This is a genomic window from Vibrio sp. Vb0937 (genome assembly GCF_033338855.1).
Genome location: NZ_JAWOTK010000019.1, coordinates 1 through 57,671 on the forward strand (window position 1 = coordinate 1; position 57,671 = coordinate 57,671).

At 44.6% G+C, this 57,671-nt stretch carries 50 protein-coding genes (1 of these 50 running past the window's edge); 29 read left to right on the forward strand and 21 right to left on the reverse strand.

From position 1 onward, the window contains the following. Nucleotides 1-52: 52 nt before the first annotated feature. From R7P67_RS17990 to R7P67_RS18000, 3 genes are all read left to right on the forward strand, one after another. Complete coding sequence (locus R7P67_RS17990; protein ID WP_005372957.1) at nucleotides 53-820, forward strand: TatD family hydrolase; 768 nt, start codon at nucleotides 53-55, stop codon at nucleotides 818-820. Between the two features lie 444 nt (nucleotides 821-1,264). Beyond that, nucleotides 1,265-2,695: a PTS glucose transporter subunit IIBC gene (gene ptsG, locus R7P67_RS17995; RefSeq protein WP_005372959.1), complete on the forward strand. Its 1,431-nt coding sequence runs from the start codon at nucleotides 1,265-1,267 to the stop codon at nucleotides 2,693-2,695. 211 nt (nucleotides 2,696-2,906) lie between these two features. Further along, nucleotides 2,907-3,308: a hypothetical protein gene (locus R7P67_RS18000; RefSeq protein ID WP_005396996.1), complete on the forward strand. Its 402-nt coding sequence runs from the start codon at nucleotides 2,907-2,909 to the stop codon at nucleotides 3,306-3,308. Between the two features lie 63 nt (nucleotides 3,309-3,371). Here R7P67_RS18000 and R7P67_RS18005 read toward each other — a convergent pair whose 3' ends face one another. The 3 genes from R7P67_RS18005 to R7P67_RS18015 form a co-directional block, all read right to left on the reverse strand. Continuing rightward, nucleotides 3,372-3,467 (reverse strand): MetS family NSS transporter small subunit, encoded by a 96-nt coding sequence (locus R7P67_RS18005; RefSeq protein WP_005372963.1) that lies wholly within the window; start codon nucleotides 3,465-3,467, stop codon nucleotides 3,372-3,374. Beyond that, the gene (locus R7P67_RS18010) at nucleotides 3,464-4,930 is read right to left on the reverse strand and encodes a sodium-dependent transporter (RefSeq protein WP_213897726.1); all 1,467 of its coding nucleotides are present in this window, start codon (nucleotides 4,928-4,930) and stop codon (nucleotides 3,464-3,466) included. The genes R7P67_RS18005 and R7P67_RS18010 overlap by 4 nt, the downstream gene beginning before the upstream one ends. 569 nt (nucleotides 4,931-5,499) lie before the next feature. Further along, the gene (locus R7P67_RS18015; protein ID WP_053349626.1) at nucleotides 5,500-6,090 is read right to left on the reverse strand and encodes an outer membrane protein; all 591 of its coding nucleotides are present in this window, start codon (nucleotides 6,088-6,090) and stop codon (nucleotides 5,500-5,502) included. A 127-nt stretch (nucleotides 6,091-6,217) separates the two neighbouring features. Between R7P67_RS18015 and R7P67_RS18020 the strand changes: the two genes are divergently transcribed. Continuing rightward, a complete protein-coding gene (locus R7P67_RS18020; protein ID WP_005372970.1) occupies nucleotides 6,218-6,310 on the forward strand; it encodes a YnhF family membrane protein in 93 nt (30 codons plus the stop codon). Nucleotides 6,311-6,354: 44 nt separating this feature from the next. Next, nucleotides 6,355-7,506, forward strand: a complete 1,152-nt coding sequence (locus R7P67_RS18025; protein WP_005372971.1) for a patatin family protein — start codon at nucleotides 6,355-6,357, stop codon at nucleotides 7,504-7,506. 108 nt (nucleotides 7,507-7,614) lie between these two features. On the opposite strand, the gene pyk is transcribed toward R7P67_RS18025, so the two are convergent. Then, nucleotides 7,615-9,057 (reverse strand): pyruvate kinase, encoded by a 1,443-nt coding sequence (gene pyk, locus R7P67_RS18030; RefSeq protein ID WP_005372972.1) that lies wholly within the window; start codon nucleotides 9,055-9,057, stop codon nucleotides 7,615-7,617. A 410-nt stretch (nucleotides 9,058-9,467) separates the two neighbouring features. On the opposite strand from pyk, the gene R7P67_RS18035 reads away from it, so the two are divergent. Beyond that, complete coding sequence (locus tag R7P67_RS18035) at nucleotides 9,468-10,685, forward strand: ROK family protein (protein ID WP_005385828.1); 1,218 nt, start codon at nucleotides 9,468-9,470, stop codon at nucleotides 10,683-10,685. A gap of 363 nt (nucleotides 10,686-11,048) precedes the next feature. After that, a complete protein-coding gene (locus tag R7P67_RS18040) occupies nucleotides 11,049-12,002 on the forward strand; it encodes a chemotaxis protein CheV (protein ID WP_005372976.1) in 954 nt (317 codons plus the stop codon). Nucleotides 12,003-12,074: 72 nt separating this feature from the next. Here R7P67_RS18040 and R7P67_RS18045 read toward each other — a convergent pair whose 3' ends face one another. From R7P67_RS18045 to R7P67_RS18060, 4 genes are all read right to left on the reverse strand, one after another. Continuing rightward, nucleotides 12,075-15,149, reverse strand: coding sequence for an error-prone DNA polymerase (locus tag R7P67_RS18045; RefSeq protein WP_213897728.1), 3,075 nt, complete (start codon nucleotides 15,147-15,149; stop codon nucleotides 12,075-12,077). Nucleotides 15,150-15,176: 27 nt separating this feature from the next. Continuing rightward, nucleotides 15,177-16,580, reverse strand: coding sequence for a Y-family DNA polymerase (locus tag R7P67_RS18050; RefSeq protein ID WP_172563544.1), 1,404 nt, complete (start codon nucleotides 16,578-16,580; stop codon nucleotides 15,177-15,179). 4 nt (nucleotides 16,581-16,584) lie between these two features. Beyond that, entirely contained in the window at nucleotides 16,585-17,277 is a 693-nt protein-coding gene (imuA, locus tag R7P67_RS18055; protein WP_033905734.1) for a translesion DNA synthesis-associated protein ImuA, read from the reverse strand. Nucleotides 17,278-17,406: 129 nt separating this feature from the next. Then, entirely contained in the window at nucleotides 17,407-18,153 is a 747-nt protein-coding gene (locus R7P67_RS18060) for a YciK family oxidoreductase (RefSeq protein ID WP_005372980.1), read from the reverse strand. Between the two features lie 254 nt (nucleotides 18,154-18,407). Between R7P67_RS18060 and sohB the strand changes: the two genes are divergently transcribed. The 8 genes from sohB (at nucleotide 18,408) to R7P67_RS18100 (ending at nucleotide 27,518) form a co-directional block, all read left to right on the forward strand. Beyond that, a complete protein-coding gene (gene sohB, locus R7P67_RS18065) occupies nucleotides 18,408-19,469 on the forward strand; it encodes a protease SohB (RefSeq protein WP_005385819.1) in 1,062 nt (353 codons plus the stop codon). A gap of 208 nt (nucleotides 19,470-19,677) precedes the next feature. Continuing rightward, a complete protein-coding gene (gene cmk, locus R7P67_RS18070; RefSeq protein ID WP_021033981.1) occupies nucleotides 19,678-20,358 on the forward strand; it encodes a (d)CMP kinase in 681 nt (226 codons plus the stop codon). A 110-nt stretch (nucleotides 20,359-20,468) separates the two neighbouring features. After that, the gene (rpsA, locus tag R7P67_RS18075) at nucleotides 20,469-22,139 is read left to right on the forward strand and encodes a 30S ribosomal protein S1 (RefSeq protein ID WP_005385817.1); all 1,671 of its coding nucleotides are present in this window, start codon (nucleotides 20,469-20,471) and stop codon (nucleotides 22,137-22,139) included. A 213-nt stretch (nucleotides 22,140-22,352) separates the two neighbouring features. Then, nucleotides 22,353-22,634, forward strand: coding sequence for an integration host factor subunit beta (ihfB, locus tag R7P67_RS18080; protein WP_005385816.1), 282 nt, complete (start codon nucleotides 22,353-22,355; stop codon nucleotides 22,632-22,634). A gap of 269 nt (nucleotides 22,635-22,903) precedes the next feature. Further along, nucleotides 22,904-23,200 carry a LapA family protein gene (locus tag R7P67_RS18085; protein WP_005376663.1) on the forward strand — a complete coding sequence of 99 codons (297 nt, stop codon included), beginning with the start codon at nucleotides 22,904-22,906 and terminating at the stop codon, nucleotides 23,198-23,200. Between the two features lie 18 nt (nucleotides 23,201-23,218). Next, on the forward strand, nucleotides 23,219-24,394 hold the full coding sequence (lapB, locus tag R7P67_RS18090; RefSeq protein WP_005376665.1) for a lipopolysaccharide assembly protein LapB: 1,176 nt from the start codon (nucleotides 23,219-23,221) through the stop codon (nucleotides 24,392-24,394). 84 nt (nucleotides 24,395-24,478) lie between these two features. Beyond that, nucleotides 24,479-25,180, forward strand: a complete 702-nt coding sequence (pyrF, locus tag R7P67_RS18095) for an orotidine-5'-phosphate decarboxylase (protein WP_017821659.1) — start codon at nucleotides 24,479-24,481, stop codon at nucleotides 25,178-25,180. A gap of 499 nt (nucleotides 25,181-25,679) precedes the next feature. Further along, a complete protein-coding gene (locus R7P67_RS18100; RefSeq protein ID WP_017633867.1) occupies nucleotides 25,680-27,518 on the forward strand; it encodes an extracellular solute-binding protein in 1,839 nt (612 codons plus the stop codon). 60 nt (nucleotides 27,519-27,578) lie between these two features. Here R7P67_RS18100 and R7P67_RS18105 read toward each other — a convergent pair whose 3' ends face one another. The 10 genes from R7P67_RS18105 to dsrO form a co-directional block, all read right to left on the reverse strand. Next, nucleotides 27,579-27,818, reverse strand: a complete 240-nt coding sequence (locus tag R7P67_RS18105; RefSeq protein WP_005376679.1) for a hypothetical protein — start codon at nucleotides 27,816-27,818, stop codon at nucleotides 27,579-27,581. 206 nt (nucleotides 27,819-28,024) lie between these two features. Beyond that, a complete protein-coding gene (locus tag R7P67_RS18110; protein ID WP_005385811.1) occupies nucleotides 28,025-28,798 on the reverse strand; it encodes a hypothetical protein in 774 nt (257 codons plus the stop codon). 102 nt (nucleotides 28,799-28,900) lie between these two features. Further along, complete coding sequence (locus R7P67_RS18115) at nucleotides 28,901-29,479, reverse strand: membrane integrity-associated transporter subunit PqiC (protein WP_258473927.1); 579 nt, start codon at nucleotides 29,477-29,479, stop codon at nucleotides 28,901-28,903. After that, nucleotides 29,479-31,125 (reverse strand): intermembrane transport protein PqiB, encoded by a 1,647-nt coding sequence (gene pqiB / locus R7P67_RS18120; protein WP_005376682.1) that lies wholly within the window; start codon nucleotides 31,123-31,125, stop codon nucleotides 29,479-29,481. The genes R7P67_RS18115 and pqiB overlap by 1 nt, the downstream gene beginning before the upstream one ends. Next, a complete protein-coding gene (locus tag R7P67_RS18125) occupies nucleotides 31,118-32,449 on the reverse strand; it encodes a paraquat-inducible protein A (protein ID WP_137282256.1) in 1,332 nt (443 codons plus the stop codon). Before R7P67_RS18125 ends, pqiB begins: the two co-directional genes overlap by 8 nt. A 303-nt stretch (nucleotides 32,450-32,752) precedes the next feature. Beyond that, entirely contained in the window at nucleotides 32,753-33,805 is a 1,053-nt protein-coding gene (locus tag R7P67_RS18130) for a c-type cytochrome (RefSeq protein ID WP_262653418.1), read from the reverse strand. A gap of 8 nt (nucleotides 33,806-33,813) precedes the next feature. Then, nucleotides 33,814-34,377, reverse strand: coding sequence for a c-type cytochrome (locus tag R7P67_RS18135; protein WP_395236104.1), 564 nt, complete (start codon nucleotides 34,375-34,377; stop codon nucleotides 33,814-33,816). A gap of 276 nt (nucleotides 34,378-34,653) precedes the next feature. Next, nucleotides 34,654-37,746: a tetrathionate reductase subunit A gene (locus R7P67_RS18140; RefSeq protein ID WP_262653423.1), complete on the reverse strand. Its 3,093-nt coding sequence runs from the start codon at nucleotides 37,744-37,746 to the stop codon at nucleotides 34,654-34,656. Between the two features lie 17 nt (nucleotides 37,747-37,763). Further along, nucleotides 37,764-38,894: an NrfD/PsrC family molybdoenzyme membrane anchor subunit gene (nrfD, locus tag R7P67_RS18145; protein WP_137282252.1), complete on the reverse strand. Its 1,131-nt coding sequence runs from the start codon at nucleotides 38,892-38,894 to the stop codon at nucleotides 37,764-37,766. Further along, the gene (gene dsrO, locus R7P67_RS18150; protein WP_104975481.1) at nucleotides 38,891-39,658 is read right to left on the reverse strand and encodes a sulfate reduction electron transfer complex DsrMKJOP subunit DsrO; all 768 of its coding nucleotides are present in this window, start codon (nucleotides 39,656-39,658) and stop codon (nucleotides 38,891-38,893) included. Before dsrO ends, nrfD begins: the two co-directional genes overlap by 4 nt. Nucleotides 39,659-39,836: 178 nt before the next feature. On the opposite strand from dsrO, the gene R7P67_RS18155 reads away from it, so the two are divergent. The 5 genes from R7P67_RS18155 to R7P67_RS18175 all read left to right on the forward strand — a co-directional run bounded on the left by R7P67_RS18155 (nucleotide 39,837) and on the right by R7P67_RS18175 (nucleotide 45,486). Then, a complete protein-coding gene (locus R7P67_RS18155; protein ID WP_042523068.1) occupies nucleotides 39,837-41,669 on the forward strand; it encodes a sensor histidine kinase in 1,833 nt (610 codons plus the stop codon). A gap of 25 nt (nucleotides 41,670-41,694) precedes the next feature. Beyond that, the gene (locus tag R7P67_RS18160) at nucleotides 41,695-42,297 is read left to right on the forward strand and encodes a response regulator transcription factor (RefSeq protein WP_033905719.1); all 603 of its coding nucleotides are present in this window, start codon (nucleotides 41,695-41,697) and stop codon (nucleotides 42,295-42,297) included. 102 nt (nucleotides 42,298-42,399) lie between these two features. Further along, complete coding sequence (locus tag R7P67_RS18165; protein ID WP_005376702.1) at nucleotides 42,400-42,798, forward strand: hypothetical protein; 399 nt, start codon at nucleotides 42,400-42,402, stop codon at nucleotides 42,796-42,798. Between the two features lie 64 nt (nucleotides 42,799-42,862). Beyond that, on the forward strand, nucleotides 42,863-44,974 hold the full coding sequence (locus R7P67_RS18170; RefSeq protein ID WP_213897738.1) for a protein-disulfide reductase DsbD family protein: 2,112 nt from the start codon (nucleotides 42,863-42,865) through the stop codon (nucleotides 44,972-44,974). Beyond that, entirely contained in the window at nucleotides 44,971-45,486 is a 516-nt protein-coding gene (locus R7P67_RS18175) for a protein disulfide oxidoreductase (RefSeq protein ID WP_213874789.1), read from the forward strand. The genes R7P67_RS18170 and R7P67_RS18175 overlap by 4 nt, the downstream gene beginning before the upstream one ends. A 49-nt stretch (nucleotides 45,487-45,535) precedes the next feature. Here R7P67_RS18175 and R7P67_RS18180 read toward each other — a convergent pair whose 3' ends face one another. Then, nucleotides 45,536-45,757 carry a hypothetical protein gene (locus R7P67_RS18180; protein ID WP_005385790.1) on the reverse strand — a complete coding sequence of 74 codons (222 nt, stop codon included), beginning with the start codon at nucleotides 45,755-45,757 and terminating at the stop codon, nucleotides 45,536-45,538. Between the two features lie 423 nt (nucleotides 45,758-46,180). Between R7P67_RS18180 and R7P67_RS18185 the strand changes: the two genes are divergently transcribed. The 7 genes from R7P67_RS18185 (at nucleotide 46,181) to R7P67_RS18215 (ending at nucleotide 53,276) form a co-directional block, all read left to right on the forward strand. Beyond that, nucleotides 46,181-46,993 (forward strand): TIGR02594 family protein, encoded by an 813-nt coding sequence (locus R7P67_RS18185; RefSeq protein WP_225455566.1) that lies wholly within the window; start codon nucleotides 46,181-46,183, stop codon nucleotides 46,991-46,993. Between the two features lie 2 nt (nucleotides 46,994-46,995). Further along, nucleotides 46,996-47,430, forward strand: a complete 435-nt coding sequence (locus R7P67_RS18190; protein WP_017821643.1) for a hypothetical protein — start codon at nucleotides 46,996-46,998, stop codon at nucleotides 47,428-47,430. Between the two features lie 227 nt (nucleotides 47,431-47,657). Further along, complete coding sequence (locus R7P67_RS18195) at nucleotides 47,658-48,791, forward strand: efflux RND transporter periplasmic adaptor subunit (protein WP_005385784.1); 1,134 nt, start codon at nucleotides 47,658-47,660, stop codon at nucleotides 48,789-48,791. Beyond that, on the forward strand, nucleotides 48,784-50,055 hold the full coding sequence (locus R7P67_RS18200) for a TolC family protein (protein WP_005385783.1): 1,272 nt from the start codon (nucleotides 48,784-48,786) through the stop codon (nucleotides 50,053-50,055). Before R7P67_RS18195 ends, R7P67_RS18200 begins: the two co-directional genes overlap by 8 nt. Next, on the forward strand, nucleotides 50,052-51,266 hold the full coding sequence (locus tag R7P67_RS18205) for an ABC transporter permease (protein ID WP_262653429.1): 1,215 nt from the start codon (nucleotides 50,052-50,054) through the stop codon (nucleotides 51,264-51,266). Before R7P67_RS18200 ends, R7P67_RS18205 begins: the two co-directional genes overlap by 4 nt. A gap of 2 nt (nucleotides 51,267-51,268) precedes the next feature. Then, entirely contained in the window at nucleotides 51,269-52,552 is a 1,284-nt protein-coding gene (locus R7P67_RS18210) for an ABC transporter permease (protein ID WP_213874788.1), read from the forward strand. 22 nt (nucleotides 52,553-52,574) lie between these two features. Beyond that, nucleotides 52,575-53,276: an ABC transporter ATP-binding protein gene (locus R7P67_RS18215; RefSeq protein WP_151514991.1), complete on the forward strand. Its 702-nt coding sequence runs from the start codon at nucleotides 52,575-52,577 to the stop codon at nucleotides 53,274-53,276. Between the two features lie 65 nt (nucleotides 53,277-53,341). Here the strand turns inward: R7P67_RS18215 and R7P67_RS18220 are convergent, their stop codons facing one another. Together R7P67_RS18220 and R7P67_RS18225 are read right to left on the reverse strand one after the other, a co-directional pair. After that, entirely contained in the window at nucleotides 53,342-54,025 is a 684-nt protein-coding gene (locus R7P67_RS18220; RefSeq protein WP_064354156.1) for a hypothetical protein, read from the reverse strand. Between the two features lie 75 nt (nucleotides 54,026-54,100). Continuing rightward, complete coding sequence (locus tag R7P67_RS18225; protein WP_005376731.1) at nucleotides 54,101-55,018, reverse strand: leukocidin family pore-forming toxin; 918 nt, start codon at nucleotides 55,016-55,018, stop codon at nucleotides 54,101-54,103. 1,100 nt (nucleotides 55,019-56,118) lie between these two features. Between R7P67_RS18225 and R7P67_RS18230 the strand changes: the two genes are divergently transcribed. Continuing rightward, nucleotides 56,119-57,093 carry a DUF1852 domain-containing protein gene (locus R7P67_RS18230; protein WP_025767248.1) on the forward strand — a complete coding sequence of 325 codons (975 nt, stop codon included), beginning with the start codon at nucleotides 56,119-56,121 and terminating at the stop codon, nucleotides 57,091-57,093. A gap of 30 nt (nucleotides 57,094-57,123) precedes the next feature. Continuing rightward, nucleotides 57,124-57,671, forward strand: the 5' portion of a protein-coding gene (locus tag R7P67_RS18235; protein ID WP_031780992.1) for a methionine synthase. It continues 481 nt past the right edge of the window; only the first 548 of its 1,029 coding nucleotides appear in the window; its start codon is at nucleotides 57,124-57,126; its stop codon lies off the right edge, out of view.

A 57,671-nucleotide genomic window follows, 5' to 3' on the forward strand; every position in this document is an offset into this window, starting at 1 on the left:
TGAACCTTGAGCTACTATCAATGAATTGGTTAATTGAATCACGAGAGGCATTATGTTCGTAGATTCTCATTGTCATTTAGACAAATTGAATTACGACGATCTCCACATCAATGTGGAAGACGTTATTAACAAAGCTAAACAAGCAAACGTAACTGAGCTACTTTCTGTTGGAGTAACGCTGGATTCTTTCCCGAAAATGATGGAAATGATCGAGCCTTATGACAATGTTTATGCTTCGTGCGGTGTGCACCCACTTGATGTTGAAAGCGACTTTTCGATGGACGTATTGCGCCACCATGCGTCGAATGCAAAAGTCGTCGCTATTGGCGAAACGGGTTTAGATTATCATTACAAGCCCGAAACGGCCGCGTTACAGAAAGAGCGCTTTGAGCAACACGTTGATCTTGCAGTGGAGCTCAACAAACCTTTAATTATCCATACCAGAAACGCACGTGCGGATACTCTAGATATTTTGCGTAAGGGTGGGGCAGAGAAATGTGGTGGTGTTATCCACTGTTTTACAGAAGATCTTCCATTTGCTGAAGCTGCACTGGAGCTGGGGTTTTATATTTCTATCTCGGGGATTGTTACTTTCCGTCAAGCTACAGAGTTAAAAGAAGTGGTGAAGACTCTACCTTTAGAGAAGCTTCTTATTGAGACAGATTCTCCTTACTTGGCTCCTGTCCCTCATCGTGGCAAAGAGAATCAACCCGCTTATGTTGTCGAAGTCGCTTCTTATATTGCGCAACTCAAATCGTGCTCTCTTTCTGAAGTGGCACAAAAAACCACCGAAAACTTCCGAAATCTTTTTTTGCGATGAAAAAATAATAAGAGCATAAAAAAGGAGCTTAGGCTCCTTTTTTGTTGATAAAAACAACAGATACGCTCACGAGTTTAATGTTTACTAAAAATGTTGATTTAATAACATTCAAAAATCACAAATGTAATTTTGTTACTAAAAATAACATTGAGGCGTATTTTATTTACGCCTTAAAATTAATTATATAAATAATTAATTCCTTATAAAACAATAACATATGTGCAATGCAAACCTTTTCATCGGCTGTTTTTGGGTGTGATCCAAGACTTGTTTTGAAACTAAATTTCGTAACTGTGTGGAAAGTTTGAGGGTCATCAATATATATTTAGAGCCGGAAAATATAATGCAGTTGTGGTTACATTTTCATTGGGTGCTAACCTTTAGGCTACGGGGGTGTGCCGTTAGTGCCCAAATAATACTTATAAATTTATCAGGAGCATAAACATGTTTAAGAACCTTTTTGCTAACCTGCAAAAAGTTGGTAAGGCTCTGATGCTTCCAGTATCAGTTTTACCAGTTGCAGGTATTTTATTAGGTGTGGGTGCTGCCCATCTAAGCTTTATTCCAGAGATCGTTTCTAATCTTATGGAACAAGCTGGTGGTTCAGTATTCGGCCAAATGGCACTTCTATTTGCAGTAGGTGTAGCGCTAGGCTTCACTAACAACGACGGTGTTGCAGGTCTTGCAGCTATCGTTGGTTACGGCATCATGACGGCAACGCTAGGTGTAATGGCGGGCGTTATGGGTGTTGAGAAAATCGATACAGGTGTACTAGGTGGTATCCTTGTCGGTGGTGTGGCTGCTTGGGCATTCAACCGTTTCTTCAAAATCCAACTTCCAGAGTACCTTGGCTTCTTCGCTGGTAAGCGCGCAGTGCCAATCATCACTGGTTTTGCTGCGATCATCCTAGGTGTTATCCTTTCTGTTATCTGGCCACCAATTGGCGGTGCAATTTCTGCATTCTCTGATTGGGCTGCACACCAAAACCCACAGCTAGCATTCGGTATCTACGGTGTTGTTGAGCGTTCTCTAATCCCATTCGGTCTACACCACGTATGGAACGTACCGTTCTTCTTCGAAGCAGGTTCTTGTGTTAACGCTGCCGGTGAAGCTCAAAATGGTGTACTAACTTGTTACCTAGTTGCTGATGAAGCATCTCGTGCTGCTGGTAATGGCTTCGGTCAGCTAGCGGGTGGTTACATGTTCAAGATGTTCGGTCTACCAGCTGCAGCAATCGCAATTGCTCATTGTGCTAAACCAGAAAACCGTGCAAAAGTAATGGGTATCATGGCGTCAGCTGCACTGACTTCATTCCTAACTGGTATTACTGAGCCAATCGAATTCTCATTCCTATTCGTTGCTCCACTACTATACGGTATCCACGCTCTACTAGCTGGTTCTGCATACATCGTTTCGAACACTCTAGGCTTTGTACACGGTACTTCTTTCTCTCACGGTCTGATCGACTTCCTAGTTCTATCTGGTAACGCTCAGAAGATGGTGCTAATGATTGCCGTTGGTCTAGTTTACGCAGTAATTTACTACGTAGTGTTCCGTGGTGTAATCACAGCGCTTGACCTAAAAACACCTGGCCGTGAAGATGAAACGGAAAGTGCAGCTGTAACTTCTGGCTCTGATATGGGCGGTGAACTGGTTGCAGCGTTTGGCGGTAAAGCTAACATTACTGGTCTAGATGCATGTATCACACGTCTACGTGTAGCAGTTGCAGATACAGCAGCTGTTGACCAAGACAAGCTAAAACAACTGGGCGCTGCTGGTGTTGTAGTTGTAGCTGGTGGTGTACAGGCTATCTTCGGTACTAAGTCTGATAACCTAAAAACTGAAATGGATGAGTGGATCCGTAACCACGGTTAATCGCAGTCATTCATAGTAATGCATAAAAGGAGGCTTCGGCCTCCTTTTTTAGTTCCTATTTTATTAACTGACAGTTCCTTTTTAGTGTGATCCTAAACTCATCTTTACTTTTGCCAGTCTTTTCATACATCGCGCTTACTCATCGTTGACATATTGAAGCACCACTATGTTTGAATAGCGCATGATGTTTTTTTAATAATTGATAACGTGTATGAAGAGCAAATTAATTTTATTAGCAGGACTAGTTTCTAGTACCGCAATGGCGGCAAATGAGCCAACGAACTTGTCTGTTGGTATGGCTGTCGATCAACAGTTGAGTGTTGTTGTTGAGTTAGATAATAAGTATCGCGGCATTATCGGTAACGATGGTATGGCGTTTGATTACATCGCTAAACGTGGAACATTCGATCAAAACATGCCAGTGACCTGGTATGTTGGCGTTGGTGGTTGGTATGAGTGGGATGATGAGTTTGGTGTGAGAGTACCACTTGGTGTGAACTGGGATTTATCACGCGGCTGGGACCTTTATGGTCAAATACACCCAGAGCTAGATCTTTACAAAGGTGCTGACTTGCAACTTGGCGGCGCCGTTGGCATCAAGTACAGTTTCTAGAACAAAAGAAACATAAAAAAACGCCGGTAAATACCGGCGTTTTTTGTTTGGAATGCAATACTGCTATTGTTTATCCATGGCTCGCTTGATGCAAACGGCAGCTCCGCCCCAAGTGATACCTAAACCAATAACCATCATAATAATTGCGCTGATTGTCATTTTGCTGTCTCCTTGCGGTTCACTACGTTGATCACTAGACCAAAGATAAAGAGTGCGGCGATAAGTGCCCAGCCTAAAGTTAGATCATAGCCACCGTAGCCTTCAGTAAATAGGGCGTATAGCTTGGTCGCTAAGATAATGGCGAGCATGATTGGTGTAACGAAGCGTAAGCAGATCTCGAACCATTGACCAACAGAGAAATCAGAGCGCTCGTTAACGTAATTACGTACTTCTGGCACGCGCTTCAATAGCCACGCCATCAAGACAATCTCAACCAGACCACCAACCATGATGCCAACGTTGTTTGCAAAGTGGTCTACTAGATCGAGTAGCAGCAGACCGCCATTGGTAGCAAACGCCATAGAGACAACGAAGCCAATACCAATCACAACATTTGCAGCTTTTTTACGGCTCCACTTCAGCTTGTCGATAATGGCTGAAGTTACGGCTTCCATAATTGAAATATGCGAACTTAGACCAGCAACCACCAGTGCAAAGAAGAACAGTGGACCAAGAATATATGGGGCAGGTAGTAGGTTAATTGCCGCAGGTAAAGTAACAAAAGCCAAGCCAACGCCTGCAGATACCACCTCTGTTAACGGCTTACCTTGCTCTTGAGCCATGTAACCCAATACTGAGAAGATCATGATGCCGGCTAGGATCGAGAAGCCACAGTTGATCAACACGGTCATAAACGCGTTATTCGTTATGTCCGACTTTTCTGGTAGGTAGCTAGAGTAAGCTAGCATGATGGCGAAGCCGATACTTAGCGTAAAAAAGATCTGACCATATGCCGCTGCCCATACTTTCACATCCCAAATTTTGCTGAAATCGGGTTCGAACATGTAGTTCACGCCATCTAGAGCTCCTGGCAAGAAAATCATACGTCCGATTAAGAAAATCACCATCAAGAATAGGATTGGCATCATAATTTTAGATGCTCGTTCAATTCCTGATTTCACGCCTTTGGCAATGGCGGTGTAAGTAATTGCCCAAGCAATTACCATGGATAAAGCAATCTTCCATTGAATACTGCCTAAGTCTGTTGGTGAGTTGTCACCTAGCTTTAGGTATTCACTAAAGAAAAATGCGTTGGTATCGGTTCCCCAACCTTGAGTGAACGACAACCCAAAGTAAGAAATCGACCAACCGATAACAGCCACATAGTAAACGGCAATAACTGCAGCCACACCAACTTGGAACCAGCCAAGCCATTCAAATTTAGAATGAATTTTCGCAAGTGTTTTTGGTGCCGAGCCTCGGTATTTTTGTCCCATACTGAACTCAAGGATCATAAATGGAATACCGGCAGTGATCATGGCAAAAATGTAAGGAATAAAAAATGCGCCGCCACCGTTTTCATAGGCCATGTATGGGAAACGCCAAATGTTTCCCAAACCGATAGCAGACCCAACTGCTGCTAAGATGAATCCCGCCCGGGATCCCCATTGTTCTCGCTTCATATTTGACTCCTATAAGACTCCCTGAGGAATGAAGCTCTCTACGTAACACAGTAATAATTGCGCAAACAGTTGGAAGAAAGGACCGCTGTTATCCATCAGCTTTTCTATCCTTAATTCTAACTTCTTATAATTTTATAGAGCTATATTCTGGCTACTGTAAGAGAAAGTAGATTATTAATCTTAAAAAATTGATGTGTGTTTGATAAAACTGAAATATTTATCTGTTTTCACTGATCAGACTAACTTCTAATAATACTTAGCGCAATAGAATCTAAATGTTAATTCAGATGCGTTGTCTGGTTTTAATCTTGTTAAATTTGAGTTTGATTGTGGTTTTGTGTGGGTGGTTGGTTGTTTGTCTGGAATAAATGACTGGGATCTAATAATTGCTTTGGTGTTTAAGACTATTTTGATGAATTAGGGCGTACGGCTATCTTTTGTGCACCTATCTAGATGATGCTTCGTTACTTTGCCAAACAATGGTGTTTAGACGATATCCTTTATCGGCTCTGTGCAGGACTCGTTCAGCGTTCTTTGTGACGAGTCCTACAAAGGAACATGCATAAAAATTAGAAGCGGAAACTAAAACCGACATTTGATTGGAATTGGTTCATCCAATCAGTATCGAACTTAATGATACAGTTTGAGCCGTCATTAGGTAGAGTACAGGCGCCAGATGTATCGTTATCAACGACCGTTCCTAACCATCTCAGTTGGGCCGTTAATGCAAAGTTCTTTGAAAATTCATATTCCAGCCCTGCAAAAGCGCTAGCCGAAAATCCGTATTTTTTGTCTACCCAATCCACATCGGCATAAGAAGCGCCCAAACCTACACCGATATAGGTTTGCCAATTTTCTGCGACAGGATAGTACATGCTGCTTTGGAAGTGCAGATAATGTATATCTGCCGAGTTGGACAGCTTTTCAAGTTCCGTCGATTGATTGGAGTAAAACAATCCGATCCTTCCTTTTTCTAAGGGAGTCTCGACTGAAAGAGCGTAATTCACTGCGGGGTCGAGAGCGTATGTATTACCACTTTCATCCTCTACTTGGCCGCCTCCTGTATAGCCTATGTATGGCGTAACGATGATATTCGCTTGTGCATTGATAGCAGTACTCATCATCATGATTCCTACTAGCCAGCTGAGTTTTTGGTTCATGCCCTATCTCCTTATTATGACTAAGCTAATTGTGATGGGTTAGTCAAAATTGCGCGACTAAATTAAGCAAATCTTGAACATATTTCACACCGGTGTTATTAATTTGTTACATATTAAGGAGGTGTTTATGGAACACGATCTAAAATCCGCATTAATCATTGTGGTGACTGTTTTTGCAGTGCTTTTGTCATTTGGCATCATTGCTATTACAACAGCTTAAGATAACCACTTTTACCAAACGTTTTAACAAAATGGCGTGAGCCTATGATACGTAACAGCGGTATAATCACAGAAAGCCATGCAGAGCTTGATGTAAAAGTTTATGAGCACTTTAGGCATGGTAAAACTGCTTTAGTCACGCAAGGTGGAGGGCAGAGAGGGATTTTTACCGCTGGCGTTTTAGACGCCTTTTTACTTTCCAACTTCGATCCTTTCGATGAATTCTATGGCACCTCTGCCGGAGCACTCAACTTATGTTCTTACTTGTGTCGTCAACATGGCATGGGCAAAGCTTTTATTACCGAGCTGACAACGTCTCCTGAATTTTTTAATCTGTTTCGCTATATCCGAAAGCAGCAGTACTTAGGTTTAGAGTGGGCATTAGAACGGATTCAAGATTTCCCATACAAGCTTGACCTTGATTTAGGTCGCAGTGCATTGGGAAAACGAGGAGCGTTTGCTGCGGTAACGAATATAGAGACGCTATCAGATCAATATCTACCAATCTTGGATGACTCGTGGTTTAACACTATGCTAGCGACATGTGCGATTCCCAAGTTGTACCACGGACCTGTCGACGTAAATGGCAATAAGTTTGTGGATGGCGGCGTGTCTGCCTCTATCCCTGTACAAGAAGCGTGGCGTCAGAATGCTCGCAACATTATTGTCATTCGCACAGAGCCGTTTTCAGAGATTGAAGCGAGAGCCCAAAGTGAAGTGGGGGATGTGCCTGTCGAATGGTATCGGGAGTCTATCAACTCAGTACAGCAATCATGGCAGCAAAAAGTGAATCAGTGGAAGCTGGATTGGGCGTCGTTCTTCCAACAAAAAATTAATGCAGCACATCAATCGAAGCTTGCAGGGAAAATGCTGTTAAATGGAGGTCGTTGGTTGTTCGGTGCCGATAACTTGTATCGTTTAAGTCATCTGATTGGTGAGAATTTTGATTCAGGTTTAGCCGACATGCTGATGATTCATTATCAAACATTTGAGCTCACTCAGGCCTTTATATCTGCTCCACCTGACGACACTTTTATTTTACAAGTTGCGCCTAAAGAGGGACTTCGTTCTTCTTCTTTGTTAAGTGACCAAGAGTCACTAGAGCATGACTATCAACTTGGGCTTCAAGCTGGGTTTAACCTAGTTCAACTCTATGACCAGCTGGATGTTGAAATTGATGGTAGAGAGAGTGCATAAACCTTCTTACGTTCACGATGTGCGCAATATACAAAGCATATAAATAAGGCTCCATTTTCGGAGCCTTATTTGCGGGTTCTTGTGGTTAACTCCGGTTAGGTATAACGACTACGCTTGTAGAATGCGCATGCAGTTGGTTGAGCCCACAACATCCATTACATCGCCTTGAGTAATAATGACTAAATCACCTTTGTGCAAGAACCCTTGCTCTTTAAGGCTAGTAATCGCTGCTTGAGCCGTTGGTAAACCCGCATCACTTTTTGACTCGAAATATACAGGTGTCACGCCTCGGTATAATGCTGCTCGATTTAGTGTCGATTCATTCCGTGATAAGGCAAATATTGGCAAGCCAGAGCTTAAGCGAGACATCATCAACGCAGTCCTGCCGGACTCAGTTAACGAGATCATCGCTTTAATTCCTTCCATGTGATTCGCAGAGTACATGGTTGCCATTGCGATGGTTTCTTCAGCGGTTTCGAAGGTTCTATCTAAGCGATAGGTTGATAGACTTGCCTCCGACATTTTTTCTGCCCCCACACATACTTCGGCCATGGATTTGACCGTTTCTACAGGATATTTACCTGCAGCGGTCTCTCCAGAAAGCATCACCGCGTCAGTGCCGTCTAGAACCGCATTGGCCACATCCATCACTTCAGCACGCGTTGGCATTGGGCTAGTAATCATGGACTCCATCATTTGTGTCGCAGTAATCACGATACGGTTTAAACTGCGTGCGCGGCGAATCAGTTTTTTCTGGACACCTATGAGCTCAGGGTCACCGATTTCTACACCAAGGTCACCACGTGCAACCATCACCACATCGGATGCGAGAATAATGTCGTCAATAGACTCATTGGTCGCGACGGTTTCTGCTCGTTCGACTTTAGCCACTAACATGGCTTCAAGGCCTGCATCTCTGGCTAAGCGTCGAGCGTAATGCATGTCTTCGCCGTTACGCGGGAATGAAATAGCAAGGTAGTCTACTTGAATTGCTGCGGCGGTAAGAATGTCGGCTTTATCTTTCTCTGTGAGCGCATCGGCTGACAATCCGCCGCCTTTTTTGTTGATCCCTTTATTGTTGGACAGTGGACCACCGACAATCACACGGGTATGAACTTTATTACCCTCTACTTTGGTAACTTGCAGCTGAACGCGTCCATCATCGAGTAATAAAATGTCATTTGGTGAAACATCTTGCGGTAGTTCTTTATAATCTAACCCTACAGATTCTTGATTGCCTTCACCTTTTGGTAAATCACTATCTAATGTGAATTTATCGCCCACATTCAAAATGACTTGGCCGTCTTTAAACGTTGATACACGGATTTTAGGGCCTTGTAAGTCACCAAGAATTGCAACCTGACGCCCAAGTCTTGCTGCAATGGTACGGACTTTGTTCGCACGTTGAATGTGGTCTTCACTGGTTCCATGTGAAAAATTCATACGGACAACGTTTGCACCGGCTTTGATGATCTCCTCAAGTATATTGTCCTTATCCGTTGAAGGACCCAGCGTAGTGACAATTTTTGTTCGTCTTAATTTGGAAGTCATAGATTCTCCGATGAATGTGTGTGTAAAGGTAACTTGAACTCTATCCTTACTTTACGCAATCGCTCTCAAGGTTAGCCTCGTTGCTGAGCCCACACCTTAAAGCTATTTGAATATAAGTATATGCACAGAATGTTTACATTAAGAGTAACCCCGGTAAAACAGACAGATATTCGACAGGCAATGGCCTTATTGATAAAAATGCGCTGCTTTAAAGGCACTACTTCATAATTTAGTGAATAAAAATAAGTTATTTTTCAAACAATTTAACAGGAGTAGATTCTTCGTTATTTGATTGAATACACAAACAAACAGGTTTATACGTGATGCTTGTCACGGGGATTTATTAATTCACTTCACAATTAGTTCGCAAAGTAAAAAAATTGTCCCGTTATAGAATTTCGGAGTGCAAGATGTACATGGCTCAACCGGGCCATATTGATCATATCAAACAGGTCAATGCTGGTCGTGTATATAAACTAATTGACCTAAAAGGTCCTATTTCTCGAATTGATTTGTCCAAGCAGAGTGAGCTTGCTCCTGCTAGTATCACCAAAATCACTCGAGAATTAATTGAAGCGCACTTGATTCATGAAACGACAGTACAAGAAGCGACGAGTCGTGGTCGACCTGCTGTCGGTTTGCAGGTCAATAATGAAGGCTGGCAATTTTTGTCAATGCGTTTGGGGCGGGGTTATTTAACCATTGCTTTGCATGAGTTAGGCGGTGATGTACTGATCGATACTAAAATCGAGATACACGAGCTTGACCAAGACGATGTGCTTGAGCGCCTGCTTTACGAAATTGATGAATTTTTTCAGACTTACGCGGATCAACTGGATCGGGTTACCAGTATTGCCCTTACACTGCCTGGTCTCGTGAACTCAGAGCAAGGTGTCGTTTTGCAGATGCCTCATTACAATGTCGAAAATCTTGCTCTTGGACCAGAGATATACAAAGCAACAGGCTTGCCAGTTTTCATTGCCAATGACACGCGAGCTTGGGCATTAGCAGAAAAGCTTTTTGGTCATTCTCAAGATAATGACAACTCCGTTCTTATCTCTATCCACCACGGTTTAGGTGCGGGCATCATTCTGGATGGGCGCGTTTTGCAAGGCCGTCACGGTAACATTGGTGAACTCGGGCATATTCAAATTGACCCAAATGGAAAACGTTGTCATTGCGGCAATATTGGTTGTTTGGAAACCGTTGCCAGTTCTCAAGCAATTCGTGAAGAAGTCGTAAGACGAATCGCTGATGGCGAAGACTCTATTCTTGCTAAACAAGAAGAAATGAGTATTGAGAGCATTTGTGAAGCCGCTGCAAACGGTGATCCTTTGGCCGTCGATGTGATTGAAAAACTTGGACGCTACTTAGGCTCTGCAATTGCTATTGTGATCAACTTATTTAACCCTGAGAAAATCTTGATCGGTGGTGTGATTAACCAAGCAAAAGATGTGCTTTATCCTGCGGTTCGTCGCTGTATCGAAGAGCAGAGTTTACCTGTTTATCACCAAGATCTTGAGCTGGTGGAGTCTCGTTTCTATAAGCAAGCCACAATGCCTGGTGCCGCGTTGATTAAGCAAGCGTTGTACGATGGTCAACTATTGATGAAGGTTGTGGAAGGTTAAGTACTTTTTAACATGATGATGTGCCTGGCTGTTGAGACTGCATTTGTAGGTGATTTAGGGTGAGACTTAACGGCTCACCCTTTTTGATCGCCTATTACTAGAAAGGGAATTTGAGTTATGTTGCATTGCTATATCTGCGCCATTCATGTAATTTCCTAAAAAGCTCAAGTAAATAAACAAAATGGCTTTCAATGTGCTGCGTGACTTTGCGTCTGATGCAAAGAGAAGTAATACGCTAAAACTGTTGTACTTTAAAGCTGTGCTCGAAAAGCCAAATATTTTAAGGTTATTTGGTTATATAACCTTGCTGTGTCTGTACTGATTTCGAGTAAAATAAGAATTATCCATAATTTAGGTAGTAGTATGTCCGGAGTGTTAAATACGGTTGACCAGCGTACAAACTTGGTTGGTGAAAATCGACTAGAGCTTCTGCTGTTCACTTTAAATAGTCGCCAATTATTTGCGATTAATGTGTTCAAAGTGAAAGAGGTCATCAAGCTTCCACCGTTAACCAAGCTCCCTGGCTCGCACTACAATATTCGTGGGGTTGCTTCTCTACGAGGTGAAGCGGTACCAGTGATTGATTTACGAGGCGCAATTGGTTTTCCTGCTTTGCGTGGCGAAGCGGAAGAAGAAAATTTGATCGTGACAGAGTACAACCGCACGGTGCAGGGCTTCTTAGTCGGTCCGGTTAAAAACATTATTAATACGGCATGGACTGAAATTCAGCCGCCTCCTTCCACGTCTGGTCGCTCGAATTACCTCACGGCTATCACGCAAATCAAAGAGGGGGATGCCTCTCAAATTGTCGAAATTATTGACGTTGAAAAAGTTTTAGCAGAGATTGTACATTACGACGTGACTATCTCGGAGGACATTCTCGATCAAGAATTGGCCCAAGCAATGGTCGGGCGTAATGTTCTGATTGTAGATGATTCCTCTACAGCTCGTAATCAAGTTCGCGATACGCTTTCTCAATTGGGTATGAATATCATCGAGTGTCGTGACGGGCTAGAAGCGTTAACGGTTTTAAAACGTTGGTGTGATGAAGGTAAAGATGTAGAAAAAGAGCTGTTGATGATGATTACGGATGCTGAAATGCCTGAAATGGACGGTTATAAACTGACCCATGAAGTGCGCCAAGATCCACGTATGTCTAAGTTGTTTATCACATTGAACACTTCTCTGAGCGGTAGTTTTAATGAAGCCATGGTACAAAAAGTAGGCTGTGATCGCTTTATATCTAAATTCCAACCGGATCTGCTGGTTGAAGTTGCTCAAGACCGATTACGCCAGATGCTTTCTAAAAGTGCATGATTAGATCTAGTGAAATCAGAGGGAGCGCACCTCTCTCTGATTTTTAACATCTCTCTCCTTAATTCCTCTGTACTAATGGAAATCCCGAGATTTACTTTGTAGATTGTTCAAGTAGTGCGTGCAATCCATCAACTTGCCAGCAATAACGTGCGTGACTTCTCCCTCTCTTTCAAGAATGCCTTTCACCATTAATACTTTAGCGCCTAAATACGCTTGCTTTTGGGCTCGTGCTGTCGCTTGCCAAACGACCACATTAATGTTGCCCGTGTCATCTTCTAACGTAAAAAATGTCACGCCAGCGGCGGTGCCTGGAGATTGTCTTCCTGTTACCACACCTACCACTGTGACCAGTGACTTATGCGGTTTCTCTGTCAGTTGCCTCATGCGGGTAAAGTGAGGGAGTTTGCCCGTTTCTTCTAATAATTTAATTGGATGGCGGCTAAGAGATAGTCCCGTGCTTGCGTAATCCTCAATTAAATTTTCATATTCAGAGGGTTGAGTCTGGTAGCTAACATTGGGTTCTTCGACCTTGTGAAACAATGGTAGGTCAGATAAGGAATCCATTGCTGCCCAGCGAGCGTTATAACGATTTCCCGATAAGGCTTGAAATGCATTGGCTGAAGCCAATAATTCAATGTCACTTCGGCTTCTTAATATCTGCTTTACTTCTTGAATCGATCGGTAACCATTAAGTGGTTTGCGCTCAATAAGCCTTTGTGCGCTTTCTGCGTTAAAGCCTTTCACCAAGCGAAAACCAAGTTGCACGCCGAGCCTGCCATTCGGACGTGAGACGAGATGATGTTGATATTTTGAATGATTGACGCACACCGGCAATACTTCGACGCCATGTCGGCGAGCATCTTGTACTAATTGCGACGGGCTATAAAATCCCATTGGTTGGCTGTTCAACAATGCAGTGTAAAATTCGGCTGGGTAATAATATTTTAACCATGCAGAACAATATGCCAGCACTGCGAAAGACGCTGAATGACTTTCAGGGAAGCCGTACTCACCAAAGCCGCAAATCTGATCGAAAATGCGCTCAGCAAACGCTAAGTCATAACCTCTCTCTTGCATACCATTGATCAGTTTTGGTCTGAATTTAGCGAGATCGCCATTCTTTTTCCATGATGCCATCGCTCGACGGAGTTGATCGGCCTCGCCGCCGCTAAACCCTGCGGCTACCATGGCTAGCTTGATGACTTGCTCTTGGAAAATAGGGACGCCCATAGTCCGCTCAAGAACGCTTTTTACTTCTTCCGATGGATAACTGACAGGCTCTTTGTGATCTCGTCGTTTTAAAAAAGGATGCACCATATCACCCTGAATAGGGCCTGGACGAACAATTGCAATTTGAATCACTAAGTCGTAATAACAAGCAGGCTTTAGGCGAGGAAGCATGCTCATTTGTGCACGAGATTCAATTTGGAATACGCCTATAGTGTCAGCTTTTTGGATCATGCGGTACACGTGTGGATCATCTTGTCGGCGAGTGATCTCGGAAATCGAGAGGGATCGCTGGTGATGTTTCTCGACCAGTTGAAAGCACTTTTTGATGGCGTTTAACATGCCGAGTGCGAGTACATCGACTTTTAGTAGCTTCAAGCTTTCTAAATCGTCTTTATCCCATTGAATGATAGTGCGATCTTCCATCGAGGCATTTTCAACAGGTACCAACTCATATAAAGGGCCAGATGAAATTACAAAGCCACCTACGTGCTGAGATAAATGGCGTGGGAAGCCAATGATCTCGTTGACCAATTGGATAAACTGCTGCCCTTTGAGAGATTCTGGTTGTAAGCCAAGTTCAATAATTTGAGCTTGCCAGCCTTGGCTGCGATCTCGGCGATTAACGTTCTTAATGAAAAAATCTAATTGGGTCTCTTCAATCCCTAGTGCTTTACCGACTTCACGCACGGCACTTTTAAAGCGATAGCTGATCACTGTTGCAGCAAGTGCTGCACGCTCACGACCATATTTTTTGTAAATATACTGGATAACTTCTTCACGGCGCTCGTGTTCAAAGTCCACATCAATATCCGGCGGTTCCTTACGTTCTTTACTGATAAATCGTTCGAATAAGACAGCGATTTGTCGAGGATCGACGGCGGTAATTTCCAGGCAATAACACACCACAGAGTTTGCAGCGGAACCTCGCCCTTGGTAAAGAATGCCTTGCTGTTTCGCGAACATTACGATGTCGTGAATAGTAAGGAAGTAGTAGTGGTATTTCAGCTCTTGAATAAGCGCCAGTTCATTCTCGATGGTTTGATTGACTTCTGCTGGCACGCCTTCAGGAAAACGCAGCTTTTTACCACGTTCGACCAACATACGTAAGTAAGAGTCGGGTGTATAACCATCTGGGATCAGCTCGGTAGGATATTCGTATTTTAAATCGGAGAGCTTAAACTCGCATAAATCGGCGATGTAAGTACTTTCTTCCAGCCATTCTGGTTTGTAAATCCGAATCAACTTTTTAAAAGGACGAAGCGCTCGCTCAGTATTCGAAATACGGTCAAAACCGAGTTTATCGACGCTACACCCATGCTTTATAGCAGTAAGTACATGCTGTAATGGCAAGCGTTCAACATCATGCATGAGAACGCCTCCGCAGGCAGTTATAGGTAATTGAAATTCATGTGCTAACTGCTCGCAGTGCGCAATGTACTCAGTATCGTTGTTACTCAAATGGCGCTGAATCGCTACCCACAAACGATTAGCGTGGTGTTGATTGAGCCAGCGCCCCCAATAGTGATCACTCTCTTGATGTGTGGGCAGCCACAATACCAAACAATATCGAACCGACATCAAATCCCATTCGAACAGTTGATAGTTGCCTTTTTCACTGCGTCTTCTTGCGTTTGTGATGATACGACACAACTCGGCATAAGCCTTGCGACAAGGGCAAAGCAGTACGATTTGGCATTCATCATTTAACCAAAACATACTTCCAACGATTTGTTTGATATCGAGTTTATGTTGTTCGATGGTCGCATGGGCTTTGACAACGCCCGCGACTGAACATTCATCCGTTATGGCTAGAGCTTGATAGCGATAGAAAGCAGCTTGGAGTACCAGCTCTTCTGCATGAGAAGCCCCAGTCAAAAAAGAAAAGTTAGACTGACAAAATAGTTCCGCGTAACTCATAATGATCCAACAAAAATAACTGTCGATTTAACAAAAATAGCCATGAAGAAACCAGTGCTTGTGCTGATCACGAAATATCCATAACCAGCGGCCTTGCTTGGTGTGTGCAATGTAGTAATCACGCATGATCTCATCACCATCCCACCACCCAGAAACTATTCGCTCAGGTCCGTGGACCAAAGAAACTTGTTCTTGCAATACAATGGGAGTGGGTAATTGCATTGCGGGGCGTAGTATGGAAGGTATGGCGTGCCCCTTTTCATCCGGAGCATCAGCAGGGCGATACTGACTGGCCTTTTCTGGTCTAGGATCGCAAGCAATATTGGGTTTTAAAACGGCACTTTTCCCCAATTTAGCTTGCAGTAAAGAGAGCAGCTCTAAAGCATTCATGTTTCCTTTCTGCCCAGCAAAGAGATCGCGTGATGCACTAAGAGGCTCACCTTGACGGATGACTTTTAACGTTAGCCCTGTGACTGGGCCATTAAGCGAGAGTGACTCTAAGCTCAAACTCGCTAACTGTTGCCAACGCTGACATAGGTAATCACCTTGCGCAGAAGTGAGTTGAAGGTGTTGCTCTTGTTTCTCACGCTGGTGGAGTGTTAAACACAGTTCAAAAGCGACCTTATCTCTTAATTTAAGAAAGGTTTCGAGTTGACGAAGTAATTTGGCCAACGGCTTTTCAATCCACTGAACGTTTTCGATCTCAAACAAGAGCTCTAAATAAACTTGGAAGGATTCGGTAGGGTGATAAAAGTCGACAGGGTGTTTAAACTGCCCAGTCAGTCGACCAACGTAGTTCACCAAATCGATATCAAAGCGTCGTGCGATGTCTTGCAATGGCAGTTCAAGCAGGTTTTGCAATGTGGTGACGCCTACACGTTGTAACTTCTCTACGGTAGCGTTTGATAAATCTGTCAGTTTTAACGGTAGTGGTGATAAAGCTTTTTGTATGGCAGATTTGTCTTCACTGATGACGTTCGCTCCTGATATTGCCATCAATTTGGCAGCAAAAGGCGAAAAACCACATCCGAATTGAAAACTCAGTTTCAGCTCCGATAAGTGAGCTCTGACTTTATTCCAATAGTTTTCAAGCCCTTCATACAGAGCGAGCATTGGAGTAGCACGCAGTAAAATACCTTGGTTTGGCATCAACACAACGTCAGATGTGATCAAATACAACCACTGAGCTACCTCTTGTAATTTATTTAATTCGGTTTGTGGATGATAAGGATGCACTTGTAAATCTCGACACAAGGACGCAGCACTGCCTAGGCCCATACCTGGCTTAATGCCTTGTTGTTCGGCAATCTCGTTGTATTGAATAATCTGGCAACGTTGGCTTTCGACAATCACCACGGGTTGTTCTTGGTTATCACCAAAGAGTGCGTCTAGCTGTAGGCGAGGGAAGTGCAAGTAAATCCACAGAGCCATATCACTAACCTTGGTTCGCCAGTGGGAAATTGACCACAGTCGAGTGCACAGTTTCAGATGATGGTTTCACCAGTTGCGGGTAATGGTGTTGGAATCCGATACTAACGCTACCTCTATTCCAGCCTCCTTTCCTTTTCAGCACTTCAACATGAATCCCTTGCTCGTCGCCTTTCAGTTTTAAACTGAGTGACACAGGCAAAGACAAGCGGTTGATAGTATCTGTTTTAAGCATAAAGAGAGGGCAACTCCCTTGTTCACTTGCTACCTGTAAGCGTTTCACTTGATGTATTTCAAGCTCTTCTTGCCATAACAAAACATTACTGCATACCCCACTTTTCAGACATTGCTCTGCAGCCCAAAGAGCGTCTTTGGGGTGAGTTGGAGTAACGACCCACACTTGGTTTATATCCAACCCGATGTAGTGTAAAAACAGAGAATTCACTAGCGCAGGTGGTTGAATAAATGCGGTCATACCATTGGTCTGAGTGGCTTTTAAATAGGGAGCGAGCAAACGCAATTCACCAATACTACCAATAGATTCCATCTCCACTACGCCATGAGGTGGAAAGCCTCCGCCGAGCAAATCATCTAATTCAGAAAAACCGGAACTAGTCTGCAACTGCTGAGGATCTGCTTTCGTTAAATTTGCTTGCCAAACAAGGTGTTGGCTTTTTAAGTTCTGAATAATATCTTGCATAATAAACACCTGTATATATATACAGTATATTTCTGTGGGAGAAAGTCGCAAGATTTTTATGAAGAGAGAAATGAAAAAAGGCAGCGTTTGCTGCCTTTTCAATCGATTATGTGAGGTAACCTGAATGAGTTATTTACGCTTCGGTTGAGCGTCGATGCACTGACCGTTCACATCGGTAACCGCAGGATCCATTAAGTGCAAATATAGCGGCATGATATCCAGTGGCGTTTTGAGAGTATTCGCATCTTCACCCGGATATGCTTTTTCACGCATGCGAGTACGAGTGGCACCAGGGTTAATTGCGTTAACGCGGATCGGTGTATCACTCAGCTCGTCAGCCAAAACTTGCATCATGCCTTCTACGGCAAATTTAGAGATAGCGTATGGCCCCCAGAATGCGCGGCCAGAGTGGCCGACGGTTGAAGAGGTAAAGATAATACGCCCAGCTTCTGATTTACGCATCACAGGCAGTAGTGCTTGAGTCATTAGCACTTCGGCTTTCACGTTGATCTGCATGATATCGTCGAAGTCTTCCTCTTTGATTTGATCAAATGGACACAGCGAACTCAAGACACCTGCGTTGTGTAATAGACCATCCAAGCGACCAAACTGTCCTTCGATTGTCTCTGCCATATCAATGTAATTCTGCTGAGTTGCGCCCTTGAGATCCAATGGAATGATAGCTGCTTGTGGATAGCCAGCAGCTTCAATCTCATCATAGATAGATTCAAGGTTTTGCACATTTCTACCCAAGAGAATAACAGTTGCACCGTGCTCTGCATAAGAAAGCGCGGCTTGACGGCCGATGCCATTACCAGCGCCAGTAACAAGAATGACTTTACCTTTTAGAGCATCAGCTGAAACGGAGTAGTTCACGGCGATAAATCCTTATTATTGTAAGAGGGTCCATGATAGTTAATTGACGCTAAAAAACGCCTGTTTCTCAATGGAAAATCTTGGTAATCGTGACAAGATGGTTACAATACACCAATTCATGTGTTATACCAATTCCAGAACTTTCGTTAGGTATGCTATCAATCAGAACAAGTGGTTACAAACCGCGCTGCCTTCTCGCTGATGTTTCTGCGTAACATACTAACGTCATCTGAAATGAGATAAAGGAGCTCTCGTTGGAATTTTTATTAGATTATGGTCTGTTTCTGGCCAAAATTATCACGGTGGTTGCTGCGATAATTGTTCTGCTCATTATTGCAAAATCGGCTGGTGGCAAATCGGGTGCGGCGAAAGGGGAGTTAGAGATTACCAACCTTTCAGAGCAACACAAACAATCTGTTGAGCAGTTAGAGCATCATTTGCATGACGATGCTTTCATCAAGGCTCGAGATAAAGCCGTCAAGAAAGAAGAAAAAGAGAAGAACAAATCTCGCGAGAAAGAAATCAAACAAGCGAGCAAAGACGGTTCATTAGATAGCAAGCGTGAACCACACCTATTTGTTCTTGATTTCAACGGTAGCATAGACGCAAAAGAAGTCGCGTCTCTACGTGAAGAAATCACCGCTATTTTGGCTGTCGCACGTGAAGGTGATGAAGTGTTACTTCGCTTAGAGTCTGGCGGTGGTATGGTTCATGGTTACGGCCTTGCCTCTTCTCAACTGGACCGAATCAAAGCTGCGGGTCTTCCTCTGACCATCTCTGTTGACAAAGTTGCGGCAAGTGGCGGTTACATGATGGCATGTGTAGCAGATAAGATTGTTTCTGCACCATTTGCAATTGTGGGGTCTATTGGCGTTATCGCACAAATTCCTAACTTCAACAAACTGTTGAAGAAACATGATATTGAGTACGAACAACTAACAGCGGGTGAATATAAACGCACGCTAACGATGTTCGGTGAGAATACCGATAAAGCGCGCGATAAGTTTAAGCAAGAACTTGAAGAAACACATGTCTTGTTTAAAGACTTCATCCGTGAGCGTCGTCCTAGTTTGGACCTAGACAAAGTAGCCACTGGTGAGCACTGGTTCGGTACACAAGCGAAAGAGCTTGGTTTGGTGGATGACATTAGTACATCTGATGATATCGTTGTTGCGGCATGCAAAGATAAAACCGTACTTTCTGTGCATTATGTGCAGAAGAAAAAGCTGGCAGACAAGCTAGCAGGTGTCGCGGGCAAAGTTGCTGACAGTGTGATCTTAAAGTTAGCTGAGCGTGGTCAAAAACCGATTGTTTAATCGAGCTTAAGTTCATGACATTTAAAACGGCGAGGGCAGAAGCTCTCGCCGTTTTTGTTGAACTTTATGTTTATTGATGAATCCAATTACGCATTAGGTGTAATGCTTTACACGACATTTTTCCTCGCTCCAAAGACTGATTACCCGTATAATGTGCGCCTCGAAAACCGAGCAAATTGCTGAAAAGAAACTATTGGTGGAGAAGAACATGTCCTCTCAAACTCCGGTTGTAACCGTAGATGGACCTAGTGGTGCAGGTAAAGGCACTTTATGTATGTTGCTGGCGAAAAAGTTGGGTTTCCAACTCTTAGATTCTGGCGCAATTTATCGTGTACTTGCACTTGCTGCGATTCACCACGGTGTCGACACCGAGTCAGAAGATGCTCTTGTCCCACTAGCAACACACCTAGACGTTCAATTTATCGCGGAAGGTGACTTAGTTAAGGTCATTCTAGAAGGCGAAGATGTGTCAGGGGAGCTTCGTAAAGAAGAAACGGGTATGGCAGCATCTAAAGTTGCGGCTTTGCCACGTGTTCGTGAAGCATTACTACGTCGTCAGCGTGCATTTGAGACCGCTCCGGGTCTGGTTGCTGATGGTCGTGATATGGGCACAATTGTATTCCCGAGTGCGCAAGCAAAAATCTTCCTTGATGCAAGTGCTGAAGAGCGTGCAAATCGACGCCTTAAACAGTTGCAAGAGAAAGGGTTAGATGTTAGATTTGCTGACCTTTTAAGCGAGATCCAAGAGCGTGACGACCGAGATCGTAACCGCCCAGTGGCGCCATTACGCCCTGCTGAGGATGCGCTTGTGCTAGATTCTACGTCGATGACTATCGACGAAGTAGTAGAAAAGGCACTACAATATATCGAATCGAAGCTAGCTGAGTAATAATACTCGACTAGGCTAAGAGCGTTGGTCGCAAGGATGATGACTGGCGAATTTAATAACCCCATGCGGTAGGATACCCGTGGAAGTTTAATTTATTGAAGATTAATTAAATGACTGAATCTTTTGCTCAACTCTTTGAAGAGTTTCTAAACGAAACAGAATTCCAACAAGGCAGCATCGTTAAAGGTACTGTAGTAGCTATCGAGAACGGTTTCGTTCTTGTTGACGCTGGTCTTAAGTCTGAATCTGCTATCCCTGCTGAACAGTTCAAGAACGCTGCTGGCGAACTTGAAGTTGAAGTTGGCGCTGAAGTAGACGTAGCTCTAGACGCTGTTGAAGATGGTTTCGGTGAAACTCAACTTTCTCGTGAGAAAGCTAAGCGTCACGAAGCTTGGATCGTACTTGAGAAAGCTTACGAAGAAGCTGAAACTGTTGTTGGTATCATCAACGGTAAAGTTAAAGGCGGTTTCACTGTTGAACTAAACGGTATCCGTGCTTTCCTTCCTGGCTCTCTAGTAGACGTACGTCCAATCCGCGACACTGCTCACCTAGAAAACAAAGAGCTAGAGTTCAAAGTTATCAAACTTGACCAAAAACGTAACAACGTAGTTGTTTCACGTCGTGCAGTTATCGAATCAGAGAACAGCGTTGAGCGTGACGAGCTTCTAGAAACTCTACAAGAAGGTTCTGAAGTTAAAGGTATCGTTAAGAACCTTACTGACTACGGTGCGTTCGTTGACCTAGGTGGCGTTGACGGTCTTCTACATATCACTGATATGGCTTGGAAGCGCGTTAAGCACCCATCTGAAATCGTTAACGTTGGTGACGAGATCCAAGTTAAAGTTCTTAAGTTCGACCGTGAGCGTACTCGCGTATCACTAGGTCTTAAGCAACTAGGCGAAGATCCATGGGTAGCAATCGCTAAGCGTTACCCAGAAGGTCACAAACTAACTGGTCGCGTAACTAACCTAACTGACTACGGCTGCTTCGTTGAAATCGAAGAAGGCGTTGAAGGTCTAGTTCACGTTTCAGAAATGGATTGGACTAACAAGAACATCCACCCTTCTAAAGTTGTTAATGTTGGCGACGAAGTTGAGGTTATGGTTCTTGAAATCGACGAAGAACGTCGTCGTATCTCTCTAGGTCTGAAACAGTGTAAAGCTAACCCATGGCAGTCATTCGCTGAAGCACAAGCTAAAGGCGACAAAGTTACTGGTAAGATCAAGTCTATCACTGACTTCGGTATCTTCATCGGTCTAGAAGGCGGCATCGACGGTCTAGTTCACCTATCTGACATTTCTTGGAATGTTGCTGGCGAAGAAGCTGTACGTGAGTACAAGAAAGGCGACGAGATCTCTGCAGTTGTTCTAGCAGTAGACGCTGAGCGTGAGCGCATTTCTCTAGGCATCAAGCAAATGGAAAATGACCCATTCAATGCTTACGTTGCTGACAACAAGAAAGGTGTTCTAGTTAACGCTACTGTAACTGCTGTTGACGCTAAAGGCGCTACTGTTGAAATCGCAGAAGGCGTTGAAGGTTACATCCGTGCTTCTGAAGTATCACGCGATCGCGTAGAAGATGCTTCTCTAATCCTAAGCGCTGGTGATGTTGTTGAAGCGAAGTTCACAGGTGTAGACCGTAAGAACCGCGTAATCAACCTATCTATCAAAGCTAAAGACGAAGCTGACGAGCAAGAAGCAATGGCATCTATCAACAAGCAAGATGACAATGCATTCGGTAACGCAATGGCTGACGCTTTCAAAGCTGCTAAAGGCGAATAATATACTCGCTTAAGCAAAAAAGGAGCCGCAAGGCTCCTTTTTTATATTTGGTCATATTTAAGTAGTAATACTAATGACAGTAAACTATCTTAATAAAAGGCATTTCTTCATTGCGCATTTTGCATAAAATTTGTCTAGAATTGTCAGCAAGTGTTTGTTGGAATTAGTATTACTTACTATAATAAGTGATAAAGATACTCAAAGAGGGCAACTATGACTAAGTCTGAACTGATTGAAAGACTCTGCGCTGAGCAAACACACTTATCAGCGAAAGAGGTAGAGGATGCTGTAAAAGATATTTTAGAGCACATGGCCTCTACACTAGAGAGCGGTGACCGTATCGAGATCCGTGGCTTTGGTAGTTTTTCTCTTCATTACCGCGAGCCTCGCGTAGGTCGTAACCCTAAAACGGGCGATAAAGTGGAATTGGAAGGTAAATACGTTCCACATTTCAAACCTGGTAAAGAACTTCGTGAGCGTGTAAATATTGGTTAATGCACTCTTATTAGTTTGAAAAAAGCGGCATACGTTTGTGTATGCCGCTTTTTTGTAATGTATCCAAGTTAGTCATACATCTAAGATCGTTTACTAATCTAATTGTGGATTCAGCTGTTTTCTATACCCAAATAACTTTAACTTCTAAGCATGTCTACAAACTAAGCATCTTGAGGTTACTTGGGTATAGATTATTGCTAATATACGTAGTCTGAAGAAGCATTTTCCTGCATAATCTTACCGACTTACTCCTAGAAGGGTGATGTAACATGAAAATTATAAAAATCGTTGCTGTTTTAGCTCTCTTTTTAATTGCATTGGCGTTAGGTTCCCAAAACCAAGAGCTCGTGACTTTTAACTATCTTCTAGCAAAAGGAGAGTTCCACTTATCTACGCTATTAGGTGTAGTATTTGTGGTTGGCTTTGCTTTAGCGTGGGTTATCTTTGGTAGCATCCAACTGAAAACTCAGCTACAGGTCCGTCGTTTAAAGAAAAAACTGAAAAAGTACGAACCAACTGAATCAAACAACGCTGCTGATAAGCCAGCCATTGAAAAACAGGCATAAGGATAAGGCTTAACTTTAATGCTTGAACTACTCTTCTTGTTGTTGCCTATAGCTGCTGCGTATGGCTGGTATATGGGGCATCGCAGCGCTCAGCAAGACAAGCAGAAGCAATCTCATCAAATCTCTCGTCAGTATATGACGGGTCTTAATCTGCTGCTCTCTGACCAATCAGATAAGGCTGTCGATCACTTTATTGAATTGCTCCAAGTTGATAACGAGACCATCGATACTCACCTTGCGTTGGGTAACCTGTTCCGGTCTCGTGGTGAAGTCGACCGCGCAATCAGAATTCACCAAAATCTTATTTCTCGTTCAGGCTTAACACTGGACCAAAAGAACCTCGCCCTTCAACAGTTAGCGAAAGACTACATGGTCTCAGGTTTTCTTGATCGTGCAGAGAAAATCTTCGAACAGTTAGTCGAAGAGCCAGATTACAAAGAGGCGGCTCTTCAACAATTAGTGACCATTTATCAGCAAACACGAGAATGGGAAAAGGCGATTTATTACGCGAACCAATTGGCTAAGTTAGGTAATAAACGCTCAAGGATGCGTGCAAATATTGCCCATTTTTGGTGTGAAATAGCCATGCTCGACCAAGCTGATGGGAATACTAATAAGGCAATACAGCATTTTAAAAAAGCGTTAGCGGAAGACCCGAAGTGTGTTCGAGCAAGTATTGCTTTGGGACGAATTTACCTAGAGTCTGAAGACTATAAGCACACCATCAAATATCTGACGGGGGTACTTGAGCAAGATAAAGACTTTATCAGTGATGTCTTGCCAACTATTGCAGAATGCTATCATCATCTGGGTCAGGAAGATGAACTTGTCGAGTTTCTGAGAGCTTGTATTGATAAGAAAGCAGGCGTATCAGCCGAGTTGATGTTGGCTCAATTAGTTGCTCATCACGAGAACGTTGGGGCTGCTCAAGAGTTACTGACGAAACAATTGCTGAAAAACCCAACCATGAAGGGCTTCTACCGTTTAATTGACTACCACATTGCAGAAGCAGAAGATGGTCGAGCGAAAGACAGCCTATCAACACTACAAGCGATGGTGGGTGAACAGTTAAAAGTGAAACCGCATTACCGATGCCGGAAGTGTGGATTTTCTACCCATTCCCTTTATTGGCATTGTCCGTCCTGTAAAGGATGGGGGACGATCAAGCCAATCCGCGGATTGGATGGTGAATAATTCTTAATGCAGCTGGCAGAGTTTCTGTCCGCTGCATTTTTTTAACTTTTTATTGAATAAGAACCAAAACAGTTAGGAGATGAAATGATCGACCAAAAAGTTATTGTCGCACTGGATTATGATAACCAAGCAGATGCACTTGCGTTTGTAGATAGAATTGATCCTGCGTCATGCCGACTAAAAGTTGGCAAGGAGATGTTTACGCTATTTGGTCCTGATTTTGTACGTGAACTCCATAAACGTGGTTTCTCTGTATTCCTAGATTTAAAATTTCACGATATTCCAAACACCTGTTCGAAAGCAGTTCGCGCTGCGGCTGAAATGGGTGTATGGATGGTGAACGTACACGCGAGCGGTGGTGAGCGTATGATGACGGCATCACGTGAAATTCTTGAGCCATATGGTAAAGATCGTCCACTTCTTATCGGTGTAACGGTACTAACCAGTATGGAACAAAGTGATTTAGCTGGTATTGGTTTGAATGTTGCGCCTCAGGAGCAAGTTATTCGTCTAGCAACCTTGACCAAAAACGCAGGCTTAGATGGTGTCGTATGTTCAGCGCAAGAGTCCTCATTACTGAAGAGCGAGCTAGGCCAAGAATTTAAATTAGTGACCCCTGGTATTCGACCTGCTGGCTCAGAACAAGGTGACCAACGCCGTATCATGACGCCAGTAGACGCTATCCAATCAGGTTCAGATTATCTTGTGATTGGTCGCCCTATCACTCAAGCGTCAAATCCTGCAGAAGTGCTGAAGTCGATCAATGAGAGCTTATCTAAAATGTAAGCACTGTCTCGATTGTATGGAGAAAAGTGAGGCTAAGATGCCTCACTTTTTATATCGAATGAAAATACTAATCGCGGTAAAAAAACATTCCTTTTAACCAGCTATGTCTGATCATTTACTCGCTGTAACTGGTATATCGGGGCCAATTGAGATAAAGGTTCTGCGGTTTATTCTGAGTAAAGTAGGGCTTGGTACTATGCCGATCACACTTTTGTAACATAACTCACTGTGATGCCTCGAAAATGCAACCATGTGTTATTGATGGCTTGCGTTACAAATGTCTAAAGAATACTATGGCGAAGATGCATTCACTGCGTTGTAAGGTCTAGGATGACCTAGTGAAACTCTTTGAAATTAATATAGAAGCTGGCAGGACGTCACTTCATATTACGTTCCTATTATTTCCTATCTGCGTATTTTAAATCGCAGCTTTCTGTGAGCTTTCACACGCTGTCTTCCTTGTTACGACCTTAGTGCGCAAACACAACAAGGAAGAAACATGACTAAAAAACTGCCATTTTCAGTACTAGCAACACTGACCGCTGCCAGTTTTCAACTGAGTGCGGCAGAATTGCCAGCTGATATCGAATGGATTTCAAACAACAACGAACCTCTATTTGCCTCTGAAGAGGCGGTACGAGGTGGCACCTATCGCACTTACATTCAGAGCTTTCCGCAAACATTACGAAGTGTTGGTCCAGATGCGAACTCAGGTTTGCGCCAATACTTAATGGATGGTTCACCAAAACTGGCTCAGCGTCATCCAAATACTGGCAAATGGATCCCTCAACTTGCTAAGTCATGGGCATTTGGAGAAGACAACAAAACCGTATTCTTTAAACTCGACGAAACGGCCGAGTGGTCAGATGGTGAAAAAATTACAGCAGATGATTACGTCTTTATGATGAAGTACTACACGTCAAAAGACATTATCGACCCGTGGTATAACGACTTTTTCACAAACAGTATTGTGAGTGTTGAAAAAATTGATGACTACACGATCAAAGTCAATCTTGCTGTAGCTCAAAGTCATGACTCACTTATGGTTATGATTAACATGCCAAGTAATGGTTTTCAGCCTCGTCCTGAACACTTCTTTGAAGGAGAAAAGGACGCAAATAACGATGGCATGCCTGATAACTTCGTCAGAAAGTTTAACTTTAAATCTGAGCCAACCGCAGCGCCTTACTACATTGATCAAGTGAAGAAAGGTAAGAGCGTGACATTCAAACATGTCGGTGAAGATTGGTGGGGATACAACAACCGCTACTATAAAAACCGTTATAACGTTGAAAAGGTTCGCATTAAGGTGATTCGCGATCCTGATATTGCCATGAAGCACTTTGAGAAAGGCAACTTAGACTACTTTGAGATGGTGCTACCAAGCTTTTGGCATGACAAAACCAATAGTGATGTGTACAAAAAAGGCTATATCCAAAAGTACTGGGGCTTTAACGAAGCACCGCAAGGAGCTGGTGGTCTTTGGATGAACACAGCGATGCCGATGTTGGATAACCTAGAAGTGCGTAAAGGTGTTATGGCAGCCACTGACTATGACGGCATGATTGAAAACATCATGCGTGGAGATTATTCACGTAAACCGCATGGACTCGGATTTGGTCATGGCGAATACGATGATCCTAACAATACACCGCCAAAGTTTGATGCTGATGCGGCGGTTAAACACTTCGAAAAAGCGGGCTTTGACAAAGTGGGCGCAGATGGTATTCGTGTTAACGACAAGGGCCAACGCTTGAGCTTTGCTATCACCTACGGATACAACTCTTGGACACCGCGTATTGCATACCTGAAAGAGCAAGCGAAACTTGCTGGTCTTGAGTTCACGTTAAACTTGGTGGATGGCTCATCTGCGTTTAAATACATTCTTGAGAAAAAGCATCAGCTAGCGTTTTTGAATATGGGCTCTGGTGAGATCCCTGCGTATTGGGAATACCTACACTCGGATAATGCAAATCGACCACAAACGAATGCTCACACCAACTACAGCAGCCCTGAGCTAGACAAGTTAATTGAAGCGTATGACTCTGAGTTTGATCAGGAGAAGCGTTACGACTTGTCGCATCAAATCCAAAACTATGTCAGCAAAGCGAACATCATCGTTCCTGGCTACATGGTGCCTTATTCTCGAGTTGCTCATTGGCGCTGGGTTAAAATTCCTAAAAACGGCATGACAAAAGCGACAGAATGGGTGCTTCATCCAATGGATATCGGTAATTTCTGGATTGATAACCAAGTAAAAGAAGAGACAGAAGAAGCGATGGACGAGGGTAAAACCTTCCCAGAATTAACGGTAATTGATGATCGTTACAAATTGTAAATCAGTAGTTTAGATAGAAAATGATAGCCCCGGTAATGAATTTTATCGGGGCTTTCTTTTTTACTTAATAAGGTAAGACGCTTCTAAAAGGTAGGTTTTTGCATCACCAAGCAAAGAGAACGCTTTATCGATGGTTTTAAATCGATCATCAAGCGAGTCGCTTGATATCAGCTGGCTGAATGTTTGCAACGAGAAAGCTTCGTTTGCTTTGAAGAACTGATGTACGTTTTCAAGCTGCACTTTATGAATATGCTCCACCTTATTTAGGGCGGTGGTTAAATCGGAAATGTTAATCGACATTGCTACTCGGGAACCTTATCAACAAGACCTATATGAGGTCATAGAGTGGGGTTTTATATTTTGTGACAGAGAGTAGCACCGAAGAGCAATTTATAGTCTGATGAAGATCAATTTGCCTTATTTAAGCATCTGTAACGTGGCACTAGACGTGTACCTAGAGCTAGTACACGTTACAACGCTTGAATATAGGCTAGGATTTCACCTGATCAAAAGTAAAAGCCAAGTCCGACTAAAAGTCCTTGAGAAGCTGTATCATATTCAAATACTCCCTCATTTTTGTAATCAACCCAGGTCGACTTGTAAGCTAAGTTGAGATCAGACCATTCGTTAAAACGATAACGAACACCAGTTTGAATGGCATAAGTGAAGTGAGTATCGTTGCCAAGTCCGGCGTCGATGCTGGCATGAAATCGCCAGTTTTCGCTCAATTCATCAATGAGTCGCAAGCCAACTAAAAAATCGACCCAATCTTCTTGTAATGACAGTCTATCTTCTAGTACCCGGTTATCATTACGATACAGCTTGCCGGTGATGTCATTGTCCCACCAACGTAATCCAAACATATAATCCAGTTTACCAAATGAATATTGTTCGCGTTGGAATGCCTTTGCTTCTAGAACACCTTGCCGTATTTCGATGTCCGCACGATAACGAGCGTTAGGCAGAGCGCCCTTGATATTATTAACATCACCACTTAAGTTCATGAAACTATAATCTATGTAGTAGCCCCACTTACTTTGGTAAATACTCTCGAATCGCAACATCGCCCCAATATCGAGGTGGTCTACGATGAACTTAGGATCGACATCCACCTCTGATGAAAAGCGACCAATACTGGTATCCCCGTGGATATTCAGTCCTAGCATGTACACTTCTATGCTATTTCGCCAACGAGATTCTTGTGTCTCGGCTGAGAGCGCTACTGATGTAGGTAATACAAGAATGAGTGAGGAGAGTGATAGCAGGTTACATGGTTTCATCCAATTTCCTTTTCGGCTTTTCGTCAGCTTTCAGCTTAGTAGAAGTCGCTACACTCTGCATAAAAAAGGGAAGCAACTTGCTTCCCTGTAATTAACATTGACTTAGAGTTGTTTGGCAATGTCTGAGGTTAGGCTTTCTAAGCCTATGGATAAAGCGTTGACGAGCGCTTCATAGCCCTCATCTTGAAGCGGCTGTGAGATTTGTATTGGCGCACTGTTTTCGACCTTACCTTCGGCATTAATGAGCAACCATTCTCCCTCAATTTCGATATTACCTTTGTAGCTGCCATTAAATTTATTTAACGTAAGCTGTAGTTTGGCTTCACCGCTTTGATCCAACAGATTATTCATTTCAGTCGGCCAGTAATGACTTTGCTTTTTACGTAGTTCCGCGACAACTCTCTGAGTGATTTGCTCAGAAATACTGTGCGCCCATTGATTGTGTTTTGCCTGAATAACTTGGGTCTCAGAGGTTCGATAAACAATGCCATTATCATTCAAATAACTCGCCAATGTCACTGGACGAACAACTAAAGTTGGGCGCTGAGCGATATCAGAAGAGCTCAGCGTCACTGGTTCCGCCTTAGGTAGAAGGTACATAGCTCCTTTAGTTTGCGGAGCGCTACTGCAACCCGTTAGACCGACAAATAGCGCGATAGACAGAAAGAATACTCGTTTCATTAGTTTTGGCCTTTAACTGGTATTGGGTCACTGATTTCATCTTCTCCAAACACAAGAGAGTTTGGCTTTTCGTTTAGCTGTTTAAGTACGGGTTTAAACTCTGTCATCACGCTTTCTAATTCTTTTAGCGTGGCTTCCATTTCGCTGTACATGGTTGAGTTGGGCCCATAACCATCGAGTGTTTTTTGTAATTGCTGTAAGCTTTGGCGAATATCTGTTGGGATCTCTTGCGTCTCTTTTTGATTCAAAAGTTTATCAATACTGTCCGCCACGCGTTCTGCTGAAGCTAACGTTTTTTCGGACGTTTTTAACGTTGAATTGAGAGAGTCTAGTGTTTCTTCCATTGGTAAGTTATTAATCTTATTTAGGAAGTCGTTCACTTGGCGCTGAACCTGCGCAAAACCACCACGCATGGTTGGGAAAACATCTAAATCAGCAAACTTACTCGGTACGTAAGGCTCGTCATTTGGATAGAAGTCGGCGTCAACATACAGTGCGCCTGTTAATAAGTTACCTGTTTTTAAAGTACCACGTAGGCCTTTAGCAAACTCACTCTTCAATTTATCTTTTAACATTGGTAAAGATTGGGATTGGAAATCGCCATAAACACGGCCGAGCTCGATACGTACCAATACAGGGATTTTTTTCGCAGAAAAGTTCTCTTCTGGGGTTGGAAGTCGCATTGGTACACGCATCACAGTACCAATTCTCAAGCCTCGATATTCGACAGGTGCCTTACGTTTAAGTCCTCGTACCGATTCATCAAAAAGCATAACGAATTCAATATAATCATCGTACATACCTTCTCGAAGTTGTTTAATATCATCGTACAAGCGGAAGTTGACCATATTTTCAGTGAGCTGTTCACCGGATTCAAGACCTGGAACGGTATCGAAGGTAACACCACCCGTTAGCATGCTCTCTAATGAGCCAAACTTGACTTCGAACCCTTCAGCATTGAGCTGTAAATCTACGCCAGAATTCAGCCAGAACTTGGTACGAGTGCGCACTAAGCTGTCATAAGGCTTGAAAATAAAGAGTTGGTATAACGCTTTGCGAGTGTCAACATCAAAGCTGGTTTTCTCTACGCGACCAACCGTAAAGCCTTTATAAATGACGGGGTCACCAACGCCTAGCTTACCAGCCTCGCGGTGTGTTAACACAAGGCGTAACCCCTCTGCATCAGGAGAGGCGACTGGGGGAACATCTAAGACCGTAAAGCGCTCTTTCTCTATTTTAGATTTACCCGGCTGAAGTTGGATATAAGCGCCAGACAGCAAGGTCTCTAAACCTGAAACGCCATCACGGCCAATACGAGGCTTCACCACCCAAAACATGGTGTCATCTCGCAGCATGCGTTCTGCATCCTTGTTCATTTGTGCCTTAGCGATGATGTGATCGTAATTTTCACTGAGAGTGACTTCAGTAATCAGTCCGACTTTTACATTCAATGCTCGGATTTCGGTTTTGCCAACCTCAATCCCATCTGCGGTTGGCAGTTGGAGAGTAATTTGTGGGCCTGTACTGTTGATATATTGGAACAGCATCCACGCTCCCATGGCTAGCGCAAGGATCGGGACAATCCATATCGCAGAAATCTGCTTTTGCGGTTTTATTTGAGCGGTTACGTTGTTCTCATCACTCATATTTGGCTTTCTCGTTTAAGTTGTCAGAAATCGGCTCCTGCACTTCGTTTTGTGGCAATTGCCACAACAAACGTGAGTCAAATATCATTGCAGAAAGCATAGTAAAAATGACCACTGCCGCGAAAGAGAGCGCAGCAGGACCTGGATAAATCGCCATTAAGTTTTGCAGCTGAACCAGTGCAACTAAGATCGCGACGACGAAGATATCGATCATGGACCAACGGCCAATAAACTCAGTTATACGGTAGATCTTTAAGCGTGAAATACTCTCTTCGTGCGGAAGATATCGCGCTTTTTGCGCATTGTAATACAGCCACGCGAGTGCCAGCATTTTCGCCATTGGAATAAATACGCTAGCAAAGAAAATTACCATCGCAATAGGGTAAGAACCTAAATGCCAAAGCAATATTACCCCCTCCATGATAGTTGAACCTTCTGCATGTCCAAGGCTTACGGTGTACATCATAGGGTAGAGGTTCGCAGGGATATAGAAAATGATTGAAGCAAACAAAAGCGCCCAAGCTTTTTGTAAATTGTCTGCGGGGTTGTATTTGTGAATAGGGCTTTTACAACGAATGCAGTGTTGGTGTTTTTTAGCTTCAATAGGGTTGAGCTGGTGGCACGTATGACAACCAATATGGTTGTGGTTATGGTGCGTATCACCCTCTTTTACATCAGGTAGCTCGATAGCTGGAATAAAGTGCCCCCAGAGCCAGCTTTTGTCGACCATTGATATGCATTTGACTACCAGAACGGTATATACACAAAACGCCCAGAATGAAGTGCCCATTCCTATGTCTGCGAGGGAAGCGATTTTAATTAAGCTGACCAACACGCCAATCAAAAAGACATCCACCATTAACCAGGGTTCGACTCGAAACAGAAGACGGCATAAAACTTTTGCCATTCGTTGCTGCTTTCTAGAGGGGGTATGTTTACGTGCTTTTAATGCTTCAAGGTGAAGAAAGAGAATGAGACCAACATAGATGGCAGGCAAAACGATAACTGTTGCGAGTAGCAGCACACCCAAAAGCACATTTTGAAACTCAGCCAGCATTTTGGCAGCGTGCAACAAGGTGATCTCTTGCGACAACCCTTGCACGCTGAACGACATAAAAGGGAAAGAAATGCTTAGCACTAACATGATCAAACATGCCGATGATATGGCGATCACGCTTTGGTAAGGCTTGGCATTCACTTTAGTCAGCGAATGCGAACATCGAGGACATTGTGCTTTTTGCCCCTGTTCGATATCGGGAATGCGAACAACAAGGCCGCACTCTTCGCATGAAATTAACTGACGGGAATTAGGTTGAATACTCATCGGGTAGGTTTTAGATTCATTTGCTTTAAGAATACTCTTTTTTCACTAGGCACGCTTGTTTTGATTCAGGAGTTTACGAGTTTCTTACTTTTGGCATTAGAGCATATGGGAGATCTAAGACATAAACGAAGTCACGTTTGGTACAAGATTTTACGGCGAAGATGAGTATGTTGGAAGTCGAAAATAATGTGATATTGCTTGTCTGTGGAGGGGGGTAATTACTTGTTTTTAAGGGTAAGTAACCCTGCCCAGATAATCTGAGCAGGGAAAAAGAGCATTTTATTTAAGGTGCTTAGTTGTACTTTACTTGACCGTTCCGCTCTTAAAGGCATTGGAGCCGACTTGCGTACCGTTGAGCGTTTTGCCGTAATAGCCTTGGTGCTGGTGATATTTCTCCGCGTTTGCGGTGACATTGCCTTTGAATCGAGGATCTTGTGGACGCTCATGGCTGTTGACGTATGCTGCGACATCCCAAGCTTCTTGCTCTGTCAGCTGTACACTTTTCCCAAGCGGCATGTTTTCGTAAATAAAATAGGCCGCTGTGTTAATCCGGTGCATACCTGCGCCCCAGTTATACGCATATTCGCCCCAAAGTGGTGGAATGTATGAATGGTCGTTGGTGTCTTTGATGCCTGAACCGTCGGCGCGATGGCAAGTTTCACAGTTCTTTTCGTAGACCAATGCGCCTCGCTCTATTGATGGTTCTTGCTCAGGGGCGGCGATTTTTGGGTAGCCACGCCCAGAGAGATTACCTCGCTTTTCAACTGGTAATGCTTGTGCGATGGCTTCGGGCAACGGAAAGTCTTTTGCTTTTCCACCAATTTGCAACGCTTTTGCGTCTAGTTCTGGAATGGGTATATCCGCCATACCATGTTTGTCAAGCAAACCGCCCATCGCTAACCAGTAGGCGTAAGCACTAAGGGCAACAATTTCTGGCGAATCGTAAGCGGGCGCTTTACCGTTCATGGAATACTCGAAACAACCCTGGATACGGTCAGCATAGCTATTTACGCGATCGTTTTTCTTACGATATGCCGGGTATGCCATGTAAGCTGCCCACAGTGGCGCAGCGTTTGCTTTTCGTCCTGCCTCCATATGGCAGTTCACACAGTTTTGTTCGTTGCCAACGTATTTTCCGCGCATTTGTTGTGAGTTAACAAAGAGCGAGTAACCGCGTTTTACTTGCTCACCAAATGCGGTGTTTGGGATTGTGCTGAGACCACGCGGTTTTAAGTATTCACCGTGCTTTTCTTTTTCTATCGCAGGTAGCTCTTTCTGGCGGTCCGGTAACAGATCGTTAGCTAATACGAGCGTAGAAATGAAAGGCAGTGCGAACAAAGAATAGAAACGTTTCATGACTGCTCCTAGTAACGTAATGAGGCAAAGTAGTAAGCAAGATTTTCGATCTCTTTGTCAGTGAGATTTTTTGCGATGGTCCCCATCATATTGAGCGGGTCACCACTGCGAGTGCCGTTTTTCCATGCCATCAATTGCGTTTTTAAGTAATCAGCATGTTGGCTTGCGAGGCGAGGGAACTTGTCGACGCCCATACCGCTGGCTCCATGACAAGTTGCGCAAGCTGGAATATTTCTATCCCAATCGCCTTGGAAAATTAATTTACGATAAGGGTTACGAATATCAGCTTGGTCGCCGCGTTGTTCTGGCTTCGTGAACTCATAGCTCGGGAGGTTAGCAAAGTACTTCATAACTTCCTTCCGATCTGCGGGATCGCTGAGTTCCTTCGCCATGCCTTGCATGACCACATTTTGGCGTTCGCCACTAAGGAATAGTTCGATTTGAGTGTTGAGATAATTCGCGTTTAAACCAGCGATCATCGGCGCGATATTTGGCTGTCCCATGCCATCTTGGCCGTGACAACCGCTACATACGCTGGCTTTTTCCGGAATAGACGAGGCGCTTGCGCCCATAGTGGTTGCTAAAAAACAGGCCACCACCACTGGAAGAATTTTTGACATGCTGACTCACTTTAATTTTTATTAATATGTCTAAGTGCTACTTGGTAGTCACTTGGACAATATTGTCGGCCTTGTCAATAATGAAAGGTATTGTGGATTTCCACATATTAATAAGTGTAAATGGCCGTGTTTGTTTTTATTGGTTGTTCTATAAGCGATAAAAACAAAGTGGTGAAGAGCTGCACAAATTGGCAGCTCTAAGTGGTAGAGACGTCTTAACGTGCGGCGTTACGCTTTGCGGATTTTGGCCGGCAGGGACTGACGTGCCGCCGCGCCCACGACCCAATCCAACAACACGCCTTTGCCTTCTCGAGTAGGGTCAATTAAGCCAATGTCGTTAATATTGACGCCATCTTGGCTGCGCGTTTTTACGGGTTGTTGTTTATCGCCGATCCAGTGCGAGCGTTGTCCTAGCTCGGTATGACCAAACCCATGTTCAAATCCGAGTGTACTAGGGCGAATCCCGCTGACTATCATCGCAAGTGCTTTGGTGCTTGCAGATGGTGTCTCGATAACAAACTCATCACCCGTTTTAATGCCTGCGCGCTCGGCATCGATTGGATGGATGTACACTGGGTTTACGCCTTTAATCGAGTTCAACCTTGGCGATAGATTGGATACCGCACTGTGAATGTTGGATTTAAAGTTCGTCAGGCTGAAAGGCCATTCTGAGCTTGGGAACTGGTCTTCCATTGGTGTGCCATCGGCCAGTTTTTGTGGATGCCATGTTGGGCAACCCGTGTAGAAATCACCGGTCATGGTGTTTCTTGCGCTGCCGACACGTTCATTCCATATCGCGACAGGTCGTGTCCATTTGTGCTTCATTTGCTCACCTTGATACGCTTCGGTTGCATTTTCAAAACGTCCACCGCGAGCAAAAATAAACGCCACACGTTTCATCTCATCCGCTGTCAGCGTCTTCTGCATAGCTGGCATTAAACGCTCTAGGCCGGACCACGCAATGTCTTCTGCCGAAACTTCAGGCACCCCGCCTTTCACATAAGCCAAGTTTGCCGCGGAACGTAAGTAGAAATCTTCAGCGCTGTGGAGAGCGTGCCAATTCCCTTGCGCATCTTGAATCGCGTTGTCACCAAAGCCGCCTAGTTGCATTTTCTTGGCGACATCAATCAAAAAGTTTTCTAAGCAAATCGAACGACCATCGGCGGTTTTCTCTGTTCGCGCTTCCACAATCGGCCAGCGAGCGGTGACGGTTTTCACCGGAACGTCGTGCCAAGGCGTTGCCATACCCCAGCTTTCGTAGGTGACCGTGTCCGGCACAATATAATCCGACAATGCGGTGGTTTCGTTAATGAACGCATCAACAGACACAATCAAACCGAGTTGTTTTGGATCTTTAAGCTTGTCTTCCAGCAGCGTTTTCAAACCGGGCACACCATACATCGGGTTCGCCATGTGGTTGATCCACGCTTTTACGCGGTATGGATACCCATCAATAGCCGCAGATAGGTGCTCTGTCAGCAGTGGCGCGGCAAACGGATACCAAGGGGCGCGAGTTGGGTAAGGTGATTCACCTGCCTCAACGCGACGTTTGTATTCGCTGGTTTTGTGGTAGGGGAATTTACTGCGCGACAAAAAGACGCCTTTCGGGCCGACTTTGCCAGCAAATTTGGTGAAGTCGTAACGAGGACCCGCAGCGGAAGTTGGGTAGCCACCCGCTTTGGCCATCGCGCCGCCTTTCATATTTATGTTACCAATCAACGCATTGAGCATCATGATGGTAAACGAGTTATAGAACCCATTGGTGTGCATGTTGCCACCGTGGGTATCGACCACCGCTTTTGTTCCGTGACTGGTGAAGCGCTTTGCTAGTTCAACAACTTGTTCGACAGGGATTTCACATTGTTGGCTGTAGAACTCAAGACTGTATTTGAACGCCTCTTCTTTGAGTCTTTGTAGAGACGATTTTACGCGCACTTCGCTCGATGCAAGCGAAACCGTTTTATCGACAAACAGTGCCGCTTCCTCAGCTTGGGTATGAACACCAAATTCGCCGCTTTGCTCATCCACGATGACGTACGGGTCGGAGTCAGACAACGCTTCGCCCTCGAATGGCAGATTCAAGTCGGACGCGCGTAAAAACGTGCCGTTTCTCGGGTGCTGATTATCGCTTATCACGAGATGCGTAGCATTACACCAGTGCGCGGTGCCGGCTCGTTTCATCGCGTTTGCCCCCGGCTGCGCCAAGAAGGTTTTGTTGTAGCGTTGGTTTTCGATGATCCACTGGATCATGCCAAGCACGAGGGCAGAGTCGGTGCCTGGTTTGATTGGTACCCAGCGGTTGTTGTCACCGGCAGCCAAGCTCAATGAACCAGCAGGCAAACTTGGTGTGATGATGGTGTATTCCAAGCTACCTTCTGTTCGCGCATTGGCGAGTTGGCGCGCCTGACGCTTAAAAGGGTTACCCGCTTGAGCTGGTGACATACCGATGAAGATGATGTATTCCGCGTTATCAAAGTCTGGCTTCAAGTGCGCGTTCTTATCTAAATCGTTCATGAATGCGCCGCTGCCAGCACGAAATGCGTAGCCGCAGTAAGAGCCATGATGCCCAAAGTTACGCGTACCATAGCTGTTGAACGCGAAGCGTTTGAATATGTCGTCTCGGCCTTCGTTACCGGCGTTGGTCATTAACAGTTGGTTGGCTTTCGGTCCATATTCTGGGTTTTCAGGATCAACGGGCGTTGTTAAATCGCGAATGTCGCGTAAGCCATCCACATGACCTTCACCAAATAAATCACCGCCCTCGACGACTTCTTCTATCAGTTGTTCGTAACTGATCGGAATCCATTTTCCTTCGCCGCGTTTTCCAACTCGTTTCAGTGGCTGAGTAATGCGGTACGGGCTGTTGCGAATTTCTAGCATCCCATTGCCACGTGCGCATGCTGTTGAACGACCGTCAAGGCCCGCTTCTCCTGCCAAACTTAAATAAGCACCTTTGACTGGCGTTTCGAACGGAATGTGTTGCTGATGAGAGAGTGGGTGATATGGGTTGCCAGTAATACGCAAAATCTCGTCGTTGCGGTTATCAATGCGTACACGCAATCCGCACAGTGACCAACAACCAAAGCACATCGATGGTGCAACGCGCTGATTTGGATTAGGGATTAGGTTGCCTTTGCTGTTGGCCGTGTACTCTGGTTCAAGCGAGTTACCGTGGTGAATATCACGCGTTTTTTCTCCCGCAGTGCCTTCGAGCGCACCCTCGACCATGTGTTTGGTGGTGGTGGCGTAACCCGCAGCGAATGCGCCAAGCCCACCCACTACAATGCCTGATTTCAAAAACTGACGGCGTTTGTTATCCATGATGAAATCCCCTTTGATTAGCGTTCAGTTAAGGTGGGTGATGAGGCTTTTACTTCGATCTTTTGTTTTGGCTGAACCAGCTCCGAACCGAGCAGTGCCAGTGCAAGCCATAATCCGAGCATGCCGATAATGCCTATCCAGCCATTTCCATCCATAGTGAGTTGGTATGGATACAGCCCTGCATCGAACTTGGCGATGGTTTGCACTTCCATGATGGTAAACCAGCGAATCAGCCATGCACTTTCCAGTGCGGCAGCAGACACAAAACTGAGCCCTATGACGTGACGAAATCTGGCTGATGCGGACTTTTTGGTATCGCGCAAGAAGATGAAAGCGAGCAAAACACAACCTAAAACGACAAAAGTGAGCAGGGCAATGTTGTGCATCCATTGTTCGCTAGAATAGAGCGAAAATGCGGAATTGTTGGATGCCCAAATCGGTAGCAGTATCAGCGTTAATACACCGCTGGTAACCACTGATTTTTTCAGTAAATTAGTATCGCCAGATGTCAGCGTCTTTGACTGACTAGGCAGCAGTAACCAAATCAGCAGAGAAAACCCGACCGCGCCCATAAATGCAGTAACAAACCAAAGAACCGGCGACGCGGGTTGGTGCCATAAAGATCGCGATTTAACGACCGCAATTTCAGCGCCTGTGTAGACTGCAATGGTGAGGCCTGATAGCACCGTGATGGCGGACACCATAAGCATGGCTCTACGAGAGAGCGCCCAGTCACCCAGTGACAGCTTTGAAATTAGAGGCAGTACTTTTCCTGGCTGATTACGTAAGTTGATCAGATCCTGGCGGAGATACAGCCATGCGGTTACTACCGCTAAACCTGAGAAAACAGGCAAGAAAAGCGACCCTAAAGACATCCATGACCACGGAGTGATGTGGGCGTAAAAATGCCATGCGCGTCCCGGCTGGTGAAGGTCGCCAGTTAACGCTAATGGCCCCACGATGGCGCCGATGGCCAGCGTCAGAACGAGCGCAGCGCGCAGTCTGTGACTGGTGTGTCTTTCAAATAATAGGGCGATTAGGAATAAAACAGCAGCCGCATAAGCCGAACCGATGTAGAAGAAATACTGCACCGCCCACGGGAGCCAAGCCATCGCTTGAGGTTGGACTAACACTTCGGTGATGTTCATGCGCGATCTCCTTGTGGGTCGTAAATAGCAGGTTGTCCGTCGATGTGGCTGGTGAAGCGTTCATCCATGCCGATGTAAAACACGTGTGGCTTGGTCTCTTCGTTGGGTTTTAGCACTTTGATGTCGTCTTGGTGCTGCGCAATTAAGCGGCGGACTTCACTTGATGGATCATTCAAATCACCAATTACACGTGCTCCGCCAACACAGGTTTCCACGCAGGCAGGTAATAGACCTTGTTCTAGACGGTGAGCGCAGAAGGTGCATTTGTCTGCGGTGAGGGTGTCCTCATTGATAAAACGCGCATCGTAAGGGCAAGCCTGTACGCAATACGCGCAGGCGACACAGCGACTGTTATCCACCATGACGATGCCATCTTCGCGCTGAAAGGTCGCTTGAACCGGACACACAGCCACGCAGGGTGGGTTTTCGCAGTGGTTACAAAGGCGAGGGAGCATAAAGGCTTTCGCTTCTCGCGTGGCTGTAGAGCCATCATCTAACGTAACTTCGTATTGCTTTACGGTGGTTCGGAATTGACCGATAGGCACTTGGTTCTCGATGCTGCAACCCACAGTGCAAGCCTGGCATCCGACACATTTACGCAAATCCACCACCATGGCATAACGCTTGCCGACTTGTCCTTTTCGGTCAGCGGACTGGTTATTTCGAATAATGTTTCCCGCAGTTGCCGTGCCAATGCCTGCGGCTGGAATTAACGCGGCTCCGGCTGTGACCGCGCTGAGAAAGCGACGTTTGGTGGAATCCATAACTCACCTGCTTTTTTGTTGTATTTGAATTGACTGATTCCATTGTGAGAAATGCGCCGCGAGGCTTATATTGTGGATTTCCACATACCCAGATCAAACTTGATCTAAAACAAATGTGGTTTAGGGAAGGTAGCTGTTATTCTTGTCGTACTCTCTTGACGGAACGATTCGACTCATCATGAAAAAAGCACTGTGGCTTCAGCTTTGGATTCTTTGCTTAGTTGCCTTTGCATCTTTGGCTCAGGGCGCAGTTTCTGAACAAGCAGATCTGCAAGGAATGCAAGAGCAAAAAGCAGAGCAGCCACAGGCCAAGCAAAAAGTCGAAGTGGGCGTGTTAGCGATACGTGGTCATCTTTATGCTGAGCAGAGATGGCAACCGACCATTGATTGGCTCAATCAGCAAATTTCCGATGTGCATTTTGTCCTTCATCCCCTTAACTTGGATGAAATGGGCGAAGCGGTGAAGTTTCAGAAGATAGATTTCATCTTAACCAACCCAGGTCAGGCAGTGCGATTGGGCAGGCAATACGCGCTGTCGTGGATGGCAACGCTAACCAGCAGAGCACCACAAAACTCGAATTACGGCATTGGTTCGGCGCTTGTGGTTCGAGCCAATTCAAGTTATCAAACGGTGCAAGATGTCTCAGGACGTCCCGTTGCAGCGGTATCAGAAAAAGCCTTTGGTGGTTATCTCACGATGCGCTATCAAATAGTCAAAATGGGTCTTAATCCAAACGATTTCTTTTCTGATGTCCGCTATCTTGGTTTTCCTATTGATGCCAACCTGTATCAACTACGTGATGGCAATGTGGAAGCGGCCGTTGTCCCTGCTTGTTTATTGGAACAGATGCTAAGTGAAGGGCTTTTACAACCGAGTAATTACCGAGTTTTAAATCAACAGCCGAACGAGCGTTCGTTATGCGCTGTTTCCACACCGCTTTATCCGAACTGGTCATTTGCCAAAACAGAGCGCGGCTCATCTCAGATTGCCAAACAGATTGCGCAAGTATTGTTAGCGATGCCACCTGAACACCCTGCGGTTATTGCGGCAGGCGCGTCAGGTTGGACGTCCCCCGTCAGCTTGCTGAGTATCGACAAACTGTATCAGGCGTTGGATCTCCATCCGTTGCAACAACCTTGGTGGAGTGAGGCTCTACGCTGGCTGCGTAGTCATCAAGAATGGGCATGGGCGCTGTTCATGTTTGTGATTGTGTTGAACGCGTACCACTTTTGGCTTGAGTATCGATTTAGCAAGAGTAAGCAAGCGTTGGAGCAGACATCGTTACGATTAAAAGAGAAAAGTGAACAGTTAGAACATTCACAAAGGGTCGCGATTGTCGGAGAAATCGGCACTAGTCTTGCTCATGAACTCAATCAGCCATTGGCAGCCATTCGCAATTATAGTGAAGGCGGTTTACTTCGCTTGGCCAAAAAACGCCCACATGAAGATATTGTCCCTGTACTTGAGAAAATACAGGGCCAAGTTGAAAGAGCCGATGCAATTATTCAGCGATTAAGAACGTTGATTCGCAAGCGCAGTGTCGACAAAACGTCGTGCGATCTTCAAGTACTCATTGATGACACGATTGAGTTGCTCCATTTTAGAATGCAGAAGCAAAACATTTCTATTGTGGCCAGTACAGAAGGGAACATTCGTCCGTTACTTGTCGATGCAGTTGGCGTACAACAGGTTTTAGTTAATGTGATCAGCAACGCGATTGATGCGTGTACTTTGTTCCAAGAGAAATATCACTCATCAGGCTATCAAGGTAAAATTGCCCTGCATTGCGATTACCAAATCAATCAACTCTCTATTCGAGTGTTAGACAATGGTACAGGGTTGCAGCAAGAGAATCCGACTCAAGCGTTTGTGAGTAGCAAAGAAGAAGGGCTTGGGCTAGGGTTAGCCATTTGTCGCGATGTGATGGAAATGCATGGTGGCGAGTTTGTCATCAGCTCGACAGCACCACATGGTTGTTTGGTTGAGCTTGTGTTTCCATATCAAAACTAATCTGAACTAGGCATAGGAGCATTCAATGAGCAGCGGTGAAAAGCAGCTACCTGTTTTTGTAGTCGATGATGATGAATCGGTGCGTGACTCGCTCGCTTTTATGCTGGAAGAGCATGAGTTCAAGGTGACGACTTTTGCTGATGGGCAATCTTTTCTCGATAAAGTGAACATTCATCAGGCCGGATGCGTGATCCTTGATAGCCGAATGCCCAACCTTCGTGGTCAGCAAGTGCACCAAGTTTTAAATAAAGCCAACAGCCCGTTAGCCGTTATTTATCTGACAGGGCATGGTGATGTCCCGATGGCGGTCGATGCATTGCAAGCTGGGGCGGTCAATTTCTTCCAAAAGCCAGTCAAAGGCGATGAACTGGCACGAGCCATTTTACAGGGACAGGCGCAGTCTGCCACAAACCTCGATATGGCAGCAGCTAAATCGGCTTATGAATCGCTCACACCTAGAGAAAAAGACATTTTACGTTTGATTATTGAAGGAAAGCGCAACATTCGTATTGCTGACGAACTTTGCATAGCAATGCGAACGGTTGAAGTACACCGAGCTAATCTATTGAAGAAGTTCTCGGCAAAAACCGTCGCAGAGTTGGCATATATTTATGGCAAGCTAGATTAAAGCTTACCGAGTGAAGCCTCTTAAGGTTATTTAGAGGATACAACTTGAGCTTTATGACGACTCGCGTATTATCTTCTTCGTTCTTACTTTATCTGAATTCTTATGAGTTTGTTGACTAAACGACATCACACGCCACATAAGCGGGCAAAATGGCTACTGGCGATTATTGGCTGGGTGGTCGTTGTGTGTCTGATGCAAAATTCAGGCTTTGCATCGTCATGCTCTATGAAATATGAGACGGAATCGCCCGCGGTTTCACTTGCTGATGAGCGTTCGAGCGTCAAGTCTATTGATACTAAAGAAACTAGCAAGTGCGAATTGTCTGAAAAGTTAATTCAGTTTTCTCAACATCAACTCGATGTATTTATTGTTGTTCTGTTTGTCGGTCTTTTTGCTTCGGCAATTTGGTTGTGCAGTGCCTATATTGGTGCGCAACATTGGACGGAACCGATAGGCCGTAAGTATCGAGTCCATCTGACTTTCTGTGTGTTCCGAGAATAAAAGCGTGCTTTCTGACCACTAGCGTCAGTTATTTAGCACCTTTGTCTTTTAACTAGGAATCACTATGAATCAAATTACTAAACTGACTCAGTTTGCGTCCATGTTTTTTATGACGCTTGCTTTGAGTTTGCTCTCTCTGAGTATTTCAGCTCAAACTACTGATACAGGTTGGCTGACCAACCCGCAACATCCTCCAGTGCAAACGCGCTTTGTGCTCACTGGTCAACAAGATCCGCAAGCCAAAACAATCACTGGTTATCTGGACGTCAAGTTGGCTGGGGACTGGAAAACTTACTGGCGTTCACCTGGTGAGGGCGGCGTAGCACCATCTATTGATTGGCAGAATTCACAAAATTTATCCAAAGTGGATTGGCAATGGCCGCACCCACAAAAATTCGAACTATTAGGTATCGAGACTCTTGGGTATAAAGGCGATACTTTGTTCCCCATGACGCTGCACGTCGAAGACATGTCCAAACCTGTCACGATTGATGCGGTACTGACACTTTCTTCTTGTACGACGATTTGTGTGCTGACCGACTATCAAATTCAATTGACGTTCTTGCCTTCTGATCTAAAAGTCGATGAAGACGTGATGTTCAGTTACGCTCAAGCAGTGAGTAACGTGCCGCAGCCATCGCCGTTTATTGATGTTACTCAGGCGAGTTGGGATGCGAACCAATCGAAACTACAAATCACGCTAAAGAACAGTCAGGGTTGGCAACAACCACAAGTGCTGGTGGATGGTGTCGGTGAAGCAACGCGAGACTATAGCTTCAAGCTTGAAGGAATGCATCAAGAAGGAAACATCGTCACCACGAGCTATATCGTTGATACTTGGCTGGGCGATGTGGAGTTAGATGGTCAGTCGCTGTTTGTGACCATCAAAGACACCAATTTACTAGCAGAAGAAACCACTCAAGCAACTGCTGAGGCAATAGTTGAACCGCTGCCGAGCACGTCTCTAACGAGTGTTTTTCTATTCGCGTTGCTCGGCGGTTTAATTCTTAACATCATGCCTTGCGTTCTTCCGGTTTTGGGGATGAAGCTAAGTAGTATTGTTGCCGCTCAAGGTATCGAGCGTCGTCAAATTCGCGCTCAGTTTGTTGCCTCGTCACTTGGTATATTAACGTCGTTCTGGATTCTCGCTGGTTTTATTTTGGTGCTTAAGCTAACAGGTAATGCCATTGGCTGGGGCGTGCAATTTCAAAGCCCTTGGTTCTTAGGTTTGATGGTGTTGGTCACCACTTTGTTTGGGGCCAATATGCTGGGGCTGTTTGAAATCCGTCTATCATCGGGTACCAATACATGGCTGGCCTCGAAAGGTGATAACTCCCTAGTTGGTCACTATGTTCAAGGTATGTTTGCCACATTGCTTGCGACGCCTTGCTCCGCGCCTTTTCTAGGAACGGCCGTGGCATTTGCCTTGGGTGCCGACGTATTAACGTTATTTGCAACTTTTACAGCATTAGCATTGGGTATGGCACTGCCTTGGCTCTTAGTCGCTGTGTTTCCAAATATCGCGCTGAAACTACCAAAGCCTGGCTCGTGGATGAATGTCGTTAAAATCGTGTTTGGCATAATGATGCTGGCGACTAGCATTTGGCTACTTTCATTAATGGCAAATCATGTACCGATGTTATGGATTGCACTTATCGCTGTGGTTGCTTTTGTTGTAATGATGGCAAGAGTTAAGAAAGTGTATGGTGAGAAAGCGCTTGCTGTATCCGGAACTGCGTCATTAGTGTTGATAGCTGGTGGCCTGTTACTTGGTAGTGTCACTGCCGACCAATGGGCGACACCGCTTCCTGAGGACTTAGCGTGGCAGAAGCTTTCTAACTCGGCGATTGAAGATCACGTCAATAATGGGCGAGTGGTGTTTGTGGATGTCACTGCGGATTGGTGTGTCACGTGTAAAGCGAACAAGATCGGTGTGATCTGGCAAGATCCTGTCTACTCATTGCTGCAAAGCCCTAATGTAGCGACGTTAAAAGGGGATTGGACACATCCGGACGGCTCGGTAACTGACTTTTTACGAGCTCATGGGCGTTACGGTGTGCCGTTTAACATCGTCTATGGCCCAGCAGCGCCACAAGGTATCCCGTTACCTGTGATTCTGACTGATGATGTTGTTTTAAGCGCAGTGAAACAAGCGAGTGGAGGATCCATTCAATGAGTTCGACAAAGCAGCGTAGAACATTCCGATATTGGCTCGTTCAAATCGTACAGATGGTGCTCATTGTCACCGTCATTTCCATCGTGATGGATTGGTATCGCACCAAAGATATTCCTAAACAGGAGGCACCACCATTGAGCTCCGTATTGAGCGATGGTGAATATTTCGATGCAATCGCGCAAAGTCATGAACAACCTGTCGTTGTTTATTTTTGGGCGACTTGGTGTCCCGCGTGTAAATTTGTAAGCCCAAGCGTGAGCTGGCTGAGTGATGACTATGCCGTAGTTGGTGTTTCTAGCTCTTCAGGGCCAAATGAGCGTGTGGCGCAGTTTATGCGGGCAAAAGAATATCGTTTTGAAAACATAAACGATCCTTCAAGCGATATTATGCGCGAATGGAAAATTAGCGTGACCCCAACCATTTATGTTTTAAGAAATGGTGAAATTTCCTCTGTAACAACTGGCGTTACCACTCCGATAGGAATACTAGCGAGAATTTGGTTAGCTCGATAACGCTATAAAAATCCGATATTCAAAATATTGAGTATCGGATTTTTTCTTTTTATTTTCTCGCTCTAACGGGAATAATAATGTGTGCGTATGGCATACCATTCCACATCACGTATGGGCCATCATAACTTGAACCGGTTGGTAGAGAGTCGAGCAACACTTGGTCTAGGGTAATAATCATCATGTGTGGTTCTTCCACAATCCATTGGTTATCGTCCGTTATTCCTTCTGAAAATGGGTCGGTGTTATTGGCGCCGCCATCACCCGCTAACATGCCAAAAAATACAATTAACTGAAATGAAATTAGTTAAATAGTCAGATTAATAAATCAAAGCTCAATTTAATAAAAAATTAAAGCTTGATAAATTTAATTATAGATTGACCTTAAAAAGGAGTTTTATTTAAATTTAAAATAGTAATTGATAGTTTTACTATGTTAATTTAAGTGTTCTTTTATAAACATTTTTCGTCTATTAATACGCATGGTTTAAAACATCTGGCTGTTCTGCTTTGAAGCGTGACCAAAAGATGCTAAATAGATGTTTTTAGTGATATGAGCTGAGTTTATTTGTAATCTATATTTTCAACACCTAATTTCCCTCGTATGGCTAATCGTATAAAACAACATTTTATCTTTATTGTTGTCACGCTAAAGCGTACTTTCTTAATTATATGATTAGTTATAAAGGTAACGAGAATGGGATTAAAAATCCGGGGCTCTGTTGGTATAAATGGCACTAATTCGAAAAATGATGTTAAAGCAGTTCAACAATTTTTAAATGATAACCAAAAGAGAATAGGTTTTACCCGACTGTTGGTTGTTGATGGCTCGTTAGGGCGGAGTCCTCATTTGTCGAAAACAGTAGAGGCAATAAAAGTGTGTCAGCGTAAGCTACTTTATATGGTAAAGCCAGATGGTCGGATCGATGTAAATGGTAGAACTCATCGTAAGCTCAATGGATTACCATCCTATAGCTCAGTGAAAAATGATCCTCATGATGCTCAAAAACTAGTAACCAAAGTACCTTGGATGAAAACAGCGTTGGGAGAAATTGGACAAAAAGAAGTTTCAGGCACTAAGGCCAGTCCAAGGATTTTAGAGTATTTTACAGCATCTAAGTTCTGGGGCACTGATGACTCTGGAGGTCAAAATGCTTGGTGTGGTTCGTTTGCCGCTTGGGTTTTTAAACAACACGGAATCACTCCAGTAAAAGAAGCTTATCGAGCAAAGGAGTGGAAGGGTTTTGGTAAAAACATCTCAGAACCTATACATGGAGCTCTAGGGATTAAATCGAGAAAAGGTGGTGGGCATGTTGCTTTTGTCGTGGGAAAGAGCCCTGATGGTAGGCATTTGTACATGTTAGGAGGAAACCAAAGCAACCAAGTCAATATAGCAAAGTACTCTATTGATGTCTGGGACAAGTTCGTAGTACCGAGTAACTACGATGAAACAAAAGGTACTTTACCTGTATATACAAAAGGCTCTGTCTTAGCAGGAACGGAAAGTTAAATATGAAGAAATTTATAAGTTTGCTAGGCTGTGTGAGCTTATCAGCTTGTGCTTCACAGGGAGTGTACTCTCAGAATGAGGTACTCAAAGATGCGATTTTTCAAACGCCCTATTCTGCAGTGGTGAAAATTACAGGTTTTGAAAAGTTTGCTGAACACGAGGAAGATGTTCTCTTTAAAGTTCAAGCAGAAGTGATTCAGAAACTTCGTGGAGACGTTGGGTCTGAGATTACTTTCAGTATGTATGGCGAGCTAGGAGATGAACCCAATATACACAATGATCCTGTCATTCTCACACTATGTCGTGATAAAGATACATATTACTGGCCTGGAACGGGGGCTGAGTTTGGGGCTAATCAAGAGAACATATTAAACGCTCAAGAAACAGCTGCTCACTTGGATACAGATCAGCGCCATTTTGCACATTGTTCAGAATAAAATTGATAGCGGTTGAAACGAGCGGTTACAGAGCATGTTAGTCGCCATCGTAGACAGCGTCTTTGCTGAATGATTCGTCGAGGTTTTTTGGTCTTTGATTGTCAGAGGCGACTGACAAAACCATACCAATTGTGACAACCAAACCGCTATTAAAGCAGGATATTATTCCTTCAACTTTGTGTTTTAGGAGTAGTCATTAGACTACCCAATAATTGTTGGAATAAATAATGACGAAACGTTGGCTTGTCTCCGCTGTGAGCATCGCGCTGCTCGGCGGTGGTACGTATTTCTATCTCCAATCTGCTGCTCAACCAGAATTGCTGCCTACATTGATTGTGGAAAAAGGCACGATTGAAAAACAAGCGGTGGCTGTTGGTAAAATTGTCCCTGCACACTCTGTGTCTATCAAGTCACAAATCGACGGTATCGTCGGTGAAATTTACGCGAAAGTTGGTGAAAAGGTGAAGCAAGGCCAGCCGCTGATCAAAGTGCGTCCAAACCCAACACCCCAAGCATTAACGGATGCATCGGCAGAACTCATGCGTAGCGAAGCCGATCTGGAATCCGCCAAACAAAAACTGTCCAACTTAGAAAGCTTGGTCAAGCAGGACATTATTCCAAGTAACTACGACGAATACGTAAGTGCGCGCTCGGCAGTCAAATCTGCGCAAGCGGACGTATTGCAAAAGCGCCAGAATCTCGAACTCATCCGCAGTGGTGAGGCGTCTATCGGTGATGCGCGTTTAACGTCGACGATCTACGCGCCAATTGATGGCACGGTACTCAACCAGAAAGTTGAGGTCGGAGAGCCGATCATCTCGACTCAATCAAGCCAAGCCGCGACTGAAATGATGTCATTGGCCGACATGAACAGTCTGATTTTTAAAGGTAGCGTCAGTGAGCATGATGCTGCGCAGTTGTCTCCGGGAATGCCCGTTATGTTGACGGTTGCGCCTTATCCTGATGTGGCGATTTCTGGTGTGCTAACCAAAGTAGCGATTCAATCTGAGAACCTTAACTCACCAGAAGGCAACGCTTCGGCTAAAAGTTTTGATAACGGTTTTGAGGTTGAAGTGGGAGAACTCAAGATCCCACAAGATGTGTTGCTTCGTTCTGGTTTTTCATCGACGGCTCAAATCATTCTGAAGACTTCTGAAAACGTGCTCACGCTACCGGAGCGCGCTCTGCAATTTGATGGTGACGCACCGAATGTTCTGATCCCCGATAGCTCAGAACAAGGGTTTCATAAACAACCTGTGAAACTCGGTCTGTCAGATGGCATCAATGTCGAAGTGCTTGACGGCGTGGAGCTTGATGAAGAGGTTATCGACAACAGTATGATGGGAGCGGCGCATGGTTAAGCTGCAACGATCAACAATCGCCTTTGCATTGTTGGCTGCCACGCTCAGTTTGCCGACCTACGCAATTTCTATTGAACAAGCTTGGCAACAAGCAAAGCAGAACGATCCAAATTACGAAAAAGCGAAAATCGGCGTCCAGCTTGGCGAGGTTGGCGTACAGAGTAGCCGCAGTGCGTTATTGCCGGGTTTAAGTGCCAGTGCGTCAGCGGATTGGAATGAGTCCTCAAGCCATTCCAACAGTTACGGCGCTACCTTATCTCAAACTATTTGGGATAGCAGTTTGTGGTCGGAACTGGATCAAGCGAATGCCAATTATCTCAAAGCACAGTTAGAGCTATCTCAATCACATAACGAGCTTGCGCAGAAGTTGCTCACCGCTTACCTAGATGTGGCAAGCGCACAGGGCGACCTCAAATTGGCGCAGTCCAAGCTGGAGGAGGGGAAGGAACTTCTCAACATCATCGAGAAACGCTATCGAGCAGGCAAAGTGAAGTCGGTTGATGTTGAAGAGATGCGAGCGAATCAAGTCTCTGAGCAAGCAAGTATCCTCAATGCAAAAGCCGATCTCGAAGTGAAAAAAGCAGAGCTTGCGGCGTTAATCAATCAAATGCCGGAGAGTGTCGACCAAATTCGAACGGATTCTTTGATTCAGCCACCGATGCTGGTGGACTCTCAGGAGCAATGGCTAAAGCTGGCGAAAGACAGTAGTCCAGAGCTGTTGGTGGCGGCGCAGATGGTGAAAGCGAGCGAGTTCGCGAAAGATTCAGCTAAAGGTGGATACTACCCAACCGTCAAAGGCAGTGTGGGCTACAGCGATGGTGATAGTCGTTCAAACGGCGAGTTTAACGCTGGGATTAGTTTGAGTTTGCCGATTGACCTCAATGGTGCAGTGCGAGCGAAAGTGGACGAAGCATCGTTGAACATTTTAAGTGCCAAGCAAGATATGCGTAGAGTGGAAATTGATATTCAGAAACGAGTTATTCAGCAGTTTACGCAGGTCGATATCAACTGGAATCAAGTTTTGATAGCGAACGAGCTGGTTGAGTCGCGCGCCAGAGTGTTGCAAAGCAAAGAGAAACTTTACGACGCTGGCCTGCTTGAAGTGTCGGAAGTTATCAGCGCACACAACAGCTTGTTTGAGGCGAAAAACAGTCTGCAAACCAACTTGTACAGCTACTGGCGCAAGAGAATCGGCTTACTGCAAACCGCAGGGAAACTCGATGACGATACCATGGCGTTGATCTCTCGAGCTTTTCATTCATGAGCAGTCTATTGCAACAAACTTGGCAAACGTTGATGGCGCACCGCATGAAGAGCGTGCTGGCCATTATCGCGATTGCTTGGGGCGTGATCTCTGTGGTGGTGTTAATCGCACTTGGCGAAGGCTTTTATCGCCATCAGACCCAGTCGTTTTCCTTTATGATCAACAATGTGCAAGTGGTGTTTCCGTCGAGTACCAGTAAACCGTGGCAAGGGTTACCTTCAAGACGACAAATTGATATTCCACAAGAAAAAGTCGACATGATCAAACAGTCGGGCTTCGTGCAACAGGCGTCGAGCGTTTACGCCAAATGGGATGCGAATATCACCAATTTCAAAGGACAGAACTTATCGAGTACGGTCAGCGGTATTGATACGTCTTACTTTCCTTTAATGCAACGCAAGCTGCAATCCGGTTCGAGAAACCTGTCACCAAGTGATATGAAAAACCACACTCGCGTGGCAGTGTTAGGCGATCAAATTGCGCAAATGGGCGGAATCCAAATCGGGGATAGGCTCAAAGTCAACGGCATTCCGTTTGTGGTGATTGGGATAACCGTTGGTGAGGACATTGGCATTTCATTCGGCGATAGCCGCACGGTTTTCATTCCTCAAACAACGTACCGCGATTTGTGGGATGCGAAACCTTGGATGGTATTGATGAAGCCGAGAGATGGGATGGATGCACCGTCGTTTCGACCAAATATCGTGAACTTTTTCGCCAAGCAGCTTCATTTTGACCCAAGTGATAAAGATGCGGTCGAATTACCCGATTTTAGTGAAGGTGCGGCGGTCATCAGTGGAATTTTGCGTGGCATTCAGATTTTTCTCGGAGCGAGCGGCGCGATGACCATGGCGGTCGGTGCGCTTGGCGTTGCCAACATCATGTTTTTATCTGTCACGGAGCGCACGCGTGAAATCGGTGTGCGTTTGGCGATCGGGGCGACTCAAAAATCCATACTCAGTCAGTTTATTCTTGAAGGGCTTATTTTGGTAGCTGTGGGCACGGCATTAGGTCTGATGTTTTCGTATGCCGTGGTGTCTGTCCTAAGCAGCATGGCATTACCGGAATGGATTGGTTTACCTGTGATCACGCCAGATTCCATTGCTTGGTCTTTACTTGTGACGCTTATCTTGGCATTGATGGCGTCGTATTTCCCAGCAAGGCGAGCATCGCGTCTCACGCCAGTCATTGCTTTGAGTGCGAGGGCTTAGTCATGTTGTTACCGATGAGACAAATTTTCCAAGAAATGGCCGCAGAAAAGCTGAGATTGGGTTTGACCATTCTGGCAGTAGCGTGGGCGACCCTTTGTATCGCTGCTATGTTGGCGGTAGGTGAGGGTATTCGTCAAGGCGTATTGAAAACCGCACAAAATGGTAATGGCAACTTGATTTATTTGACCGGAGGGATGGCCACCGTCGACCACGGTGCTTTTCACCAAGGTAAGTTTCTGACACTAAAAATGGACGATTCAGAGGTTGTTCGAGCGTTACCCGATGTAAAAAGCGTTGCGCCAACGGCGAAGTGGAAAGAGCGCATCACCGTTGGTGACAGAAGCTCGTGGCAAGAGCCGTTAGCGGTCACGAGCGAGTTTCAATCCATGACCAATTTGGTGCCGATGGCGGGGGGGCGATGGTTAAACCCACTCGATCAAAAAGAGACGCGCAAAGTCGTTGTACTGGGTTATGAACTGGCAGCCGACTTATTCAACCCGAATGAGGACTTTAGTTGGTTTGCGACAGTCACATTGCAAGTCAACCCTGTGGGGCAAAAGGTAAAAATCGGCAATGAGGAGTTCACCGTTGTGGGCGTATTGGAGAAAAACAGCGCCCAAATAGAACAGGGGGATCTTATCAACTATTCCAGCTTTGTGCCGTTAGCGACGTGGAAGCGATTTCATGTCAACGGTGAAATTGGTGGCATCAATGTGCAACCACAAGCCGATGTAGACCGAGAAGCCTTAGCAAAGACGATCAGGCAAGTGATTGCCCGTAAGCACGGGGCAAGTGTCAGTGATGAACAGGTCATCCAAGTCGATGATATGTTCCTTAAACAAAAGAGTATGCAGCAGTTTCTGATAGGTTTGCAGAGTTTTCTTGGCATTATCGGCTTCGTGACGTTAGCTGTTGCTGGCGTCGGCATTGCCAATGTGATGTATGCCACCGTAAAGCGATCTACGCGTGATATCGGCGTGCGCATGGCAGTCGGTGCAACCCCAACGGCCATTCGCATGCACTATTTAGTGCAGTCTTTATTGACAATGATGATGGGGGGCGCGCTTGGCTTAGGCGTGACGTACGCGCTGGTGTCTGCCATCAGTTCCATTCCTTTAGAGGGCAATGCCTTTTATGAACAACTGGGTAAACCTGTCCCTGAGTTGTCGTGGGTCGTTGTCGCGATTGTCATCCTCACCTTAATGATCATTGGTGTGGCCTCGGCATGGTTACCTGCAAACCGAGCCGCAAAAGTCAGCCCGTTGGAGGCGCTACAAAGTGAATAACAACAATAACTCTGGAGAGAACATGTCGAAGCCGCTTGTTGAGCTGACCAACATCTGTAAATACTACTCAAGCGGGGAGGCGGAAGTTCGCGCGTTAGACGGCGTTGACTTAACCATTAATCAAGGCGAGTTTCTTTCGATTCTTGGCCCGTCCGGTTCGGGTAAATCAACGCTAATGAACATGCTCGGCTGTTTGGATAAACCCACCGATGGCGAGTACCAACTTGGCGGACAAAACGTCGCAAGTTTAAGTGCGAATGAGCTGGCTGGCATTCGTAACCAAAAGATTGGATTTGTCTTCCAAAGCTTTAACTTATTGGAATACGCGACGGCGCTCGATAACGTGGCACTGCCGTTGGTTTACTCTGGCATCAAAGCCAAAGAACGTCGCCAGCGCGCAGCTAAATTGCTAGAGCAAGTCGGGCTAGGGGATCGTTTAGACCATAAACCAAACCAGCTTTCTGGTGGTCAAAAGCAGAGAGTTGCGATTGCAAGAGCCTTGGTCAACGACCCTCAAATCATCCTAGCTGACGAGCCAACCGGCGCGCTCGATTCAAAATCTGGTGCTGAGATCGAAGCTCTGTTCAACCAACTCCACGCCGAAGGCAGAACATTGATCATCGTGACGCACGATAACGCCCTCGCAGAACGCACCAAACGCATCATCACGATCAAAGATGGCAAGGTGATTTCGGATAGAGCGCCGGTAAGTAGGGAGAGATGAGCTTTTCTTAATTGAGAACTGAGTTTTAAGGGAAATAGCGATACAGAGGCTATCTCCCTTTACTTTTATTCGCGATGTTCGCTTTGTCTCTCTTTTATCAAGTCATGCTTTTGTTCTTTAAGTAGAGTGATTGCGAGCTTAGTGTCCTCAATCAATTTACTGTTATCGTTGAGATCTTTGCTCTTCAAAGGCAAAACTAGATAATGAATGCTGCCATCTGCATTCTGTACTCCGGTAGCGATGATGACATCACCTTCAGACGCCGTACCAAAATACTCTGATACGACTTTGGTTTCGCTGACACCGTAGCTATCCAAATAGGATGACTCCGTATTGTCAAACAAGATAGGACCCCCTTGCTTAGCTAATGTTCGCAATTGTTTTTGCTTTTTCTCGTCGAATGGATAGTCGGTCGTACTGATGTAACTTACCTGTTCAGCTTCAATAAAATCGTACAGTTCATTGCTCAGTTCATTTAATGGGGCAGATATCCAAGGTGTAGCTGGAATGACGTCGGAAGTATCATCATTGCGACTTAGTGGTGTTGGAGCGGTAACAACCTCTTGAGCAGCATCGCTCTCAGGAGGCGTTACACTTATTGTCGCAGCGTCTTCTGTCTTGATTTGCTCATCAAGGCTTGCAACAGGTTCGGTCTGGGCATTCTTGTTATTTGAATTAATTAGAAATATGGCGAGTACTGCACCAAGTGCTAGCGCCGATCCAGTCAAGAGTTTTTTGTTACTTGTCATGTGTCATGTCTTACCGTTTATTTCATTAGTAAATATAGCGGCCACTTATTTATTCCGTGGCCGCAGGCTAATAAGTTAGTGGTAGAGATCGTCATTCCAAGAGATAGTTACGGCTCGGCTAGTCTCTGTCCATTGACTGCTATCACGATTTTTCTTCCAGGTATTTTCTGGAGTGGTATACCAGCTACACCAGTCGCGACCAAAGTAGTAATTGGTTTTTCGCCAACCAGCAACCAGCTTTACCTCTGATGTATCTAGGCCATCTTGAATGTCATTTTTTCTATATACGACGCCGACTTGTGGTTTAAAATCTGAACGCATAACGACAGGTAACTCATTGTAATCAATCAAATTACCCATGTCACAACTGGTCCAACGATACAATAACCAGTCTTTAGCTGGCGTATTATGGCGGATAGTCTTGTTTTCAATTAACCAATTAATGCTTTCGTTAGCTTGGTTAAAATCGGCAACCGTTTGAAACTCTGGCTGGTCGTACGTTACACGGTTGCTCCAGGAGATTCCCCCACTAATATTTGGAGAAGTAGAAGCACTGAATCCAAGGTTAAAATCTAGCGACTCACTGACAGATGCCGTTGCAATGGTGTTTTCTGGAGCATGGCTCATGTGGCGTAAAGGGGCGCCATTTAAATAGCTCAGTGCCAGCTTAAAAGCCGTTGGAACGGTGTAACGGTAATCTCCCCCAGTAGCAAAACCATAGATTTGTTCTTTGTTTGGAACATTAGTCATGTCGAAGCCAGAACCGCCATTTAGGATCAACTTGGCTTCTTTAGCGCCATTTGGTAGCAAAGATTGGTTCCAGACATTTTCTAAAGAATAAATTAAGCGGATTTTTTTCGAGCGTGCATCACCATCATCAAGCTGAAGCAATGTCGAAGTGTAAGATTTCAATGTATCTTCAGCATGTGCTGGTGCTAAAGAACCAAGTAAAGCGAGTGCGATAATACTCGCGGAAAGATGCTGTTTTTCCATTATTTTTTCCTATTAGTCAGCCCATAAAGACTTTTGTTTTAAACCATCTTGATGGGCACTTTATAATTATGGACAGGTTATAAATTCAAGCTCAATAAATGAGCGGTGAAATAGTGCATCTTGTTTTTTATTAAAAAAAGAAAAAGGATAGATTCGTGGGATTAATGTCTCATAGTTTTTAAATTCACCACTCAACTATAATAAATAAGAATTTGGTTATTAAGTCTTGTCTTTTTAAGTTATTGCTTAATTTTAATTTTCTAATGTTGTGTTGAGATTTTCTATTGATAAAAGTGAATTTTATAAATGTTAGCCATGTTATTTTTAGGGTTTTTGTTATACCAAATTAAGTAAAGTATCGTTATGTGGTTATCTCGGTTTCATGGGTTTAATTCAAATTAAAACAGTGGTTTATGTTTTTTTGTTCTTATTTTTTTAGAGCTTAATATAATAGTTTAGTGATAAAGTCCGTCAATGAAGTTGCCATGTTCATGTATAAAGTTATATGTGCTTTTATAGTAGGAAATTAAACTTTACGTTTAAGATGGTAAAGATAGAAAAAGAAATAAATAAGATTATTAAATAATCATGTTTCGAGAATATAAAATGTAACGTACTTCTAATTAAACGAATGCTTGAATAAACGATGGAGTGTGAAAAGTGCTATTTAAGTTACGCTGTCCTATATTCCAGTTGGTGCCTTGTTCATACAATGCGTTTTCTCGGCTTAAACTGGTTTACGTACTGCTAATCTCTTATCCGTTTCTTAATTACACATATTGGCAATATGCTCGCCAAGTTACGTGTATTGGTGTCAATAAAAAACAGTATCTACGATAGCTCTCTCAGGGTTGGAACTGCCACTATGAATTTCCTTCATGTTCAATGTGAAACAATACCAATATTACTCAACTCGTGAAGCAAGTATAAAAAAAGGACTGCTCTGGTGTTAGGCACTGCGACGGTCGTTTTTTGTACGAACCGTTCGTCGTAAGTGTTGTGCAACCTAACGATTGGGAAAACCAAAAAACAAAAAATGTCCCCATGCACAGAGTTAGGAAAAGTCTGCTTTATCTAAGGAAATAGGATACCAACTCACGATGAATAACGATTTCACATTTGCTATCAAAAGCATTCGCTTTGATGAGAATTACCAACCATCAGACAACACGCGAATCACTACCAACTTTGCTAATCTGGCTCGCGGAAACTACCGCCGAGAGAATCTGCGCAATGCACTCCGAATGATCGACAATCGTTTTAATGCGTTGGCATATTGGGATAACGCGCAAGGTGACCGCTACTCCGTTGAACTTGAAATCATCTCCGTTGATATGGATATCCAAGGTAGTGGAGAAGCCTTCCCATCGATTGAAGTGCTCAAAACTAACATTGTTGACCACAACACTAACGAGCGTATCGAAGGCATTGTGGGCAACAACTTCTCTTCATACGTGCGTGATTACGACTTTAGCGTTTTGCTGTTGGACCACAACAAAAACCAGCCACAGTTCAGCATCCCAGCGAACTTCGGTGATTTGCATGGCAAACTGTTCAAAGCTTTCGTTAATTCTGAGTCTTACAAACAGCATTTCAAAAAGCTGCCAGTGATTTGTCTGAGCGTATCGGACAACAAAGTATACCGACGTACTGAAAACCAACATCCTGTTTTGGGCTTTGAATATCAGCCGAACGAATCTTCGTTGACGGAGCAGTACTTCAAAAAGATGGGCTTACAGGTGCGCTACTTTATGCCGCCAAACAGTGTTGCACCATTGGCATTCTACTTCTTCGGTGACTTGTTGAACGATTATTCAAACCTAGAGCTTATCAGTACGATTAGCACGATGGAGACATTCCAGAAGATTTACCGACCTGAGATTTACAATGCCAACGCGGTTGCCGGTAATTGCTACCAGCCAAACCTAAAAAACCTAGACCACTCGCTAACTCAAATCGTTTACGACCGAGAAGAGCGCAGCCAACTGGCAGTTGAACAAGGGAAATTTGCCGAGGAGCATTTCATCAAACCTTATCAATCTGTGCTTGAACAATGGTCTGCAAGCTACGCGTAATCGATAACGAGAATCTAGAAAGGAATGACGATGAAAACACTATTACCGACTTCAACGGCTGGGAGCTTACCGAAACCTTCTTGGCTAGCGGAACCAGAAAAACTTTGGTCGCCGTGGAAACTGCAAGGTGAAGAACTGATTGATGGCAAACGCGATGCGCTACGTGTCGCTTTGCAAGAACAAGAGCTGGCAGGCGTTGATATCGTCAGTGATGGAGAGCAAACTCGGCAACATTTTGTGACGACCTTTATTGAGCATTTAAGCGGCGTAGATTTTGAAAACCGTAAAACGGTGACCATTCGCAACCGCTATGAAGCAAGTGTTCCGACGGTGGTTGGCCCAGTAAGCCGCACAAAGCCCGTGTTTGTTGAAGATGCAAAGTTCTTGCGTCAGCAAACTAAGCAACCTATCAAGTGGGCACTGCCAGGCCCTATGACGATGATCGATACGCTTTATGATGATCATTACGGTAGCCGTGAAAAGCTGGCTTGGGAATTTGCGAAGATCCTCAACCAAGAAGCGAAAGAGCTTGAAGCGGCGGGTGTCGACATTATTCAATTCGATGAACCTGCGTTCAA

Excerpts from the sequence above, each read along its gene's own strand:
- ptsG (WP_005372959.1), top strand. The coding sequence starts at position 1,265 with ATGTTTAAGAACCTTTTTGCTAACCTGCAAAAAGTTGGTAAGGCTCTG.
- R7P67_RS18195 (WP_005385784.1), top strand. The coding sequence starts at position 47,658 with ATGACGAAACGTTGGCTTGTCTCCGCTGTGAGCATCGCGCTGCTCGGC.
- R7P67_RS18130 (WP_262653418.1), bottom strand. The coding sequence starts at position 33,805 with ATGAAACGTTTCTATTCTTTGTTCGCACTGCCTTTCATTTCTACGCTC.
- R7P67_RS18160 (WP_033905719.1), top strand. The coding sequence starts at position 41,695 with ATGAGCAGCGGTGAAAAGCAGCTACCTGTTTTTGTAGTCGATGATGAT.
- R7P67_RS18140 (WP_262653423.1), bottom strand. The coding sequence starts at position 37,746 with ATGGATAACAAACGCCGTCAGTTTTTGAAATCAGGCATTGTAGTGGGT.
- R7P67_RS18040 (WP_005372976.1), top strand. The coding sequence starts at position 11,049 with ATGTCCGGAGTGTTAAATACGGTTGACCAGCGTACAAACTTGGTTGGT.
- R7P67_RS18110 (WP_005385811.1), bottom strand. The coding sequence starts at position 28,798 with ATGAAACCATGTAACCTGCTATCACTCTCCTCACTCATTCTTGTATTA.
- R7P67_RS18190 (WP_017821643.1), top strand. The coding sequence starts at position 46,996 with ATGAAGAAATTTATAAGTTTGCTAGGCTGTGTGAGCTTATCAGCTTGT.
- ihfB (WP_005385816.1), top strand. The coding sequence starts at position 22,353 with ATGACTAAGTCTGAACTGATTGAAAGACTCTGCGCTGAGCAAACACAC.
- R7P67_RS18210 (WP_213874788.1), top strand. The coding sequence starts at position 51,269 with ATGTTGTTACCGATGAGACAAATTTTCCAAGAAATGGCCGCAGAAAAG.
- R7P67_RS18025 (WP_005372971.1), top strand. The coding sequence starts at position 6,355 with ATGATACGTAACAGCGGTATAATCACAGAAAGCCATGCAGAGCTTGAT.
- R7P67_RS18100 (WP_017633867.1), top strand. The coding sequence starts at position 25,680 with ATGACTAAAAAACTGCCATTTTCAGTACTAGCAACACTGACCGCTGCC.
- pyk (WP_005372972.1), bottom strand. The coding sequence starts at position 9,057 with ATGACTTCCAAATTAAGACGAACAAAAATTGTCACTACGCTGGGTCCT.
- R7P67_RS18135 (WP_395236104.1), bottom strand. The coding sequence starts at position 34,377 with ATGGGCGCAAGCGCCTCGTCTATTCCGGAAAAAGCCAGCGTATGTAGC.
- R7P67_RS18125 (WP_137282256.1), bottom strand. The coding sequence starts at position 32,449 with ATGAGTATTCAACCTAATTCCCGTCAGTTAATTTCATGCGAAGAGTGC.
- R7P67_RS18115 (WP_258473927.1), bottom strand. The coding sequence starts at position 29,479 with ATGAAACGAGTATTCTTTCTGTCTATCGCGCTATTTGTCGGTCTAACG.
- R7P67_RS18170 (WP_213897738.1), top strand. The coding sequence starts at position 42,863 with ATGAATCAAATTACTAAACTGACTCAGTTTGCGTCCATGTTTTTTATG.
- nrfD (WP_137282252.1), bottom strand. The coding sequence starts at position 38,894 with ATGAACATCACCGAAGTGTTAGTCCAACCTCAAGCGATGGCTTGGCTC.
- R7P67_RS18165 (WP_005376702.1), top strand. The coding sequence starts at position 42,400 with ATGAGTTTGTTGACTAAACGACATCACACGCCACATAAGCGGGCAAAA.
- R7P67_RS18015 (WP_053349626.1), bottom strand. The coding sequence starts at position 6,090 with ATGAACCAAAAACTCAGCTGGCTAGTAGGAATCATGATGATGAGTACT.
- R7P67_RS18200 (WP_005385783.1), top strand. The coding sequence starts at position 48,784 with ATGGTTAAGCTGCAACGATCAACAATCGCCTTTGCATTGTTGGCTGCC.
- imuA (WP_033905734.1), bottom strand. The coding sequence starts at position 17,277 with ATGCAAGATATTATTCAGAACTTAAAAAGCCAACACCTTGTTTGGCAA.
- R7P67_RS18020 (WP_005372970.1), top strand. The coding sequence starts at position 6,218 with ATGGAACACGATCTAAAATCCGCATTAATCATTGTGGTGACTGTTTTT.
- R7P67_RS18230 (WP_025767248.1), top strand. The coding sequence starts at position 56,119 with ATGAATAACGATTTCACATTTGCTATCAAAAGCATTCGCTTTGATGAG.
- R7P67_RS18215 (WP_151514991.1), top strand. The coding sequence starts at position 52,575 with ATGTCGAAGCCGCTTGTTGAGCTGACCAACATCTGTAAATACTACTCA.
- pqiB (WP_005376682.1), bottom strand. The coding sequence starts at position 31,125 with ATGAGTGATGAGAACAACGTAACCGCTCAAATAAAACCGCAAAAGCAG.
- R7P67_RS18185 (WP_225455566.1), top strand. The coding sequence starts at position 46,181 with ATGGGATTAAAAATCCGGGGCTCTGTTGGTATAAATGGCACTAATTCG.
- R7P67_RS18180 (WP_005385790.1), bottom strand. The coding sequence starts at position 45,757 with ATGTTAGCGGGTGATGGCGGCGCCAATAACACCGACCCATTTTCAGAA.
- R7P67_RS18220 (WP_064354156.1), bottom strand. The coding sequence starts at position 54,025 with ATGACAAGTAACAAAAAACTCTTGACTGGATCGGCGCTAGCACTTGGT.
- R7P67_RS18005 (WP_005372963.1), bottom strand. The coding sequence starts at position 3,467 with ATGACAATCAGCGCAATTATTATGATGGTTATTGGTTTAGGTATCACT.
- R7P67_RS18155 (WP_042523068.1), top strand. The coding sequence starts at position 39,837 with ATGAAAAAAGCACTGTGGCTTCAGCTTTGGATTCTTTGCTTAGTTGCC.
- cmk (WP_021033981.1), top strand. The coding sequence starts at position 19,678 with ATGTCCTCTCAAACTCCGGTTGTAACCGTAGATGGACCTAGTGGTGCA.
- R7P67_RS17990 (WP_005372957.1), top strand. The coding sequence starts at position 53 with ATGTTCGTAGATTCTCATTGTCATTTAGACAAATTGAATTACGACGAT.
- R7P67_RS18205 (WP_262653429.1), top strand. The coding sequence starts at position 50,052 with ATGAGCAGTCTATTGCAACAAACTTGGCAAACGTTGATGGCGCACCGC.
- dsrO (WP_104975481.1), bottom strand. The coding sequence starts at position 39,658 with ATGGATTCCACCAAACGTCGCTTTCTCAGCGCGGTCACAGCCGGAGCC.
- R7P67_RS18105 (WP_005376679.1), bottom strand. The coding sequence starts at position 27,818 with ATGTCGATTAACATTTCCGATTTAACCACCGCCCTAAATAAGGTGGAG.
- rpsA (WP_005385817.1), top strand. The coding sequence starts at position 20,469 with ATGACTGAATCTTTTGCTCAACTCTTTGAAGAGTTTCTAAACGAAACA.
- R7P67_RS18035 (WP_005385828.1), top strand. The coding sequence starts at position 9,468 with ATGTACATGGCTCAACCGGGCCATATTGATCATATCAAACAGGTCAAT.
- pyrF (WP_017821659.1), top strand. The coding sequence starts at position 24,479 with ATGATCGACCAAAAAGTTATTGTCGCACTGGATTATGATAACCAAGCA.
- R7P67_RS18050 (WP_172563544.1), bottom strand. The coding sequence starts at position 16,580 with ATGGCTCTGTGGATTTACTTGCACTTCCCTCGCCTACAGCTAGACGCA.
- R7P67_RS18225 (WP_005376731.1), bottom strand. The coding sequence starts at position 55,018 with ATGGAAAAACAGCATCTTTCCGCGAGTATTATCGCACTCGCTTTACTT.
- R7P67_RS18045 (WP_213897728.1), bottom strand. The coding sequence starts at position 15,149 with ATGAGTTACGCGGAACTATTTTGTCAGTCTAACTTTTCTTTTTTGACT.
- R7P67_RS18175 (WP_213874789.1), top strand. The coding sequence starts at position 44,971 with ATGAGTTCGACAAAGCAGCGTAGAACATTCCGATATTGGCTCGTTCAA.
- R7P67_RS18000 (WP_005396996.1), top strand. The coding sequence starts at position 2,907 with ATGAAGAGCAAATTAATTTTATTAGCAGGACTAGTTTCTAGTACCGCA.
- R7P67_RS18010 (WP_213897726.1), bottom strand. The coding sequence starts at position 4,930 with ATGAAGCGAGAACAATGGGGATCCCGGGCGGGATTCATCTTAGCAGCA.
- R7P67_RS18085 (WP_005376663.1), top strand. The coding sequence starts at position 22,904 with ATGAAAATTATAAAAATCGTTGCTGTTTTAGCTCTCTTTTTAATTGCA.
- lapB (WP_005376665.1), top strand. The coding sequence starts at position 23,219 with ATGCTTGAACTACTCTTCTTGTTGTTGCCTATAGCTGCTGCGTATGGC.